The sequence below is a fragment of the Bacillus sp. RC242 genome (genome assembly GCF_044908245.1).
Taxonomy (GTDB): domain Bacteria; phylum Bacillota; class Bacilli; order Bacillales; family Bacillaceae_G; genus Bacillus_A; species Bacillus_A mycoides.
On the sequence record NZ_JBIYCZ010000013.1, the window covers coordinates 57,171 to 114,841 of the forward strand.

61 protein-coding genes and 1 riboswitch (2 of these 62 cut by a window edge) are annotated in these 57,671 nt (G+C 35.2%); of the genes, 47 read left to right on the plus strand and 14 right to left on the minus strand.

Features of this window, described 5'->3' with window-relative positions; genetic code table 11:
* Positions 1 to 974: the 5' portion of an inorganic phosphate transporter gene (locus ABH957_RS21700; RefSeq protein ID WP_002030715.1), read on the minus strand. 25 nt of this gene lie to the left of the window's left edge; 974 of the gene's 999 nt are visible here — the first part of the coding sequence; the start codon lies at positions 972 to 974; its stop codon lies off the left edge, out of view.
* Between the two features lie 11 nt (positions 975 to 985).
* Positions 986 to 1,606 carry a DUF47 domain-containing protein gene (locus ABH957_RS21705; protein WP_000231445.1) on the minus strand — a complete coding sequence of 207 codons (621 nt, stop codon included), beginning with the start codon at positions 1,604 to 1,606 and terminating at the stop codon, positions 986 to 988.
* 311 nt (positions 1,607 to 1,917) lie between these two features.
* On the opposite strand from ABH957_RS21705, the gene ABH957_RS21710 reads away from it, so the two are divergent.
* Positions 1,918 to 3,957: a transglycosylase domain-containing protein gene (locus tag ABH957_RS21710; RefSeq protein WP_404512194.1), complete on the plus strand. Its 2,040-nt coding sequence runs from the start codon at positions 1,918 to 1,920 to the stop codon at positions 3,955 to 3,957.
* A gap of 165 nt (positions 3,958 to 4,122) precedes the next feature.
* Here the strand turns inward: ABH957_RS21710 and ABH957_RS21715 are convergent, their stop codons facing one another.
* From ABH957_RS21715 to ABH957_RS21725, 3 genes are all read right to left on the minus strand, one after another.
* The gene (locus ABH957_RS21715; protein WP_113937030.1) at positions 4,123 to 4,560 is read right to left on the minus strand and encodes a hypothetical protein; all 438 of its coding nucleotides are present in this window, start codon (positions 4,558 to 4,560) and stop codon (positions 4,123 to 4,125) included.
* Between the two features lie 219 nt (positions 4,561 to 4,779).
* Positions 4,780 to 6,015 (minus strand): Gly-Xaa-Xaa repeat protein, encoded by a 1,236-nt coding sequence (locus ABH957_RS21720; RefSeq protein ID WP_404512196.1) that lies wholly within the window; start codon positions 6,013 to 6,015, stop codon positions 4,780 to 4,782.
* A gap of 258 nt (positions 6,016 to 6,273) precedes the next feature.
* Positions 6,274 to 7,539, minus strand: a complete 1,266-nt coding sequence (locus tag ABH957_RS21725) for an ATP-binding protein (RefSeq protein ID WP_002126365.1) — start codon at positions 7,537 to 7,539, stop codon at positions 6,274 to 6,276.
* 160 nt (positions 7,540 to 7,699) lie between these two features.
* On the opposite strand from ABH957_RS21725, the gene ABH957_RS21730 reads away from it, so the two are divergent.
* Positions 7,700 to 8,545, plus strand: coding sequence for a DUF72 domain-containing protein (locus ABH957_RS21730; RefSeq protein WP_002166082.1), 846 nt, complete (start codon positions 7,700 to 7,702; stop codon positions 8,543 to 8,545).
* Between the two features lie 368 nt (positions 8,546 to 8,913).
* On the opposite strand, the gene ABH957_RS21735 is transcribed toward ABH957_RS21730, so the two are convergent.
* The 4 genes from ABH957_RS21735 to deoD form a co-directional block, all read right to left on the minus strand.
* On the minus strand, positions 8,914 to 9,108 hold the full coding sequence (locus ABH957_RS21735; protein WP_002011737.1) for a DUF3924 family protein: 195 nt from the start codon (positions 9,106 to 9,108) through the stop codon (positions 8,914 to 8,916).
* A gap of 120 nt (positions 9,109 to 9,228) precedes the next feature.
* A complete protein-coding gene (locus ABH957_RS21740) occupies positions 9,229 to 9,759 on the minus strand; it encodes a tyrosine-type recombinase/integrase (RefSeq protein ID WP_000806230.1) in 531 nt (176 codons plus the stop codon).
* 107 nt (positions 9,760 to 9,866) lie between these two features.
* Positions 9,867 to 11,678: a sensor histidine kinase gene (locus ABH957_RS21745; protein WP_002141011.1), complete on the minus strand. Its 1,812-nt coding sequence runs from the start codon at positions 11,676 to 11,678 to the stop codon at positions 9,867 to 9,869.
* Between the two features lie 201 nt (positions 11,679 to 11,879).
* The gene (gene deoD / locus ABH957_RS21750; RefSeq protein WP_000110707.1) at positions 11,880 to 12,587 is read right to left on the minus strand and encodes a purine-nucleoside phosphorylase; all 708 of its coding nucleotides are present in this window, start codon (positions 12,585 to 12,587) and stop codon (positions 11,880 to 11,882) included.
* Positions 12,588 to 12,760: 173 nt separating this feature from the next.
* Between deoD and ABH957_RS21755 the strand changes: the two genes are divergently transcribed.
* Positions 12,761 to 13,555 carry a hypothetical protein gene (locus ABH957_RS21755; RefSeq protein WP_044438004.1) on the plus strand — a complete coding sequence of 265 codons (795 nt, stop codon included), beginning with the start codon at positions 12,761 to 12,763 and terminating at the stop codon, positions 13,553 to 13,555.
* Positions 13,556 to 13,559: 4 nt separating this feature from the next.
* Here ABH957_RS21755 and mprF read toward each other — a convergent pair whose 3' ends face one another.
* On the minus strand, positions 13,560 to 16,145 hold the full coding sequence (mprF, locus tag ABH957_RS21760; protein WP_044438005.1) for a bifunctional lysylphosphatidylglycerol flippase/synthetase MprF: 2,586 nt from the start codon (positions 16,143 to 16,145) through the stop codon (positions 13,560 to 13,562).
* Between the two features lie 186 nt (positions 16,146 to 16,331).
* On the opposite strand from mprF, the gene ABH957_RS21765 reads away from it, so the two are divergent.
* From ABH957_RS21765 to ABH957_RS21830, 14 genes are all read left to right on the plus strand, one after another.
* Positions 16,332 to 16,721, plus strand: a complete 390-nt coding sequence (locus tag ABH957_RS21765) for a hypothetical protein (protein WP_002135238.1) — start codon at positions 16,332 to 16,334, stop codon at positions 16,719 to 16,721.
* A 22-nt stretch (positions 16,722 to 16,743) separates the two neighbouring features.
* Entirely contained in the window at positions 16,744 to 17,235 is a 492-nt protein-coding gene (locus tag ABH957_RS21770) for a YpuI family protein (protein ID WP_002135239.1), read from the plus strand.
* 106 nt (positions 17,236 to 17,341) lie between these two features.
* A complete protein-coding gene (locus ABH957_RS21775; protein ID WP_002030730.1) occupies positions 17,342 to 18,256 on the plus strand; it encodes a superoxide dismutase in 915 nt (304 codons plus the stop codon).
* Positions 18,257 to 18,368: 112 nt separating this feature from the next.
* Positions 18,369 to 19,493: a D-alanyl-D-alanine carboxypeptidase family protein gene (locus ABH957_RS21780; RefSeq protein ID WP_002086664.1), complete on the plus strand. Its 1,125-nt coding sequence runs from the start codon at positions 18,369 to 18,371 to the stop codon at positions 19,491 to 19,493.
* A complete protein-coding gene (spmA, locus tag ABH957_RS21785) occupies positions 19,486 to 20,082 on the plus strand; it encodes a spore maturation protein SpmA (protein WP_002086662.1) in 597 nt (198 codons plus the stop codon). Before ABH957_RS21780 ends, spmA begins: the two co-directional genes overlap by 8 nt.
* The gene (gene spmB / locus ABH957_RS21790; RefSeq protein WP_002086660.1) at positions 20,079 to 20,609 is read left to right on the plus strand and encodes a spore maturation protein SpmB; all 531 of its coding nucleotides are present in this window, start codon (positions 20,079 to 20,081) and stop codon (positions 20,607 to 20,609) included. The genes spmA and spmB overlap by 4 nt, the downstream gene beginning before the upstream one ends.
* A gap of 289 nt (positions 20,610 to 20,898) precedes the next feature.
* Positions 20,899 to 21,627, plus strand: a complete 729-nt coding sequence (rluB, locus tag ABH957_RS21795; RefSeq protein ID WP_002064494.1) for a 23S rRNA pseudouridine(2605) synthase RluB — start codon at positions 20,899 to 20,901, stop codon at positions 21,625 to 21,627.
* A 94-nt stretch (positions 21,628 to 21,721) separates the two neighbouring features.
* Positions 21,722 to 22,243: a thiol-disulfide oxidoreductase ResA gene (resA, locus tag ABH957_RS21800; protein WP_002064495.1), complete on the plus strand. Its 522-nt coding sequence runs from the start codon at positions 21,722 to 21,724 to the stop codon at positions 22,241 to 22,243.
* 124 nt (positions 22,244 to 22,367) lie between these two features.
* Positions 22,368 to 23,984: a cytochrome c biogenesis protein ResB gene (gene resB, locus ABH957_RS21805; protein WP_404447486.1), complete on the plus strand. Its 1,617-nt coding sequence runs from the start codon at positions 22,368 to 22,370 to the stop codon at positions 23,982 to 23,984.
* 18 nt (positions 23,985 to 24,002) lie between these two features.
* On the plus strand, positions 24,003 to 25,160 hold the full coding sequence (gene resC, locus ABH957_RS21810) for a cytochrome c biogenesis protein ResC (RefSeq protein WP_219301816.1): 1,158 nt from the start codon (positions 24,003 to 24,005) through the stop codon (positions 25,158 to 25,160).
* A 301-nt stretch (positions 25,161 to 25,461) separates the two neighbouring features.
* Positions 25,462 to 26,178, plus strand: coding sequence for a DNA-binding response regulator ResD (gene resD, locus ABH957_RS21815; protein ID WP_002011758.1), 717 nt, complete (start codon positions 25,462 to 25,464; stop codon positions 26,176 to 26,178).
* Positions 26,178 to 27,953: a sensor histidine kinase ResE gene (resE, locus tag ABH957_RS21820; protein ID WP_087973906.1), complete on the plus strand. Its 1,776-nt coding sequence runs from the start codon at positions 26,178 to 26,180 to the stop codon at positions 27,951 to 27,953. Before resD ends, resE begins: the two co-directional genes overlap by 1 nt.
* Positions 27,954 to 28,096: 143 nt before the next feature.
* The gene (locus tag ABH957_RS21825) at positions 28,097 to 28,678 is read left to right on the plus strand and encodes a cob(I)yrinic acid a,c-diamide adenosyltransferase (RefSeq protein ID WP_002086651.1); all 582 of its coding nucleotides are present in this window, start codon (positions 28,097 to 28,099) and stop codon (positions 28,676 to 28,678) included.
* Between the two features lie 85 nt (positions 28,679 to 28,763).
* On the plus strand, positions 28,764 to 29,378 hold the full coding sequence (locus ABH957_RS21830) for a peptidoglycan DD-metalloendopeptidase family protein (RefSeq protein ID WP_002141020.1): 615 nt from the start codon (positions 28,764 to 28,766) through the stop codon (positions 29,376 to 29,378).
* A gap of 183 nt (positions 29,379 to 29,561) precedes the next feature.
* Here the strand turns inward: ABH957_RS21830 and ABH957_RS21835 are convergent, their stop codons facing one another.
* Positions 29,562 to 30,248 (minus strand): hypothetical protein, encoded by a 687-nt coding sequence (locus ABH957_RS21835; protein ID WP_002011767.1) that lies wholly within the window; start codon positions 30,246 to 30,248, stop codon positions 29,562 to 29,564.
* A 248-nt stretch (positions 30,249 to 30,496) separates the two neighbouring features.
* Positions 30,497 to 30,636: riboswitch (FMN riboswitch) on the plus strand.
* 162 nt (positions 30,637 to 30,798) lie between these two features.
* On the opposite strand from ABH957_RS21835, the gene ABH957_RS21840 reads away from it, so the two are divergent.
* Positions 30,799 to 31,377 carry an ECF transporter S component gene (locus tag ABH957_RS21840; RefSeq protein ID WP_002011769.1) on the plus strand — a complete coding sequence of 193 codons (579 nt, stop codon included), beginning with the start codon at positions 30,799 to 30,801 and terminating at the stop codon, positions 31,375 to 31,377.
* Positions 31,378 to 31,494: 117 nt separating this feature from the next.
* Here ABH957_RS21840 and ABH957_RS21845 read toward each other — a convergent pair whose 3' ends face one another.
* Positions 31,495 to 31,743: a ferredoxin gene (locus tag ABH957_RS21845; protein ID WP_404447477.1), complete on the minus strand. Its 249-nt coding sequence runs from the start codon at positions 31,741 to 31,743 to the stop codon at positions 31,495 to 31,497.
* A gap of 297 nt (positions 31,744 to 32,040) precedes the next feature.
* Here ABH957_RS21845 and ABH957_RS21850 point away from each other — a divergent pair, with 297 nt between their 5' ends.
* From ABH957_RS21850 to ABH957_RS21905, 12 genes are all read left to right on the plus strand, one after another.
* Positions 32,041 to 33,102 (plus strand): YpbB family protein, encoded by a 1,062-nt coding sequence (locus tag ABH957_RS21850; RefSeq protein WP_002086645.1) that lies wholly within the window; start codon positions 32,041 to 32,043, stop codon positions 33,100 to 33,102.
* The gene (locus ABH957_RS21855; protein WP_404512198.1) at positions 33,092 to 34,621 is read left to right on the plus strand and encodes a RecQ family ATP-dependent DNA helicase; all 1,530 of its coding nucleotides are present in this window, start codon (positions 33,092 to 33,094) and stop codon (positions 34,619 to 34,621) included. The genes ABH957_RS21850 and ABH957_RS21855 overlap by 11 nt, the downstream gene beginning before the upstream one ends.
* Entirely contained in the window at positions 34,621 to 35,184 is a 564-nt protein-coding gene (locus ABH957_RS21860; RefSeq protein ID WP_002064506.1) for a CPBP family intramembrane glutamic endopeptidase, read from the plus strand. The genes ABH957_RS21855 and ABH957_RS21860 overlap by 1 nt, the downstream gene beginning before the upstream one ends.
* Before the next feature lie 22 nt (positions 35,185 to 35,206).
* Entirely contained in the window at positions 35,207 to 35,686 is a 480-nt protein-coding gene (locus tag ABH957_RS21865; protein WP_002030746.1) for a LysM peptidoglycan-binding domain-containing protein, read from the plus strand.
* Positions 35,687 to 35,757: 71 nt separating this feature from the next.
* Positions 35,758 to 36,534, plus strand: a complete 777-nt coding sequence (locus tag ABH957_RS21870) for a metallophosphoesterase (protein ID WP_002126398.1) — start codon at positions 35,758 to 35,760, stop codon at positions 36,532 to 36,534.
* A complete protein-coding gene (locus tag ABH957_RS21875) occupies positions 36,534 to 37,409 on the plus strand; it encodes a MerR family transcriptional regulator (RefSeq protein WP_404512200.1) in 876 nt (291 codons plus the stop codon). Before ABH957_RS21870 ends, ABH957_RS21875 begins: the two co-directional genes overlap by 1 nt.
* Before the next feature lie 77 nt (positions 37,410 to 37,486).
* Entirely contained in the window at positions 37,487 to 38,095 is a 609-nt protein-coding gene (locus ABH957_RS21880) for a genetic competence negative regulator (RefSeq protein WP_002011786.1), read from the plus strand.
* Between the two features lie 348 nt (positions 38,096 to 38,443).
* Positions 38,444 to 39,730: an NAD-specific glutamate dehydrogenase gene (gene gudB, locus ABH957_RS21885; RefSeq protein WP_113937042.1), complete on the plus strand. Its 1,287-nt coding sequence runs from the start codon at positions 38,444 to 38,446 to the stop codon at positions 39,728 to 39,730.
* Positions 39,731 to 39,810: 80 nt separating this feature from the next.
* Positions 39,811 to 40,020: a hypothetical protein gene (locus tag ABH957_RS21890; RefSeq protein ID WP_404457316.1), complete on the plus strand. Its 210-nt coding sequence runs from the start codon at positions 39,811 to 39,813 to the stop codon at positions 40,018 to 40,020.
* 94 nt (positions 40,021 to 40,114) lie between these two features.
* Positions 40,115 to 40,351, plus strand: coding sequence for a DUF3961 domain-containing protein (locus ABH957_RS21895; RefSeq protein ID WP_219301819.1), 237 nt, complete (start codon positions 40,115 to 40,117; stop codon positions 40,349 to 40,351).
* Positions 40,352 to 40,430: 79 nt separating this feature from the next.
* Positions 40,431 to 40,961: a peptidoglycan recognition protein family protein gene (locus ABH957_RS21900; RefSeq protein WP_404512202.1), complete on the plus strand. Its 531-nt coding sequence runs from the start codon at positions 40,431 to 40,433 to the stop codon at positions 40,959 to 40,961.
* Positions 40,962 to 41,070: 109 nt separating this feature from the next.
* Entirely contained in the window at positions 41,071 to 42,051 is a 981-nt protein-coding gene (locus ABH957_RS21905) for a YpdA family putative bacillithiol disulfide reductase (protein ID WP_404512204.1), read from the plus strand.
* Between the two features lie 34 nt (positions 42,052 to 42,085).
* On the opposite strand, the gene ansA is transcribed toward ABH957_RS21905, so the two are convergent.
* Entirely contained in the window at positions 42,086 to 43,060 is a 975-nt protein-coding gene (gene ansA / locus ABH957_RS21910) for an asparaginase (RefSeq protein ID WP_002030754.1), read from the minus strand.
* A 213-nt stretch (positions 43,061 to 43,273) separates the two neighbouring features.
* Between ansA and ABH957_RS21915 the strand changes: the two genes are divergently transcribed.
* The 5 genes from ABH957_RS21915 to ABH957_RS21935 all read left to right on the plus strand — a co-directional run bounded on the left by ABH957_RS21915 (position 43,274) and on the right by ABH957_RS21935 (position 47,839).
* Positions 43,274 to 43,447: a DUF5359 family protein gene (locus ABH957_RS21915; RefSeq protein ID WP_002135263.1), complete on the plus strand. Its 174-nt coding sequence runs from the start codon at positions 43,274 to 43,276 to the stop codon at positions 43,445 to 43,447.
* A gap of 130 nt (positions 43,448 to 43,577) precedes the next feature.
* On the plus strand, positions 43,578 to 44,255 hold the full coding sequence (gene cmk, locus ABH957_RS21920; protein ID WP_002086629.1) for a (d)CMP kinase: 678 nt from the start codon (positions 43,578 to 43,580) through the stop codon (positions 44,253 to 44,255).
* A gap of 335 nt (positions 44,256 to 44,590) precedes the next feature.
* Complete coding sequence (gene rpsA, locus ABH957_RS21925; protein ID WP_404512206.1) at positions 44,591 to 45,739, plus strand: 30S ribosomal protein S1; 1,149 nt, start codon at positions 44,591 to 44,593, stop codon at positions 45,737 to 45,739.
* A 12-nt stretch (positions 45,740 to 45,751) separates the two neighbouring features.
* Positions 45,752 to 46,801 (plus strand): type 2 isopentenyl-diphosphate Delta-isomerase, encoded by a 1,050-nt coding sequence (fni, locus tag ABH957_RS21930; RefSeq protein ID WP_404447461.1) that lies wholly within the window; start codon positions 45,752 to 45,754, stop codon positions 46,799 to 46,801.
* 249 nt (positions 46,802 to 47,050) lie between these two features.
* Positions 47,051 to 47,839 carry a hypothetical protein gene (locus ABH957_RS21935; protein WP_404512208.1) on the plus strand — a complete coding sequence of 263 codons (789 nt, stop codon included), beginning with the start codon at positions 47,051 to 47,053 and terminating at the stop codon, positions 47,837 to 47,839.
* 143 nt (positions 47,840 to 47,982) lie between these two features.
* Here the strand turns inward: ABH957_RS21935 and ABH957_RS21940 are convergent, their stop codons facing one another.
* Positions 47,983 to 48,117 carry a YpzI family protein gene (locus ABH957_RS21940; protein WP_000513901.1) on the minus strand — a complete coding sequence of 45 codons (135 nt, stop codon included), beginning with the start codon at positions 48,115 to 48,117 and terminating at the stop codon, positions 47,983 to 47,985.
* A 117-nt stretch (positions 48,118 to 48,234) separates the two neighbouring features.
* Here ABH957_RS21940 and ABH957_RS21945 point away from each other — a divergent pair, with 117 nt between their 5' ends.
* The 12 genes from ABH957_RS21945 to ABH957_RS22000 all read left to right on the plus strand — a co-directional run.
* The gene (locus ABH957_RS21945) at positions 48,235 to 48,846 is read left to right on the plus strand and encodes a YphA family membrane protein (RefSeq protein ID WP_002086626.1); all 612 of its coding nucleotides are present in this window, start codon (positions 48,235 to 48,237) and stop codon (positions 48,844 to 48,846) included.
* Positions 48,839 to 49,732 carry a YIEGIA family protein gene (locus tag ABH957_RS21950; protein ID WP_002135269.1) on the plus strand — a complete coding sequence of 298 codons (894 nt, stop codon included), beginning with the start codon at positions 48,839 to 48,841 and terminating at the stop codon, positions 49,730 to 49,732. The genes ABH957_RS21945 and ABH957_RS21950 overlap by 8 nt, the downstream gene beginning before the upstream one ends.
* Positions 49,729 to 49,914 carry a capping complex subunit for YIEGIA gene (locus tag ABH957_RS21955; protein WP_002086624.1) on the plus strand — a complete coding sequence of 62 codons (186 nt, stop codon included), beginning with the start codon at positions 49,729 to 49,731 and terminating at the stop codon, positions 49,912 to 49,914. The genes ABH957_RS21950 and ABH957_RS21955 overlap by 4 nt, the downstream gene beginning before the upstream one ends.
* Before the next feature lie 124 nt (positions 49,915 to 50,038).
* The gene (gene der, locus ABH957_RS21960) at positions 50,039 to 51,349 is read left to right on the plus strand and encodes a ribosome biogenesis GTPase Der (RefSeq protein WP_002011811.1); all 1,311 of its coding nucleotides are present in this window, start codon (positions 50,039 to 50,041) and stop codon (positions 51,347 to 51,349) included.
* 18 nt (positions 51,350 to 51,367) lie between these two features.
* Positions 51,368 to 52,390, plus strand: a complete 1,023-nt coding sequence (locus ABH957_RS21965) for an NAD(P)H-dependent glycerol-3-phosphate dehydrogenase (RefSeq protein ID WP_002011813.1) — start codon at positions 51,368 to 51,370, stop codon at positions 52,388 to 52,390.
* A 116-nt stretch (positions 52,391 to 52,506) separates the two neighbouring features.
* Positions 52,507 to 52,758: a stage VI sporulation protein F gene (locus ABH957_RS21970; protein WP_000369753.1), complete on the plus strand. Its 252-nt coding sequence runs from the start codon at positions 52,507 to 52,509 to the stop codon at positions 52,756 to 52,758.
* Positions 52,759 to 52,985: 227 nt separating this feature from the next.
* Entirely contained in the window at positions 52,986 to 53,189 is a 204-nt protein-coding gene (locus ABH957_RS21975; protein ID WP_002011815.1) for a DUF2768 domain-containing protein, read from the plus strand.
* A gap of 65 nt (positions 53,190 to 53,254) precedes the next feature.
* Positions 53,255 to 53,968 (plus strand): hypothetical protein, encoded by a 714-nt coding sequence (locus tag ABH957_RS21980; protein ID WP_002126422.1) that lies wholly within the window; start codon positions 53,255 to 53,257, stop codon positions 53,966 to 53,968.
* A 242-nt stretch (positions 53,969 to 54,210) separates the two neighbouring features.
* Positions 54,211 to 55,689: a stage IV sporulation protein A gene (spoIVA, locus tag ABH957_RS21985; RefSeq protein WP_000416521.1), complete on the plus strand. Its 1,479-nt coding sequence runs from the start codon at positions 54,211 to 54,213 to the stop codon at positions 55,687 to 55,689.
* A gap of 298 nt (positions 55,690 to 55,987) precedes the next feature.
* The gene (locus ABH957_RS21990; RefSeq protein ID WP_001043860.1) at positions 55,988 to 56,260 is read left to right on the plus strand and encodes an HU family DNA-binding protein; all 273 of its coding nucleotides are present in this window, start codon (positions 55,988 to 55,990) and stop codon (positions 56,258 to 56,260) included.
* 121 nt (positions 56,261 to 56,381) lie between these two features.
* Positions 56,382 to 56,951 carry a GTP cyclohydrolase I FolE gene (folE, locus tag ABH957_RS21995; protein ID WP_113937052.1) on the plus strand — a complete coding sequence of 190 codons (570 nt, stop codon included), beginning with the start codon at positions 56,382 to 56,384 and terminating at the stop codon, positions 56,949 to 56,951.
* A 271-nt stretch (positions 56,952 to 57,222) separates the two neighbouring features.
* A protein-coding gene (locus ABH957_RS22000) for a heptaprenyl diphosphate synthase component 1 (protein WP_215587527.1) crosses the window boundary here: on the plus strand, positions 57,223 to 57,671 show its 5' portion. The gene runs 304 nt beyond the window's last position; only the first 449 of its 753 coding nucleotides appear in the window; its start codon is at positions 57,223 to 57,225; the stop codon falls past the right edge of the window.

Sequence of the window (57,671 nt, forward strand, 5' to 3'; positions counted from 1 at the left end):
TAAAATAATGCAGCTAAAGAAGCTGAAATAGGAAGTGTAATAACCCATGTAATTAACATGCGTTTTGCAGTTCCCCATTTTACACCTTTCACGCGATGTGAAGCACCAACTCCTAAAATAGAAGAAGAGATAACGTGCGTCGTACTAACCGGTAAGTGAATAAATGTTGCGCCGAAAATAACAAGTGATGATGATAAATCGGCAGCTACACCATTTACAGGACGAATTTTCATAATTTGTCCACCGACAGTTTTAATAATTTTCCAACCACCGACAGAAGTACCAAGACCCATTGCGATTGCACAAGATAATTGTACCCAGAAAGGGATATCGCCAGAAGTATGATAGTTATTGGCCATAAGAGCCATCGTAATGATTCCCATTGCTTTTTGTGCATCATTCGTACCGTGCGTATAAGCTTGCAATGCAGCGGTGAAAATCTGGAATATACGGAAGTTCTTGTTCGTTTTCGTTAAGTTAAAGTTTTTAAATACCACTTTAAAAATACTATATACGATGTAACCAATAACAAAAGCGATGATCGGTGAAATGATTAAAGCTTCAAGAATTTTTATAAACCCTTTATAGTTTAATGCGCTAATACCAGCAGCAGCAATTGCTGCACCAGCGATTGCGCCAATGATTGCATGCGAAGAACTACTTGGAATGCCATAGTACCAAGTGATCAAATTCCAGACTATTGCCGCAAGCAAAGCAGCTAAAATTACAAGAGAACCATTTTGCAAAGCAAACGGGTCAACAATATCTTTTGTAATCGTTTTTGCTACACCTGTAAATGTCATCGCACCTAAAAAGTTCATAATAGCTGCCATAACAATTGCATGTCTAGGCTTTAGAGCTTTCGTTGAAACAGCCGTTGCAATAGCGTTTGCTGTATCGTGAAATCCATTGATAAAGTCAAAAGCTAAAGCGCAAATGACTACTAAAACGGTCAGTATCAAGAGTGTATCCATGATCAAACTCCTTACGCGTTCTTCATAATGATTGTTTCTAATACGTTTGCAACGCTTTGACAGCTATCAGCTACTTCTTCAAGCTCTTCGTAAATCTCTTTAAATTGAATAATCTTAATCGGATCTTTCTCACGAGAGAATAAGTGCTTAATCGCATGACGGCGAATATCATCACATTGTGACTCGTAATCCTTAATCTTGATCGCATTTGTACGAATATCGACTAATTTCTTTTTAGAAAGTAGTTCAACAGAATTTGCAATCTCAATCGCACATTGATTAATTGCTTCAACGAATTTAATCATGTATTCATCAGCTTCTGTAATAGAATACATTTCGAATAGACCAGCACTGTGATCTAATCCGTCTAATACATCATCCATACTCATTGCAAGTTGTAGGATGTCTTCACGTTCAATAGGAGTAATAAACGCTTTGTTTAGCTCCATAATGATTTCGTGAATGAATGAGTCACCTTTTGACTCATACTCTTTCATGCGCATAGAAAACTCTTTTAAATCGCTAGCATTTTTAATTTTATACTCCACGAAAAACTGCGCGCCTTCTTTTAAATTTTCGGAAACGTTCATAAGCATTTCAGAAAATTTATCTTTTTTTGATTTAAAGACCATTATTGTTACCCCCACAAAAGTAATATATGTAAAATATATTGGCTAATCAATTCTAACAAAAAACTGTCGTTTTTTAAAACATTTTATCGAAAAGTTTACAAAAACTTAACATAACTCTCATTGTTGTATTAATAATATTAATACTCAACGATGAATATCTTACTTGTAGAATGTCCTTTTCTTGCAAAAAGTATGAATGTGAAAGAAAAGCTTTACACTATAGGAACGACTACGTTATTATAATAAATTTAAAAGGAGGTATATTCTTCCTTTTAAAAAGAAGAGTGTAAACAAATGAAGGAAGTGAACCAATGAAATTGAAGAACACTCACTTTAAAAAAACGCTTGAGTGGTTCAATAAGAGGAAGAAACTACGCAATTCATTAATTGTATTGGGAAGTTTACTTGCTACTCTATTTATTGTTGTAAATATAATAATTTCCATTCAAGATATATCTGAATTAAAACAAGCTGTTCCACAACCGACTTTAATTTATGATGCAAATAATGAAGTTGCGACTAAATTAGCTTCTTCTAAAACAGAAGGGGTCAAAAGGAAAGATATTCCTGATATTATGGTTCAAGCAATTGTTGCAGTAGAAGATAAGGAATTTTTTAGTCATCATGGTATTTACTATAGTGGAATTATAAGTGCTGTATTTAAGAACATTACAGCCGGTGAAGTTGTGGCAGGTGGTAGTACAATTACACAGCAACTTGCGAAAAATGTATTTTTAACGCAAGACCGTACATTCTCGCGTAAAATAAAGGAATACTTTCTAACGAAAAAAATAGAACGTACTTATACGAAAGATGAAATTGTTGAAATGTATATGAATCAAATTTATTTTGGTGAAGGTGCTTGGGGGATAAAAAGAGCAGCTAAATCTTATTTTGATAAAGAAGTAAAAGACTTAACGATTTCAGAAGCCGCAACGATTGCAGGATTAATTAAAGCGCCATCTGCGTATTCGCCGTATAAAAACTTTAATAAATCAATTGAAAGACGTAATGTCGTATTAGGTTTAATGAAGGAGCAAGGATATATTTCTGAAGAACATTATAATCAGGAGAAAGAATCAGGTCTTGTATTACGACGTGGTGTTGACGATAAATATAAGGGGAAATATTCTCAATACGTAGATTATATTGTTAGAGAAGCGATGGACAAGTATGAATTAACACAAAATGAAATTTTAGCAGGTGGCTATCGTATTTATACGGAACTTGACTCGAAAAAACAACAAGCGGTTGAAGATGTTGTGAATAATGATAGTTATTTTAAAGATAGTGGCTCAGATCAGCTTATGCAAACTGGAGTGGTCCTTATGAATCCAAAAACTGGCGGTGTTCCGGCTTTAGTTGGAGGCAGAGGTCCTTATCAATTTTTGCAGTTTAATCATGCAACACAATTAAAAAGACAGCCAGGTTCAACGTTAAAGCCTCTTGCAGTGTATGTACCAGCGTTAGAACAAGGATATGAAGTATACGATGTCTTAAAAGATGAACCGTTTAATATTAAAGAATATGCACCACAAAATAGTGATCATACGTTCCATGGTAATGTGACGATGTATGAAGCGGTGGCAAAGTCATATAATGTTTCAGCAGTTTGGCTATTAGAGAAAATTGGATTAGATAAAGGATTGAAATCTTTAGAGCGGTTTGGTATTCCATTAGAGCCTGAAGACCATACGTATCCGATTGCTTTAGGAGGTATGCATGTAGGGACTTCACCATTTGTAATGGCTCAAGCGTATAGCGCACTTGCAAATGATGGTGTCCAAGTAGAAGCTCATGCCATTAGAGAAATCCAAAATGCTGAAGGGGAAACAATTGGAAAATGGTATAAGAAAGAAACTCGTGTGACGAACGAGAAAGTTGCCCAAAAGATGACATACTTATTAAAAGGTGTTATTGAAAGGGGAACAGGTGAAAAAGCGAAAGTTAATAATATGGATACCGCAGGCAAGACAGGGACTACCCAGCTTGTAAATGGACCAAGCACTGGTGCGAAGGATTCGTGGTTTGTTGGATACACACCGGATTTAGTAGGTGCGATTTGGGTAGGGTATGATAAAACGGATAGTGAGCATTATGTGCCAGGAGGCAGCCAAATTACAACGACAATGTTCCGGGATATTATGAAGAAAGCGAATGGAAATCCAACTCAAAAGGCATTTCAGTTATCACTAATACCTGAGGCGGATTATACAAAACAATTAAAAACGATTGAGGAAGAAAAACGAAGGAAAGAAGAAGAGAAAAAACGAAAAGAAGAGGAACAACAAAGAAAAGAACAGCAAAATGAATGGATAGATAAAGTGAAAGAGTGGATTCCATTTTGGTAAAAAAAGAGGCGAATAGCGAGTTCGCCTCTTTTTTATGAGAAATGAGCGGTTTTATCTCGGTTCAAAATGTGGCAACAGAAAAGAAGTTAGGTGAGAATCGAGCTGCCTATAAAAATTTGATGGGTTTAACTTAATAATCCGTGGGGATGGGAAAAGCGCCACGGATTAAAGCTTCAGTTTATTTAGCGTAACATTGGTCCTACCGAAGGATTGAGAATCATACGTGACGGTTATTATTCCTTTACTAATAGGTTCATATGGCAATTCCTCTTCGAAACTTCCAGTATTTTCATTATGGATAGAGAGTGTTATTTCATCAACGTCTTTATTTTTATATTGATCTTTAATCGTTTCAGCGATTTGAAGTAGGTTTTCATAACTAGAAGCTTCTGTAATAAGCATTCCTTTTATAACTTTTTTTTCATTTTGTGTGGAAGAGGAATACGGGATGTTGTTTTGTTTTGTATACAGAAGTTCGTATGGAATGGTTTTTCTTTCTGCTTTTGAAACATTTGAATAGTTTAGAGTTAAAAGAAACCCTATACATAAAATTATGCATACCATAAGAACAAACCAAAAACGTGTCAGTGATATAATTCGCATTGTCATCCCTCTTTCATGTCTTTGTCTTCACTATTCATCATACAAAAAGAGGATTAAGCTAGAGTAAATTTGAAGTAAAGAAACGTAAAGAAGGAGCACTTATCCTCCAAAATAAGTGCTCCTTTTTATTAAAAGAAAGATTTAACATACAATCAAAATAATACAAATTACTATAAATCAAACATTCTTGGTCGTTCAAAAATAAAATGAAAACTAAAATTAGTAAATTCGGAAGACTGATAGTGTAGCTGTTGTGTCACCAGTGTTAGGGATGGAAATAGTATTTACTGTAGGTTGTACAGAGATTGTTGTACCAGCTGTTAAAGTAACAATTGTGGAGAAAGAAACCGCACTACCGATAACGTTAGTTGAAAAATTACGAGTAGGTGGTTGACCGTTGAATGAAATACCGAATCCAAATGGTGAAGAACCCGGGAAGGTTGTAGATGCTGAGAAACTAATATCGTATACTCCTGTTTCTAAAATAGTTAAAGTATCTGAAGTGTCATTAAAAATGAGATTATTTAGTTCGAAAACTTGATTGAATTGGATATTTGTTCCAGGTGATATAGTTTGTGGATTAGAATTTCCTATTGCTGCTATAGTTACAGGGATTGGTGTGCCCGACGGTCCAGTAGCACCTTGAGCACCAGTAGCACCAGCCGGACCTTGAGTACCTTGAGCACCTTGAGCGCCAGTAGCACCAGCCGGACCTTGAGTACCTTGAGCACCTTGAGCGCCAGTAGCACCAGCCGGACCTTGAGTACCTTGAGCACCTTGAGCGCCGGTAGCACCAGCCGGACCTTGAGTACCTTGAGCACCTTGAGCGCCAGTAGCACCAGCCGGACCTTGAGTACCTTGAGTACCTTGAGCACCTTGAGCGCCAGTAGCACCAGCCGGACCTTGAGCGCCTTGAATACCTTGAGGTCCTTGAGGTCCAGTAGCACCCCGAGCGCCAGCCGGTCCTTGAGGTCCAGTAGGTCCTATTGTTCCTCCACCAAGGCAACCTGATCCATATTGAACTAGGATAGCTTGAATTTCTGTAATGAGCTTAACTAGTTTATCGATAGTACAGCAATCGATTTTGAATAACTTAGCAATATACAATAAATAATTAAGCAAACTTTGTAGTTCAACGTACAATGCTCCGCATGAGAAAGGTGAGGACTTTAGGATAGTTAATAAGTTAGCAATAATAGAACTACCAATCTTTTCTTGTGCAGGTGATAAATCTAAGCAACTGAGGAATTTTTGAAGATTATTCAGGAGAGTAATTAGTTTATCGATGTTATCTTGAGAAGGGTTTTGAAATACAGCTTGAATACTTTGACCAAGAGCTTGAAGAAGTCTAGCATACTCTTTTAGTTCTGCCTTAGAGATGTTAATATAACTGCAAGCTCTTACTTCGCAACAATCATTACCATAAAACACTTTCCCTTTATTTTTGTTGGACATTTGTTCATTCCTTTCTTTTATAGAATAAATAGTCGTGACTATATAATAAAATGAAAACTAAACTGAATTCGTGAGGGACAAACTACTATTTCTAAAAAAATAAGAAGTTTACCTATCTTGTAAAACAAAGAACAATTAAGAGATAGAGAAAGATTTATATGAGTTAAAAAAGAATAGGTTAGAATAAAAAAAACTGCACGCAAATTGTTAGATTATATCTAACAATTTGCGTGCAGTTCGTGGAACAGCCCAACCTTTTTAATGATTAATTCGTTCATAGTTCGCTTTAGGTAAAATTGGAATAGAAATAGTGAAAGTTGTACCGTTTTGATTACTAGACATTTTTAATGTACCGTTATGATTTTGAATAATTTTCTTCGTTACTGACAAGCCCAGTCCTGTTCCTGAATCTTTTGTTGAGAAGAATGGATCAAAGATATATTCTTGAATAGCTGGAGGAACCCCAGTTCCGTTATCTGTGAAAGTAATCCGAACAAAGTTATCTAGGCGATAACTAGAGATTTGAATGGAAAGAGGTCTTTCGCCTCGAGCATCGATAGCATTTTGAAATAAATTTAAAAAAACTTGCACAAGTTCATGACGATCGATATTGACAAGTACACCATCTAATTCCGTAGAAAATTCATAGTCAATAGAAATGTTGTGTAAAAAAACTTCACTAGCAAGTAGTTGTTGAATATATTCGCGTAAAAACGTATTGATGGGAAAAGGTTCTCTAGTAAATTCACGCGTTTTTGAAATGGCTAAAAATTTTGTGATAATACTATTTGCACGATCTAGTTCAGGAATGAGTAGACTTTTAAACAATTCTTTATTGGATGGAGAAACGTTATCTTGTAGAAATTGCAAGTATCCACGTACCGTTGTAAGGGGATTTCGTACTTCATGAGCAATCCCAGCTGCGATTCGTCCTGCTAATGAAAATTTTTCTGCATCACGTTCTGTGTTTAAATAATGGAAGACACTAATAACTCTAAAAATCTCTCCGTTATAATCCCGAATAATTCGATTGTTTAAAATACCATAGTTTTTGTCTAACACTTCTTCATTATATATTTCTGTTCCTGTTCTTAATGTTTCAATCGCTTTAATTTGTTCTTCTGGCAAGTTTAGTAATTGTTGAATTGGCTTTCCAATTATATCATTTCGTACTACACCAAAATCATCTGCTGCAGCTTGATTACATAAAGTTATATTTCCTTTACTATCAACAAAGGTGACATGATGTGAAAAAGCATCAAAAATATGAACAAAGTATGTTTCAAGTTGTTCAAATAAAAATAATGAATCGCAAGTAAGTTGAAAATCAGCCTTTTTATTCTCTTTTTGTATGTTTTGAATGGAATGAGTCGTTCTCGTTTTCTTTATTTGTAAACCAATATGTGGATTTTTGTATGTGAAATGATGTGGTAATTGATTCACAAGCTCTTCATATAACCGCACTTTATTTTCTAGTTCTTCTATTCGTTTTTCATGAGATACAATATCATCGTTTGGAAGCATAAATAAATAACCCCTCAATTTAAAAATTCTTCCATTTAGTATATCATATTTTTATACGGATACTCTTAAAGAAGGGGCTACTTAATGAAATTGATTAGCTGAAATGTCCGGGAAGTGAGTAGAATGGATAGAAGGTGAAGTTAAAAAGGGAGGGATATATTTGCTTTTCATTGGAGTGACAGGGTGGGGAGATCATGATTCTTTATATATAAATCCCTATGAAAATAGAAATAAATTGCGAACTTATAGTGAACATTTTCCCATTGTGGAAGTAGATAGTTCATTTTATGCGATACAACCTGCGCGGAATTATACAAAATGGGCGATGGAAACGCCGAAAGATTTTTCTTTTATAGTAAAAGCCTATCAAGGAATGACAGGACATATGAAAGGGGAAATCCCTTTTTCTACGTTCGATGAGATGTTTGATGTGTATAAACAATCCATTCTTCCTTTAATAGAAGCAAATAAATTAAAAATGATTTTATTTCAATATCCACCATGGTTTGATTGTAAAGTGAAAAATGTAGATTTACTTCGATACACGAAAGAAAAAATGGAAGATTTACCATGTGCAATAGAATTTCGAAATCAAACATGGTTTTATCCAGAAATGAGAGATAAGACGTTACAGTTTTTAGAAAAAGAAAACTGGATTCATACAATTTGCGATGAGCCTCAGGCTGGAATAGGATCAGTACCGCTTATATTAGAGGCAACAAACTCGGACATGGCGTTAATACGTTTTCATGGCCGAAATATTCATGGTTGGCTGGATAAAGGAGAAAATTGGAGAGCGGTTCGCTGTCTATATCGTTATAATAGTAAAGAATTGGCGGAATGGGTAGAACGATTAGAGCGATTGAAAAAGAAGACGAAGGATATATTTGTATTGTTTAATAATAATTCGGGCGGAGATGCAGCGGATAATGCGAAACAGCTTATGAAAATGATGAACATTACATATGGTGAGCCGAAGCCTGAGCAATTAAATTTGTTTGAATGATGATAAACAAGAAAGGCACTGTACAAACAGGGGGAATGTACAGTGCCTTTCTATATGAAAAAGAGGGGTAACAATGTTACTGAGCGTTTGGTTGATTCATCAATTGTTGGCTTCATAATAAATGATAATGGTTATCATTATCATAGTCAATAGTTTTTCGGAAAATAAATAAAAAACTTTTTATCCCGCTATTTACGGCAGTAAAACTCCTACCTCAAAATTCGGCTGGAGCAAAGAAGTTAGGTGGGAGCCCTGCTGCCCGTAAACGCTCGATTGGTGAAGGCTAATAATCAGTGGGGGATGAACAAGACCCCCACTGATTAAAGTTTCACTTTATATTTTAAATAGTAATAAAAAAAGAACAGCAATTACTGCTGTTCTTTTCCATTGATGATTTGTTGTAAATCAAAAGGAGTTATCGCTTGGATAAATTCCTTTGAGATAAGTGTTTGAACGAGAGTGCTTTCAGAAATTGTAGCACCTGTTTTCTTTTCATAAGATTTCTTTAATAAATCAAGTTTTTCAGCCGTTTCTTTCGGTAATTCAATTGTTAATGTGTTCATAATTTCTCCCCCTTACTATTAGAGTACCACTACAGTATAGGAGAGACAAGAAAAGAGAATATGAAACATAAAAAAGGTTACCAAATTTACAAATGGTAACCTTTTTATGTATAAGAGTTATTAAGCAATACCGATATACTTTAAAGTTTTGGATGGAGTACTGTGATCAAAGAAGTGTTGTAAAAATGCAATATCAACACCTGATTTGTATGCACAATAGCCCCAAGTTTTTCGAAGTGTATGTGAGCTAATCCCTTCTAATCCAACTTCTTTTGCAGCTTTGTTTAAAATGTACCATGCATGTTGTCTCGTAATAGACTTTGTTCCTTTTTGAGACTTTAATAATGGTTCATTACGTTTCCAAGTTTTACGTTCTTTCATGTAGTCTTCGATTGCGTGCTGTAAGTCTTCATTTACAGCAAACCATTTATGTTTCTTTACTTTTTCATTGTAAAATAAAATGGAATGGCGAACATTTTCGTCTTCATCGATTACATCACTAACTTTTAATTGTAAGATTTCACTTACTTTTAAGCCAGAATTTACAGCTAATACGAATAATAAGCCATCACGTTTCGAAGATTGTAAAAGTATATTTTTGATAGTTTCTAATTGTTTTTCATTTTGAATAGGTTGTCCTGCTTGTTTCATTTCACGCACTCTCCTCTTTTATATGTGTAAAGGAAAGGATTAACTTGTTTCTTACTATAAAGGGAGAGTGTGAATTTCATGTGAACTCCTAGTGAAATTAAGACAAATTATTTGACTTCTTTTACTTTTTGTAAATTAAAATAAAATACAACGCTATTAGTGGTATTATACACGCCGTATTCAGCGTGATGGAGATCTAAAATGTTTTTCACAATGGATAACCCAAGGCCAGTACCTCCAGTATGACGGCTACGAGAAGCGTCTAAACGGTAGAAGCGATCCCAAATTTTTTCAAGGCTTTCTTCTGGAATAGGATTACCTGTGTTTTCAATTTTGATTTTCACTGTATCTTCCGTTTCTATAATAGAGACGTGTATTTTTTCACCATCTGGAGTATATCGAATTGCATTGCTAAGTAAGTTTACAACGACTTGCTCAATACGGCTACGATTTGCTTTAACAAATAGAGAAGAGTCAGCATGGATGTCCACTTGTAAATGTTTTTCCTCCATGCTAAATAATAATTTTGTATAGACTTGTTGAATTAATTCACCGATCGAGAATGTCGACATTTCTAGTTTGTACGTACCTGATTCTAGTTTTGCTAATTCTAACATTTCAACAATGAGCCTGTTCATATTATCTGTCTCTTCCAAAATAACATTTGTATAATATGTCGTATCTTTACTTACGCCATCTTGAATACCTTCAGCGAAGCTACGAATAACACTAAGTGGTGTTTTTAATTCATGAGATACACCAGAAATGAATTCTTTTCTCGTTTTTTCCAATTGACGTTCGCGTTCAATATCTTGTTGTAATTTTGTATTAGCAACATTTAATCGGTCGATTCGATCTTTTAAATTTACAGAGAGTGTATTAATACCACTTGATAACCCGCCAATTTCATCGTCTGCTGTAACAGGTAACTTCTCGCTAAAATCAAAGTTGGCCATTTTTTTTGTAACACGATTTATCTTAATTAATGGTTTAACAATGATTTTTGAGTAGTAGAAGGATAACAAAATAATAACGAGAAACACGATAATTAAGGCATAGACATAATAATCTTTTAAAACGAGCATTGCTTCATTCACAGGTTGTAAAGATGCTATCACAAAAGCGTACTCCTTAGTTTTTCCGTTTTCCATAATAGGCTTTACAAAGACACTGTTTTTTATATTTTCCCCACTATCTAAAATATACGTGTTTAATTGATTTGAATTAGAAGTACCTTGTCTAATAGTGCTTGCAAAATATTCAACAGCTTGTAATGTTTCAAAATCATTTGCAAGGCGAACCTCAGATTTGGAAGGGATATGTAATTTAGATATCACACCGGTAAAACTGATCTGAGACGTAGTTTTATATCGATTTGTGAGTCTATTTTTAGAGGGGTTACCACTAATTGTTTGAAAATCCGAATTGACATTTTCATTTCGCCATCGATTATAATTAGTCGTCAGTTCTAGTGGCGTTATTATATTATCTTGTAAAAATCCCTCTACGTGAATCATGCCCTCTTTTTTTAAGCCTAAATTTTCGAATTTATTATATTCTTCGGGTGTTAAAAGATTATTAAGTGGGATGGAATAGGTTTTATTGTTATTAGGGTTAATTACCTCAATGTAGTAATTGTTTTCACTTTTAATAATGCCGTTAGAATCTAAAAATTGCATTTCAGCATTCGTTTTATCGTGAAATTCTTGTTTTAGCTTTCTGATTTCCTCAAAACTTTTGTCGCTTTTTTCATAATTATCTACGAATTTTTCAAAAGCCGTTTGAACGGTTTTTACTTTTTTATTAATATAAAATTTCTCTAAAAATAGAGATTGTCCAAGGAAAAAAAGGAGAAATATGATTGTAAATAAAGTTGATGTTAATAAAAATAGTTTAAAGACGATGCTTCTGTTCTTCACTGTTTCACCTCGTATGAAAAATACTGTAATATAAATGATTTCTTAATTATAACAAAGGTTACAAAAAAGTAGAGGGGATAAATCTGTCTCTCTCTAAAGTAGTTTTTTATAGAAAGTCACATAAAGAGACGGTACAGTGACTATGGAAGTATTTTAGTATAAAAAAGAACTCGCCAGACGTATGACGAGTTCTTTAGTGTACTATTGCTGAATTGCTGCATCTAAAGCGATTTCAATCATTTCGTTAAATGTAGTTTGACGCTCTTCAGATGTTGTTTCTTCACCAGTGAAGATATGGTCGCTTACTGTTAATACAGATAATGCATTTACACCATATTTAGCTGCTAATGTGTAAAGAGCAGTCGTCTCCATCTCTACTGCTAATACACCGTAATCTCCAAGTTTTTTAACCATGTCCATGCTCTCACGATAAAATACATCTGCTGTTAATACGTTACCAACACGAACGTGTAATCCTTTTTCTGTTCCAGCATCGTAAGCTTTCTTTAAAAGATCAAAGTTTGCAGCAGGAGCAAAATCAAAACCCGGGAATGTTAAGCGATTCATATTAGAATCTGTACAAGCCGTCATCGCAATAATAACGTCACGTACCTTAACATCTTTTTGAATTGCACCACATGTCCCAACACGAATTAAATTTTTCACTCCGTAGCTTTGAATTAATTCGTTTACATAAATAGAAATAGAAGGAACACCCATACCTGTACCTTGAACAGATACACGCTTTCCTTTGTAAGTTCCAGTAAAACCTAACATGCCACGCACGTTATTATAACAAGTAACATCCTCTAAAAATGTTTCAGCAATATATTTTGCACGTAATGGATCACCAGGTAATAGAATAGATTCAGCAATTTCGCCTTGTTTTGCTTCAATATGTACACTCATGAAAAATCCTCCTTATAATGTATTGATAGAAATCAATATCATTTGCATTATACACTACGACTCCTTTCAATTAAAATCTTTTTTATTTGTAATATGTGCAAAAGAGGAGGATTTCATAAATCATAATCTAGAATATATATTTAAGAGGTTTTGCATGGATAAAGACAATAAAAATGGTAGGTGATATTTTGAAAAATCTTGTCATTGGGCTTATTGCACTAGTACTTATTGTGGCAGGAGGATTTTACATAAAAAAATATCAAGAAACTGTAGAAACGACCGGAGATGTTCAAGAAGTGAAATGGGATGTGAAAAATAAAAAGGGAAATGAAAAAGCCGATATTTCGTTTCAATTGCTAAATAAAATGAATAATGAAGTTCGTGGTGTGAACGATCAAATTCGAGCAGTGATAGTGGATGGGAATTTGAAAAACATACAACAAACGAAGCCTATATTTGCTGGAAATGGATCGTATAAGCTATCTTCAGATGTAGCAAAAGGTGAAGGGTACACGATATTTTTGTATGAAAATGAAAACAAGTCCGTGGAATCATTTGCTAAGAAAGATTTTGGTGAAGAAAAAAAGGAGACAAACAAGGACAAGAATAAAAAGAAACTACCTGTCGATACTGTACTTACAAAAAATATAGGAGAGCATCAAGTGTCTCTTTTATTTGGTGCATTACATCCGAATGAGGCAACGACATTAACATTTCAGTTTCAAGCGAAAAAGGGAGAAAAGCTGAAATTAAATTCAGGGAGAGGCGAAGTCAACGCGCTATATATCGTTGATGAAACGAGGGGACATTTTTTATATGCCATTCCTGTTGATACGGATGAGCAATTACAATATCGTATTACATTTCCAGAAGAAGGAACATATAAAATATGGGGGGATTTCTATATAAATGGTAAGAAGTATGAAAAGGAGTTTAGTATACAAGTGCAAAAACGAAAAAACAGCTAAGTACTTAGCTGTTTTTTCGTTTTCCTATTAATTTTGTTACAGAGAGCATTGTAATTGGTAAAGAATGATTCTTTCGAAATGCTAAATATTTTCCACTCCATGCAGGTTTATATTTTTCTTTGAAATGTCGTAAACCGCTGAAGCTATATGTGTAACGAACGTTATTAAATATTGCAGCAGCAACTCGTTCAGACCAGAACGATTGCGTTGATAAACCGACATTTGAGAGTGGTGCCATACCAATATTAAAGGAATGGTATTCATTTTCTTTTGCCCAGTGGAATAAGTGGATAAAAATTGCATCCATAATTCCGCTAGGGGCATCTGGATAATAACGCATTAAATCAACAGATAATATGCCACTTTGATATACTGGCATAAAGGTTGTGAATGCAATGATTTTTCCTTCTGCATCAGATAATGTAGCGATAGGGGCACGACTAATATACTCACGATCGAAGTACCCAAGTGAAAATCCTTTCTCTTTTTTTCCGCCGAGCCAAGCGTCAGACACTTTCTTTAATTCCTCGTATAATTCGTCTGAGAATGGTGGCTCATGAATAGAGAATGTATAACCTTCTCGTTCAAAACGGTTGAAAGTGGCTCGCATACCAGCACGTTTCTTTCCTGTTATTGTAAACGTATTTAAATCAACGACAGCCTCTTCACCAAGTTTAAAGAAGTTGTAGCCAAAATCGTGGTATAAGCTCATCCATTTGCTTTCAATTTGATAGAATACGCAAATATACCCAAATCGATCAGCTTCAGTCAAAAATTCTTGCAACACAGTGCGGTAGGAGGATGGATCACCAATTGGATCACCTAGTACAACAAGACGTTTTCCAGTAATTGAAAAGAGAAGAAGTGCTTTTCCGTCACTACTGAAGAAGAACTGTTTATCTCCTAAAAAACCTAAATGACTAAGTACATTCCCGCCATGTTCATCTAAGAAGTTTTCTAACCTTTTATCATTAGCTGGTTGCCCGGGAAATTGACTACGATAACGATTGGCAATTAGTGAGCCGATAAGTAAAAAAGTAGGAACGAAAAAGGCTGCTGCTAATGCACTTCGTTTAACTTGTGTAATATTTCGAACGACAAAATCAGGTTGGAACGCTTCTTTTGCACCCGCAAATAAAATACCTAAGTTTTTATATAAATATAGCGTAAGTAATAAGAAGATAAATACTTTTACGATATCAGAAAGTGAGACTTCCATTTTCTCGCGTATAAATCTTTTACGAAGCATATACAACACAGCAAGTACGATTAATAAAATAAAGGTTTCTTCAATGTCAATTCCTTTTAGGGTATTAAAGATTGCTGCTCCAATTAAAGAAACAATCGTCATATAGTAAGAACGCTTTGTTCCATAATATATGCCTCGCGAAAGAATCAGGAGGAGAATACCGAATGTTAATGATAAGCTAAAAGAAAATTGAATAAGGTGCTTTGGAGCTAAAATATGTAAGGCGTGAGCTCGATTTATACTAGTCGGTAAAATTGTTGATAGAATAACCATTAAGCCAGCGAATACTGTTAAAGCGGCGGATGCCCATGAACCTAATTTCCCTAAAAAATCACGTTGTAAAGTCCAAATTACACCAGTTGTTTCTAACGCAGGTGCAATAAAGGGTTTATCTTCAATTTTTTTTATGGCCGCTCCTGTCATTTCAAAGGCTGCAAAAATGAGACCTAGGCAGAATGGTAGGATGTAATAGACAAGTCGGTATAATAACATAGCAGGTAGTAATACGCCTGTATCAACGCCGTATTGTCCTAGTCCAGTTAAGAAAACAAGGTCAAATGAACCAAGGCCACCAGGAACAAGACTTACGACACCAGCTAAAGCAGCGATTACGTAAACACCTAAAAACTTTTGAAATTCGATATCAATTCCAAACAATATTAAAATGACGTACATAACGATACCGGCAGATACCCACTCGACTAATGAAACTAATGAATATAAAACAGTTGGATTTTTCTCTTCTTCTTCTTCCTCTTGTCCGTCTAGCTGTTTTGTTTTTCTATTTTTAATTTTAGAAAACCCAATATATATAGGAACGAAAAGAGCAAAGAAGATAAGAACAGGCCATAACCACGGTTTTTCGTGCAAAATAAAACTAGTGTCTAATATTCCAATAAGGCCGAGGAATGACAGAATGGCTAATCCGTTAATAAAAGCGGTTGTCATCCAAGCAATACTTTTAATAAGTTTTCCATTATCTTTTATATGCGGACGATATAGCATTGTACGTACACCGGCACCAACAAGACCACCAAAACCGATAAATCCATTTAAAGTGTTTGCAATCCATGAGATACGGAAAATCTTTTGTACAGGTATGTCTGCTTTTAAGTAACGAAGCATAACAAAGTCATAAAAGAACATTGTTGAAACGGCAAATGCACCGAGTGTAATCGCTAAAAATACCCCACCAGTTGGAATGTTTTTAATTGTTTCAATTGCTTCTAAAAAAGAAATGCCTGCTAATTCTTTTTTAGCTTGAAAGAAAACAATTGTTAAGACAACAAATGGGAAGATTATTTTCCCGATTTGTAAGAAACGTTTCCATGAAAACGACATAAATACAACTCTCCTTGTGTAAGAAAACTGAGACAATAATATTATTATGACAAACTTCAAGAAAAATAAAAAGGTAAATTCCTGTATAGGGAAGCTATTTTTTATATAGGTTATATTTAAAAGAATATTTCGTTTATCAGAAAATTAAGTTAAGATAAGATGGAAGAAGGAAGAGAGGGGAAGTAGATGATTATAATAGGTTATGCAGGATATGAGTTAGAAAAAGCAAAACCGAATACATCAGAAGATTTTTTTAATAGATCTGAAGTGACATATATATTAAATAATCAAGAGAAAACCTTTTCTGTCTTATATGTTCGATATTTTGAAGAAATTTTACAAGAAATTACCCCTTTTGAAGGAAATCCAGTTTATAAAGTAGAAGAACAAGACGTATATTTACGAGATATTGTAGCGATCGCTTGTTTACTGAAAGATAAAGAGCTACGCGCGCAGAAGCGCTTGTATCTCAATGAAGTAACAGACTTTCAACGATACTTTGATGAGGGAACAGTGGTGAAAGTACAAGAAATATTAGCTGAATTACATAAAAATAAAAGAGTAGAAATAGCGTAAAACGGCAAAGGAGAGAGAAGCCATGTCTAATTTGATGGTTGAAAATCAAACAGAACAAGTTTCTATATTTTTAGAAGATGTAATTTCCTTGATAACTAATTATGTAAATTATCATACGTTACCTTCTTTATTGGAGGAGACACCAACAGGAAACGAGCAATACTATAAAGGGATATTAGCATCAATAAGAAGACTTCTTGTTTTTTGTGAAGAAGGACTTGATGCATGTTTTGTTTTGCTGAATAGCCAACCATTTCGAAAGACCGCAGCTGAAACAGTTTTATATAAGATTTACCATCAAGTAATTGCAGAGTTTTTTTCGCCAAAGAATGATCATTGGTATGAAAATAGTCGTTCTGCTTATACAGGGAAAAATTCTATTGTTTTTCAGCAAATCCCCCCTAGATCTATAGAACGAATGATGAAGGATTTAGAAGGGAAATTTCAATTGATGCGTGAAGAACTAGAATATTATGAGACAGATTACCAAACAAAAATGTTGCACAAATATTAATTAAGGAAAAGAAGCTAAGGATACTTAGCTTCTTTTCCTTTTGTCCAGTTATATAAGGGATTTTAATTGAATATAGTTAAAGTGGATAGCATCAAGGAGGTGTGACATGAGTCAGCAAGGTGTATTTACAGATTACTTTCATGAAGTAGAAAGCTGGTGTGAAAGTGTTCTTCAAGTATTAGATAGCCGTGCAATGGAAGTGTATGATGTCCATATGCTTGCTTATAAAATTCAAACGTTATTAGAGCGTATGAAAGAGCATGAATACGACACAGATGCCGAGTTTATGTATGAAATAAGTGATGATGTAGAACATATTCAACACCATTTACAGGAAGTATTTATGCAAGAAGGAGAGGAATATGAACTATGTGAAAGAGGGGATAGCGAACGAGCTGTTCCGATTGGGGGGCATACCCTTCCGCCATTACCTTATCCATATAATGCGCTAGAACCGTACATTTCACGAGAAATTATGATGTTACACCATGATAAACACCATCGTAGTTACGTGGAAGGATTAAATAAAGCAGAGAAGATGATGGAAGAAGCGAGAAAAACAAATCAATTTGATTTAATTAAGCATTGGGAAAGAGAAGCGGCTTTTCATGGATCAGGTCATTACTTACACACGATATTTTGGAATAACATGAAAAAAGATGGTGGTGGAAGTCCGAGAGGGGCTTTTTCACAACAAATTGAGCAAGATTTCGGAAGTTTTTTACGTTTTCAAAAGCATTTCACGGAAGCCGCTTCTAAAGTGGAAGGTTCAGGATGGGCAATTCTTGTATGGGTACCCCGTTCAGGAAGGTTAGAAATTTTGCAAAGTACGCTTCATCAATTGTTTACGCAGTGGGATACGATACCACTCCTTGTACTGGATGTATGGGAACATGCGTATTATTTACAATATCAAAATCGAAAAGATGAATATATTAAAAATTGGTGGAATGTTGTAAATTGGCCAGATGTAGAAAAGAGATTTGAAAGTGCGAAGCAAATTGAATGGACACCGTATTAGACGCATATCTCATGCGTCTTTTTTAGTGGAGGTGGAAGGAAGATTTCGTTCATATTTTAAAAGGCCAAGCATACACTTGTACAAAAAGTGCCAAAAGGACGTGGGGGGAAATATGAGACGAATTTGTATAATAATTACGCTAATTATAATGTACGCAAGCGTTATGCCAATTCCTGCATATGCAAAAATGAACGGTGGTGTCAGTGCTCGTAACGCAGTCTTAATGGAACAACAATCCGGTCGTGTGCTATATGGGAAATTAGAACATGAGCCACAAAAAATTGCTAGTATAACAAAAATTATGACAGCATTGTTAGCTGCTGAATCAGGAAAAATGAAAGAATTAGTATCGGTTAGTAATGAAGCGGTACGAGTAGAAGGATCGGCAATTTATTTAAAACCTGGACAAAAAGTTAAGTTAGAAGATTTAGTTTACGGATTAATGCTTAGATCTGGTAATGATGCAGCACAAGTAATTGCTGAAAATGTGGGAGGGAGTATAGAAGGATTTGTATATTTAATGAATGAAAAGGCGAAAGAAATCGGAATGAAAGATACGCATTTCTCAAACCCGCATGGCTTGGATGGGGATGGATCGCATTATTCGTCGGCTTATGACATGGCATTATTAACGAAATATGCAATGGGGAACGAGACCTTTAAGAAAATTTTTGGAACAAAAACGTATAAATCAGATTCTTGGGATTATCCGTGGAAAAATAAACATAAGCTTGTGACATCTTATTATGAATTTGCAACAGGGGGAAAGACAGGTTTTACGAAGAAAGCAGGACGGACGCTTGTCACAACAGCTTCAAAAGATGGACTAGATTTAATTGTCGTAACTTTGAGTGCTTCTAGTGACTGGGATGATCATATGAATTTGTTTGATAAAGGCTTTGAACGCTATAAGCAAGCGAAAGTTTTAGGACAAGGCGCACTCGCTGAAATAAATGAAAAGAAATATGCCAATCATGTTTATACGAAAAATAGTTTTTCTGTACCTTTAACTGAAGAGGAAAGAAAGAGCGTGTTATTGAAAGTTGAGCTCGATAAAAGTGCAAAACTTACGGATGGAGTAAAGATTGGGAAGACAGAAATTTATGTAGGGAACGAGAAAGTTGGAGAACGAAATTTGTTTTACAGTAAACGAAAGTTAGTAGCTACAACGGGAATGTATTGGAATAACGTAAAAGAAATCTTCTCTTACATGATAGGTGTTGGGATAGATGGTTAATCTCGTATGGGCAGCGATGGCAGTTATAGGGATTGTGTATGCCATGATAAATGGAACGATGGAAGAAGTGACCAAAGCAGTGTTTGAAGGGTCAAAAGATGCTGTAACGATTTGTATTGGACTTATTAGTGTTTTAGTATTTTGGCTCGGTTTAATGAAAATTGCTGAGGAAGCTGGATTGTTAAAGAAGTTAGTATCACTTTTTATGCCGATAGTAAAAAGATTATTTCCAGAAATACCGAAGGATCACCCGTCAATGGGATTCATTTTATCAAATATGATGGCGAACTTTTTTGGGTTAGGTAATGCAGCAACACCTTTAGGTATTAAAGCAATGGAACAACTGAAAGAGTTAAATGGTGGAAAGGATTCAGCAAGTCGTTCTATGGTGACGTTTCTAGCATTAAATACTTCAGCGATTACATTAATTCCGACTACTGTCATTTCGATTCGAATGACTTATGAATCAGCAAACCCTACTGAAATCGTTGGCGTAACATTTATAGCACAAGTGTTATCGATGATTGGAGCGATTTGGATTGACCGCTATTTTTACCGGAGAAGGAGTAGAAAGGGGCGGAAAAAATGAGTATTGTAAATACAATTTCATTATGGGTAATTCCTTGTGTAATTGGTTTTATCCTTTTGTATGGCACGATAAAGAAAGTTCCAACGTACGAATCGTTCGTTGAGGGCGGAAAAGAAGGGATTCAAATTGCGGTTTCCATTTTGCCGTTTATGGTTGGAATGCTTGTATCTATTTCTATTTTTCGGGCATCAGGTGCTTTAGATGCAATGATATCGGTAATGAAGCCGATGTTAGACTTTATTCATGTACCAGCCGAAATCGTTCCACTTGCACTTATACGTCCGATTTCGGGATCTGCTGGTTTAAGTATTACGACCGACTTAATCGCTACATATGGGCCAGACTCGTTTATTGGTAGGTTAGCTTCAACGATGCAAGGTAGCACAGATACGACTTTTTATATATTAACAGTATACTTTGGGGCTGTCGGTATTAGAAAAATGGGAGATGCATTAAAGGTAGGACTTTTTGCAGATTTAATCGGAATTATTTGTTCGATTGTGTTTGTTTCCCTATTGTTTCGGTAATGCTATTCATTTTTTGCGCTATTTCGCTTATAATACGTATACGACCACTATTAACGTGTAGTTTAATAGTGGTTTTTTTATGCGGTATTTTTGACAAAATGGTGAACTTTTATCGTGGACAACATGAAAAAGTGTAAATAATAATAAAGGGTGAAAACGTGATATAGCCTTTATACGTTTATTATCATTGCTATGTTGTTAAAGGTAGGCGAAGTAAATGGCATAAAGCTTAGGCGGTTGCCAAGTCTTTCTAATGTAAGGTAAGATAAATTTGAGGTGAAAAAAAGAAATGGAACGATTACAAAAAGTGATTGCGCAAGCAGGTATTGCATCGAGAAGAAAGGCTGAGGAATTAATTCAGCAAGGAAAAGTGAAAGTTAATGGGAAAATAGTGAAGGAGTTAGGAACAAAAGTAACTCCTCAAGATAAAGTGGAAGTAAATAACATCCCTCTTGAAAAAGAAGAACCTGTTTATTTTTTACTATATAAACCAACTGGTGTAATTTCAAGTGTATCAGATGATAAAGGAAGAAATGTTGTAACAGACTTTTTCCCTGAAATTAGACAACGTTTATTCCCAATCGGACGCTTAGATTATGATACGTCTGGCGTATTATTGATGACAAATGATGGTGAATTTGCAAATGTATTAATGCATCCGAGATATAAGGTTGAAAAAACGTATGTTGCGAAAATTAAAGGGCCATTAACAGGTGATAAAATTCGCATGTTAGAACGAGGTGTTGCATTAGAAGATGGGAAAACAGCACCAGCACAAGTGAAAATTATTTCTTGGGACAAGCGTAAAGAGATGGCGATTGTACAATTAACGATTCATGAAGGACGTAACCGTCAAGTGCGCCGCATGTTTGAAGCGTTAGATTGTAAAGTAATGAAATTAAAACGTGAACGTTATGCCTTTTTAGAAGTGGGTAGCTTGCGTCCTGGTGATGCAAGAGAATTAACACCACATGAGGTGAAACAATTACGTGCATTGGCTTCTACAAAGCCTCGCTAATCTATATTGTGAAACTTTCACCAGTGGAATGCTCCGCTGGTGATTTATTAAAAAATACATATATTTATCACTCGTCGAAGAGAGGGGAGACAACATGAAAAAAAATCGCTTATTATTTCGTGTTATCATTTTGCTCATTTTAAGCGGTGCGGTAGGGTTTACGCTATATCAAGGATTTTTTACTGATAAAGAGAAAATGCAAATTGGAAAAGAAGCACCTAACTTTGTTGTAACTGATTTAGAAGGAAAGAATATTGAATTAAAAGATTTAAAGGGAAAAGGTGTATTTTTAAATTTTTGGGGAACTTGGTGTAAACCTTGTGAAAAAGAAATGCCTTATATGAATGAGTTATATCCGAAATATAAAGAAAAAGGCGTTGAAATTATTGCCTTAGATGCAGATGAAACGGATATCGCAGTGAAGAACTTTGTGAAACAATATGATTTGAAATTCCCAGTTGCAATTGATAAAGGGCAAAAGATCATAGGTACATATGGAGTGGGACCATTACCAACAACCTTTTTAATTGATAAAGAAGGAAAAGTAGTAGAGCAAATTATAGGTGAGCAAACGAAGGAACAATTGGAAGAGTACTTAAAGAAAATCACTCCATAATTAAGAAAGCCTTTACATAAGAGGTGCTTACGTATAGCGCCTTCGCTTTAAAAATTCTGAGTATTGCGGTAACTCTAAGCTGGAATATACAATAGTACATATAGATAAAAGGGCGGTGAGAGCTTTGAAAGAAATTAAGTGTGAATGTGGACATGTTAATCCGATAGGAACCATTTTTTGTGAAGCATGTGGGAAACCATTTGAAAGTAATGAAAATATAAAATTATTGGATATGAGATATGAGGGGAGTGCTCGGAGATCTCTCACACATACAAAAACGATAGTCGATAAAATTTGGAGTTTTTTCTCTTCTGTAAAAGTAGGTGTATGGTTAATCGTAATAACTTTAGCTGCATCGGCAATAGGAACTATCTTTCCCCAAGAAATGTACATAACTCCAGGAATCGAACCAGCTGAATATTATAAGACCGAGTATGGATTTTTAGGACAATTATACTATCAATTAGGATTTAATAATTTATATGGATCATGGTGGTACATGATTTTAATTGCTTCTATTGGTATTTCACTTGTTATATGTAGTTTAGACCGTGTCATTCCTCTTTATAAAGCTTTAAAAAAACAAGGGGTGAAAAGACACCCAAGTTTTTTGAAAAGACAGAGAGTGCACGGGACTGGTACGCCGCATGAAGGTGACTTAGAACGAGTTCAAATTAATTTAAAGAAACGTAATTATAATGTGAAAGTGGAAGACGGGAACGTTTTAGCGGAAAAGGGACGTTTTTCACGTTGGGGTCCATATGTAAACCATATTGGTCTTATTATCTTTCTATTCGGTGCAATGCTACGTTTTTTACCGAGTATGTATGTAGATGAAGCACTTTGGTTACGTGACGGTGAAACGAAAGAAATACCAGGAACAGAAGGTCAATACTATTTGAAAAACGAAAAGTTTATCAAGGAAGTTTATGATAAGAGTAAGGATAAAGAAGTTTTTGATGAAGCAATTGATCGTGTTGGTGATAAAATGATTGCGAAAAACTTCCAAACAAATGCTGTATTATATAAAGCGGTAGGAGAAAATATAGCGGGTCAAAAACCAAAATTAGAAAAGGTAAAAGAAGCTGAAATTCGAGTGAATGAGCCACTGAAATTTGATCAATTTGCTGTTTATCAAGTGGATTACAAAGAAAGTGAATTTAAAAGCATGTCTTTCCATTTGCAAAACAAAGAAAATAATCAAAAGTTGGGACCGATTAAAGTAGATTTAGCGAATCCTACAGAAAAATATGATTTAGGAAATGGGTATTCTCTAGAACTATTAAGCTATTTTCCTGATTTTTATTTTGATGAGAATGGAAGGCCGAATACGAAAACAAAATTACCGAATAATCCTGCATTCGTCTTTAAAATGTTTACCCCGGAAACACCAGATGGTGAAGTTAGTTTCGTCGGTATTCAGCAAAACATAGAGCCTGACGGGAATAATAAATATAAAATGTCATTTGCAGGTGTGGAAATGCAAAATGCAACAGCTCTTACAGTAAGAAAAGATTTGACGCTTTTGATTCTCGGTATTGGAGGATTTATATTTATGGTTGGTGTGATTCAAGGTATGTATTGGAACCATCGCCGTATTTGGATACAACGTGTTAATGATGAATGGTGGGTTGCAGGCCATACGAATAAAAATTGGTTCGGCTTAAAGAAAGATATTGAAAGAGTACTAGAAGGAACAGCGATTCCACAACCACACGATAAAATGAATGAAAAAAATTAGTTAAGGTGGGGAAACGATATGGTACAAATAAGTAGTAATTTTCTGTTCGCGGCGTTTATCTTATATTTAATTGCAACTTTATTTTTTGGAGGAGCAATTAAAGAAAAAGGTAACAAGTGGGCAAATATAGGTATAACTATAACAATTTTAGGATTTATTGCACAAATAGTATATTTTGTTACAAGATGGATCGCATCAGGACATGCACCGGTTAGTAACTTTTTTGAATTTGGTACATTTTTTGGCATGATGCTTGTGGGAGCTTTTATCATTATGTACTTTGTATATCGTGTAAGTATTATTGGTTTATTTGCTTTACCGGTAGCTCTTTTATTAATCGCTTATGCAAGTATGTTCCCGAGAGAAATTTCGCCGCTTATCCCATCTTTAAAGAGTAATTGGCTACATATTCATGTAACGACAGCGGCAGCGGGACAAGCAATATTAGCAATTAGTTTTATTACAGGCGTAATGTATTTACTGAAAAATGTAGATCAATCAACAAGAAGTAAGCGTACATTTTGGTTAGAGACAGTAGTTTTCACACTTGTTTGTACAGTTGGGTTTATTGGAATAACAACGGTATTTTCTAGTATGAAATACGAAGCGAAGTTTCAATGGATTGATAAAAATGAACAACAAGTTGAAATGAAGTATAATCTCCCTGCTTTAGTTGGACCGCATGAAGGGAAGTTAATGACAGAAAATAAATTAGAACCGGCGGTTGAAGTTCCAGCGATTGTAAATGCGAAAAAGTTAAATACTGTTATTTGGTCAGTGTTAGTCGGAACGCTACTTTATATTGTATTAAGACTTGTTTTACGTAAGCGAGTGTCAGCGGCACTTCAGCCGTTAGTAAAGAATACGAATAGTGATTTATTAGATGAAATCGGATATCGTTCTATTGCGATAGGATTCCCGGTGTTTACATTAGGAGCATTAATCTTTGCAATGATCTGGGCTCAAATCGCTTGGACGCGCTTTTGGGGTTGGGATCCAAAAGAAGTTTGGGCGCTTATTACTTGGCTCTTTTATGCTGCGGTATTACATTTACGTTTATCTAAAGGATGGCATGGAGAAAAATCCGCCTGGCTTGCAGTGATTGGTTTTGCAATCATTATGTTTAACTTTATTGTAGTAAACTTAATTATCGCGGGTTTACATTCATATGCATAGAGAACTAAAATAGGAGAGTGTATGTCACTTTCCTATTTTATTTTTGTCAAATTTTCTTCTTTTTTGAGAAAAACATGACAAAGTAGCGGTTGATTCTGTAAAATGATGTCGAGGACCAAATATACTGTTCAAAAAAAATACATAGTTTTGGAAAAAAAATGAACAAACTTTATTATTCTTGTGAAGCATAATATGGGAAGTGGAACGTTAAAAAATGCTTAATTAAACGAGGATAGGTGCAACATTATATTGTAGAAGGGTAGGTGTAAACCGTTGTGGTAAAAGTACGCAGCGGGTAGAAATGGAAAATGAATCAAGAATTTTAATTGTAGACGATGAGGATCGTATTCGTCGTTTATTAAAGATGTATTTAGAAAGAGAGCAATACACAATTGAAGAAGCGGATAATGGTGATACAGCTTTAGAAATGGCGTTACAAAATGATTATGATTTAATCCTACTGGATATTATGATGCCTGGTAAAGATGGTATCGAAGTGTGTAAAGGGATTCGTGAGAAGAAAGCGACGCCAATTATTATGCTGACAGCAAAAGGTGAAGAAGTAAATAGGGTACAAGGGTTTGAAGTTGGAACTGATGATTATATTGTAAAGCCGTTTAGCCCGCGTGAAGTAGTACTTCGTGTGAAAGCGGTATTACGCCGCGCTGTACCAACGACATTCTTTACACAAGATACAACGACGAAAGATGTTACTGTTTTCCCTCATTTAACAATTGATAATGATGCGCACCGCGTTACAGCGGATGGTAATGAAGTAAACTTAACACCGAAAGAATATGAATTACTATTATTCTTAGCGAAATCCCCGGATAAAGTTTTTGACCGTGAGCAGTTGTTAAAAGAAGTATGGCAATATGAGTTCTTCGGAGATTTACGTACAGTTGATACGCATGTAAAGCGTTTACGTGAAAAGTTAAGTAAACAATCACCAGATGCAGCGAAAATGATTGTTACCGTTTGGGGCGTAGGTTACAAGTTTGAGGTTGTGAACGACTGATGCTTTGGAGAAGTGTAGTAGGGAAGTTATGGATGACCATATTACTTCTCGTTTCGTTTGTTCTTGGATTTGTTGCTATTTTACTTTCACAGTTTTTTAGAACGTATTATGTTGATATGAGTGAAGCTAGGCTTCAGAAAGTTGCAACAAGTGTCACGGAATTAATTGAAGAAGGTGCCGATGTAAAAACGATTGAGAATATTGCTTACAAATTTTCTGATCCACTTTCAAGGATTATCATTGTAGAAGACGGTAAGGAAATTTCTTCTTCGCCGAAACAAGAAGGATTAGTTACTCTTACAATAGATGATTTGAAAAATGATAAAGAATTAGCAGCTGTTTTTACAGATAAAAAGGATATTAAGAATAATATTAGAAAAGCTTCTAATAGTAGGAAGAATAAAAATACTGAAAATGATATTATGATCGTCGGGAAACCAGTACAGTCAAAAAATCAAAGTGCAGTGTTTGTATATGAATCATTGCAAGTTCCAATACAAGGTATGGAGAGAACGACTGATTTTATTTTCTTATCAGCCGGGATTGCGATTATTTTAACAACTTTCTTTGCATTTTTCTTATCTACTCGAATTACGGCACCGCTTCGTAAAATGCGTGAGGTTGCATTTGAGGTAGCGCGCGGGAAATTTGATACGAAAGCCCCTATGGTGTCGCAGGACGAAATTGGTGAGCTTGCAACTGCTTTAAATCAAATGGGGAAACAGTTGAAGTTTAATATGAATGCCCTGCAGCAAGAAAAAGAGCAGTTAGCTAGCATTTTGAGTAGTATGGCAGATGGTGTTATTACGTTAAATCAAGAAGGTGAAGTCGTTGTTATCAACCCACCGGCAGAAAACTTCTTACAAGTTTGGCAAGAAGAAAAAGAATTAGAGTTAAGTAAAAAACTGCCTTCTGAACTTGTTGAACTATTCCATCTCGTTGTAGAAAGCGAGCAACAACAAGTTGTTGAAATTAATTTGCAAAAAGGTAACTACGTAGTTCTTATGACACCGCTTTACAATCAAACAAAAATTCGTGGAGCTGTAGCAGTATTGCGAGATATGACGGAGGAGCGTCGTCTTGAGAAAATGCGTCAAGACTTTATTGCGAATGTATCACATGAACTTCGTACACCGATGGTAATGCTTCAAGGATATAGTGAAGCAATTTTAGATGATATTGTGCAAACGAAAGAAGAAATTAATGAGTTTGTTCAAATTATTTATGATGAATCTGTTCGTTTAGGTAAACTTGTAAATGAGTTATTAGATTTAGCCCGTATGGAGAGTGGACATGTAGAGTTACATATAGGTGAAGTAGATATTCATCCATTTGTCGAAAAAATTGGCCGTAAATTCCAGGGGATTGCAAAGGATAAAGAAGTCCAATTAACAGTGGATTTCCAAAGTCCAATTGAACAATATCCGTTTGATGCAGACCGTATGGAACAAGTACTGACGAATTTAATTGATAATGCAATCCGTCATACAAATGCAGGTGGACATGTTACACTTGTAATTAATACGAAAAATAGTGGCCTTACTTTCGAAGTGCAAGATTCAGGTGCTGGTATTCCAGAAGAAGATATTCCGTTCTTGTTCGATCGATTCTATAAAGCTGATAAAGCAAGAACGCGAGGGAAAAAAGTTGGAACAGGACTCGGGCTTGCGATTGCTAAAAATATTGTTCAAGGTCATGACGGGAAAATTTCTGTATCAAGTGTCGTTGGAGAAGGAACTACATTCTCTGTATATTTACCAAATCGTATAATTTAGATATATATGTTTTTTAAAAGTTGATCATGAATAAAAGCTTTACTGTTTTTTTATTTTTTTGTAAGTGCAATTAAATAAAGAATGGTAGAGTTTTTTTTCTTTAATAATCAGAATGAAAATAAAAAGAGAGGTGTCATAATGAAATGAAACTTTATACAAAAACAGGTGATAAAGGGGAAACGAGTGTCATAGGTGGCCGAGTGGATAAAGATCATATACGTGTAGAAGCTTATGGAACAATTGATGAGGCGAATTCTCATATCGGATATGCCATGTCTAAATTACAAGAGGAATGTTTTCGTAACATTTATAACGAACTTGAAAATATTCAACATGAACTATTTGATTGTGGAGGGGATTTAGCAATAGTAGAGAAGAAAATCCCTTATAAAGTAACGATAGAGATGGTCGAGTATTTAGAGAGACGAATTGATTCGTATACAGAAGAAGCGCCGCCTTTAGAGCGTTTTATTTTACCAGGCGGTAGCGAGATATCGGCTGCACTACACATTGCACGTACAGTTATAAGAAGAGCAGAACGTTGTATAGTGTCATTGCAAAAAGAAGGAGAAACCAATGAAATTGTTCTAAAGTATATAAATAGGTTATCTGATTATTTATTTGCGCTTGCTAGAGTAATAAATGCGCGTTTACAAGTGAAAGATGTGGAGTATAACCGCAGTGCACTTGTTTTTCGTAATAAAGAAGAGAAGGAAGTGGAGTAATCCACTTTCTTTTTTTTGTATACTTTTTTCTGTAATATCCCACAATAGAGAAGGTATGACGGTTATTAGAAAACGGAGGATGTATATGAAAGCGTTAAAATGTGGCGTGGTGATATTGAGTGTATTATTTTTATCTCAATTACATGTTTACGCTGAAGGGAATCAGTGGATATGGCCTGTTGATGGGCAGATAAGTGATTATTTCGGGACAAGACATGGGAAACACTATGGTATTGATATAGCTGCGCCTATTGGAACGCCTGTTGCAGCTATTCAAAATGGTAAGGTGACAAAGTCTTATTTTTCAAGTAGTTATGGAAATGTTGTGTTTATTAAACATGGAGAATATGAGGCTGTTTATGCGCATTTAAATAAGAGATATGTAGTTCAAGGTGATAACATTTCAAAAGGAGAGCTAATTGGAGAGGTAGGGAATACAGGAGAATCGCGAGGAGCTCATTTACATTTAGAAGTGCATCAAGGGAGATGGACGATGGAGAAAAGGAATGCGATGAATCCGTTGCTTGTTTTAAATGAACAAAAAAATCAAGTTGTGTCATCATCACTATATATTGTACAAAAAGGTGATACTTTAGTTGGTATTGCCCGGAAATTTAGTATGACAGTTGAGGAAATTAAAGTGAGGAATGGATTGCGACAAGAGCAAATCTATCCGAACCAACAACTATACGTCAAGTAAAGGCAACGTCCCAAAAGCATAACTTTTGAATAAATTTATTTTCTTCTTATTTAAGATTGCGATAGTAAATGAAATTATATCGACATTTCGACAAGAAATATCGACTAACAATAAAATGCGACAGTAAGAGCAACCTATCCTTAACGAAAAACCGTCCCAAAAGATCTTTTGGGACGGCTTCTTTTACCAAAAAATAAAGACACATATAAATCCAGTAATAGCTAAGTAGCTATATAAGTAAAAGACTTTTGTTCTTGTTTTTTCTTTTGTCCGAAATAGTACGATAGTTGGTTCGATTAGACCAATTGTAAGACAAAGTAAACCAAGAAGCATAAAGCCAATTGAAAGAGAATACAGGGCGATTTGTGGTGCTTGAAATGGAATCATCCATTTTAATAAAAATGCAATAAGTGCAGTGTAACAAATGCTACCGATGTATTTATTCAATGGTGTATCAGAACGGAAACCAGGAAGCTTCTTGGAAAACGGACGGGAAACAACTTCCGTTTGTAAAGATGTATGTTCTTCAATTATTTTTTGAGCTTCTTTTCCTTTTTGGAAAAGGGATAAAATCCAGTTTCGCTCACCTTGGAAAATAAATTGAGAAGTTGTTAAATAGTGATCAACTTTTACCTTATTCCAACTCTTCCATGGATGACGCTCACACAATTTTAATTTACTTTCTGTTTTTTTATCATACTGATAAATACTTATGCCATCTTGGTCAAAAGTAGCGTAGTATGTCTCTCTTGAGAATGTGCCTAGATCAATTGGACAGTAGAAAAGTAATTCTTTTTTCAAATAAAAGTATTCTTTTCTTAAGTTCTTTTTCATTGCTTCTCGAATAGAGTGTCTTTTATCTTTCTTCATGACATTTCCTCCATAACTCAGAAAATGTTCTTATCTTAACAATTCAACATCTTATCACTTTTGACGACATATGACTAGGGGGATTCATAGGAGAAATACCGAATTATAAAAAATATGGGTTGTATTGTAAAATATAGTGATCGTTTCTTTAATTATATAAAATCAATAACTTATTTTTAGTAAGTTACACTTTTTTTGTTCACAATACGATCATGTTGTTGTATAATGAAGTGGAAAATAGAATATCGGTCTATCTTCGGGGCAGGGTGAAAATCCCGACCGGCGGTGATGAACAGTTAATAATTTCGTTCTAAGCCCGCGAGCCGTTAAGGCAGGATTTGGTGTGATTCCAAAGCCGACAGTACAGTCTGGATGGGAGAAGATGGAGGTTCAAGCGTTCAAAAAAGATAAGTATTTGAACGTCTGTTTGATGTGCCTTAAAATTCTCCCTTTGTGTAAATCACAAAGGGTTTTTTCGTTCTATGAAAAATAGGCATAGCAGAACCTTTCCACTTTCCATGAGAAGATCGATGGAAAAGGAGAGAGAAAGATGAAACAAAAAAACAGTGTAGTGCAGATGGTGAGTGTAGCGATGCTAAGTAGTATTGCGTATTTACTAATGATGTTGGATTTTCCATTCCCAGGGCTTCCGCCATTTTTAAAAATTGATTTTAGTGATGTGCCAGCTTTAATTGCGGCAATAATTTTTAGTCCAATTGCAGGTGTAATTGTAGAAGCGATAAAAAATATTTTGCATTACGGAATTCAAGGAAGTTTAACGGGAGTACCAGTAGGAGAAGTAGCAAACTTTATAGCGGGATGTTTATTTATTGGTCCAGCAGCATTCTTATTCCGAAAGTATCGCACAGTAAAAAGTTTAACGACAGGATTAATGTTAGGTACAATTACTATGACAGTTATTATGAGTGTGTTAAACTACTTTATTATTTTACCAGCGTACACTTGGTTTTTAAATTCACCAGCTATGTCTAGTGATATTATGCGACAAACTATTGTAACGGCGATATTACCGTTTAATGTAATTAAAGGAATTGTTGTAACAATTGTATTTGTAGCATTATTTTCACGCTTGAAAGTATGGGTATTTGCAAAAATGAAAAATGCTTAAAAATATTAAACCATTGGCAGCGTAACTGCTAATGGTTTTTTTGTTAGTGAGAATGAAAAAGAGTTCAAAAAATCCCCCTCATACTTATGAGGGGGATTTTTTGAAGTTAATAAAAGACTATTCGAATTTTAAAGAGTCGCCATCAAATGATTCGTCAGCAACTTTAATTGAGTCAGTTGGACAACCTTCGAATGCATCCATCATATCTTCAATTAATACATCTGGAATTTCAACGATACCTTGGTTATCGTCTAATATTACAAATGCAATGCCTTCATCATCATAGTCATAAATGTCTGGTGCAGCAGCACCACAAGCACCGCATGCAATACAAGTATCTTTGTCAACGATTGTATATTTTGCCATATTTTTTCCCTCCTGATAATATGTATGTGAAAAGTTCGCCAAAAAATTATAATCTTATTGTAAAACGGTTTTTAAAACTTTTCAACATAAAATTATAATGATAATGCTTATCAATTAGAGTGTCAACTTATTTTTGAATTATTTCATAAGATTTTCAAAATACTTAAATGTTATTTCGTTTGATACAATAGAATATATAAAAGCATGTAGTGTGAATATGATAAGTTGAATGAATAGCAGTTAATGTGCAATCGTATTGAAAAAGGAATGAAGTTAGACTGAGAGGTGGAAGCGGTAATGCAGCTACAATATACTTTATTATATTGTTTAAAACAATTGAATGGTGAAAGAACCGTTTCTTCAATTTATTATTTACTAAAAGGAAAGAGATCGTCGCAAACATTACAAGATGGGAATATGTTTCAAATTTCTTTTTTGTTTGGGATTTATAAGTCATTAAATAGAGCTGATTATGATCAAGAAGTTGCAAAGTTGTTACAAACGGATTTAGTTCAAGGTATACATGATAATACATATGTGTTAACGACTGCTGGTAACGTGCAATTAAACAAATGGGAAGGTGACTTTGCCTTTCCGACATATTTAAATGGTTTACACTATGGGGAAATAGGTGAAACGTTTTGGAAGAGATTATCATTGATCGTTCAAACCATTTCGAATTTACAACAGGCGAATACGAAATTTATTCCAATTCAACAGGATACAGAAATAATGATGTGGGTGAAACGTTTTCTCACTGGAATACCGTATATGAGAAGTGAATTGGCTAAAAGATTATGGAAGGAAATGCATACTCTTTTACAAAAAAATAATCCAGTAGAGGCGACAATCGTAATATATCGGTTAACTGGGTATAAACGTATTGGGTGTACTTTACAACAATTAGCGGAAATTACGAAACAAGATATATTTCGAGTGTATTTTTTATTTTGGGGTACAATTCATTTCCTTATTCAAGAAGTTCGCAATAAAGAAAACGAGTTTCCATTATTAGCTGAAATTATATCGTATCCAAATGAGAAAGCTGATTTATTTAGTTTATCAACGAAAAAAACATATAATCTTTGGAGACAAGGACGCTCTTTAGAAGAAATAGCAACAATTCGGAATTTGAAGGTTGCCACGATAGAAGACCATTTTGTAGAAATTGCTTTACGAGAAAAAGAATTTTCTATTGAAATGTTTATGGAAAAAGAAAAAATGGAAAAAGTAACAAAAGTAATTGAAGCATTACAAACACGTAAATTGCGTGTGTTGAAGCAAGCGGTTGGAGAGGAAATCTCTTATTTTGAAGTACGTCTTGTATTGGCACGGATGGAGGGTATAAATGAAGCTTGAGGAATATTTATATAAGTGGTTTGGATATTCTGAATTTCGTCCGGGGCAAAAAGGAGTTATTACGGACTTATTGGAAGGGAAAGATGTTGTAGCAATGCTTCCGACTGGAAGGGGAAAGTCAATGTGTTATCAACTTCCGGGGCTTCTGCAAGAGGGTACGGTGCTTGTTGTATCACCATTATTATCTTTAATGGAAGACCAAGTTACGCAATTAAAGTATGTCGTGAAAAATCGAGTTATTGCATTGAATAGTTTTCGGACGTTAATTGAAAAAAGAGAAGCAATGAAAAAGCTATCTTTTTATAAATTTGTTTTCGTATCACCAGAGATGTTGCAGTCGGAACTTCTAATAAGAGAATTGAAAAAAATTCATATTTCATTATTTGTCGTAGATGAAGCGCATTGTATTTCACAATGGGGCTATGATTTTCGGCCAGATTATAAAAAATTAGATAAAGTAATTGAGAGTATCGGATCTCCGACAGTACTAGCATTAACAGCAACTGCGACAAAGGATGTACTGCGAGATATAGCGGAAAGTTTAAATCTAAAAAATATTGCTGAGCATGTGTACTCAATTGATCGTCCAAATATTGCGATGGAAGTGCAATTTGTGGAAACAATAGAAGAAAAAAAAGAGGCGCTTTTTGAGCATGTAATGTATTTGCAAGGGCCTGGTATTGTTTATTGTTCAAGTAGGGCCTGGACAGAGCGTTTAACCGAGTATTTAAGAGGAAAAGGAATTACAGGTGTAGCTTTTTATCATGGTGGTATGGAACATGAAGAGCGTATGTTAATTCAACAACAGTTTATGAATGACCAGTTGCAAATTGTAATATGTACAAGTGCTTTTGGGATGGGGGTAAATAAGGCGAATACAAGATATATTATTCATTTTCAATATCCGACAAATGTAGCTTCCTATTTACAAGAAATTGGAAGAGCGGGAAGAGATGGAGAATTGAGTATAGCCATTTTATTATGTAGTCCATTGGATCACGATTTGCCAATTTCAATCATTGAAGATGAATTACCAAGTAAATCGCAAATACAATTTTTATTTTCGTTACTACAAGAAAGAATGTTTCAAACGAAAGTATTACCATTAGAAGATGTAGAAGAAATTTGTTATAATGCAGCAAGATTTAATGAACAGTATTGGCGCTTTACACGTTATCATCTCGAACATCTTGGAATCATACAACAGCGAAATCTCATGTTAGAGAGCTTGTCAGATGAAATAATGCACAGATTAATAGCGGAAGTGGAAGTGAGAATGCGTAATAAATATAGTGAGCTAGAAAATATGAAGTCATGGATACAAGTTCAAGGATGTAGACGTGAATATTTATTACAACAATTCGGTTATAGAAAAGAAAAAGAGATAGAAAACTGTTGTGATTACTGTGGTGTTACAAAAACGGATTATAAAAAAAGACGAGCGCAACAGTTAGTTTTCGACTATAATTGGGAAACAGAGTTACAAAAGCTTTTCGGCCTAGGAAAGATGGAGGAATGATGAACATTCAAAGGCATAATGTTGAAGATATGAGTCCGAGAGAAATAAGACTGAATCTCTACATAACACAACTAATCATTATTGGTATCGGTTGTTTACTAGCATATATATTATTTCAAGATAAAAGAGAAGTTTATAGTTTATGGAAATGGGAACCGGTTTCTATACTTTTAATAGGTAGCTTGTTAGCGATTTGTATTGTGTTATTAGATTATGTTGCAATGCGAGTGTTTCCAGAATCTTGGTTTGATGATGGTGGCATTAACGATAGAATGTTTCAAGGGATTTCTGTCATGCATTTACTCGTTATCACGTTTATTATTGGCTTTGCGGAAGAGTTTTTATTTAGAGGTGTAGTGCAGACTCATTTCGGAATTGTAATAGCGAGTTTAATTTTTGCTGTGTTACATATTCGGTATATAACGAAGCCTTTTTTGTTTTGTTTCGTCTGCTTTATTAGTTTTGTTTTTGGGTATGTATTCGAGTGGACAGGAAATTTGTTTATAACAATCTTTGCACACTTTCTTGTTGATTTTATAATGGGGCTCCAATTAAGAAAATAAATGGAAGGTGGTGGTGAACAACATGAGAAAACGAATTCCTGATTTTGAAGAGGAGTTAGAAGTTGAGCAAGTGGAAGAAGATGAAAGTTTACCGCCGCGTAGTGAAATTCATAGAAATAAAGAGAATAAACCAAAGTTTAAAATGAATCACATTTTCGTCCGAGTGTTAACATTTTTGTTCATATTGTTACCTATTAGTATCCTATGGTATACGGATAAATATATACAGGTAAAAAGTGATAGTAATAATGCTGAGAAAAGTGCGTTTGAAGTAATTTTCTTTGATTCCGCTAAGACTGAATCAAAGAAGCAGTCTGAGAAAGTAGCAACTCATGTTGTGAAAGATGGAGAAACTTTAGAAAGTATAGCGAAGCAATATTTCTCAGATGAAGATGGGATAGAAATAATAAAAAAGTATAATGATTTACAAGAAGACGAAGTGAAGGTAGGACAAGAATTGAAAATTCCTATAAAAGATAAGTCCACGAAGTATGAGAGCTAGCTAAATGAGTGATATATAGCTCCACATAAAATTAAGGACTATACTTTACGAGGAGGGAGAGTAAAAAATATATGTCATGGATTATATTATTATGTACTCTCATATGCATTGGTTTTGTATGTCTTCTTGGAATGTATAAAGAAGCGATGCGTAATACAGTGTTGGAACATACTTTAGTATTCGAAGAATTTCCGGAAAGTTTTCAAAAAGTTAAAGTTTTTTTTATTTCGGATATTCATAGAAGGATCATTTCTAGCTCGCTAATTGAACGAGTGAAAGGAAAAGCAGATATCGTAATTATTGGCGGTGATTTAGCTGAAAAAGGAGTACCTTTATCGCAAATCTCTTTAAATATTCAAAAGTTAAGAGAAATAGCCCCTGTATATTTTGTATGGGGAAATAATGACTATGAAATTGAATATCACGAATTAGATGCTTTATTAATAGAAAATAATGTGAAGGTATTAGATAATACAAGAGTTGTATTTGAGTCTGAATTAGGAGAGAAAATTTGCTTACTCGGTATCGATGATGTTGGATTAGAACGAGATCGTTTAGATTTAGCGTTGTCTGATTGTAAAGAAGAAGGTTTTCGCATTTTAATTAGTCACAACCCAGATATAATAAAGAAAATGTCTGGTAATGAACAAATTTCGCTCGTATTAAGTGGACATACACATGGAGGCCAGATTCGGTTGTTTCCATCTGAAAAGTATTTAAAGGGTGGCGTATATAAGCATTCTAATACGACTCTCTTTGTTAGTAATGGGTATGGAACAACATTGTTCCCTCTTCGTTTTCGGGCACCTTCCCAAACACATATCATTACGTTATGCGGAGGGAAATAATGCCGAATTCAAATGGAAAATATAATATAAAAGCTGTCTCAAATATACTCGGAATTCAACCGAGTACACTTCGCGCATGGGAAAGACGCTATCATATTATTGCCCCAAAGAGAAATCGTGCGGGGCATCGTTTATATACAGAAGAGCATATTCATATTTTGAAATGGTTAATGAACAAAGTTTCTGAGGGGATGATGATTGGACAAGCAGTTCAGTTATTAGAAGGGAATTGGTTGCAGAACAACGTTCAAAAAGAAAAAATTACTGATACAGAAGTTGTTTTAGTGGACGATATACTACAAGCTTTGTTAGAATTTGATGAAATTACAATTTCTGCATTATTAAACGAGGTTTTTAGTATATATTCAACGGAAAAGGTTGTTGCAAGCATCATTCTTCAAGTGGCAAACAAGTTGTTAACTTTAAAAAGTAATAATGAGATTACAATGTCGCAATTCAAATATGTTGTATCATTCTTACAAACACGTTTAGGAATGATCTATCATAATGCGTCGGTGTATTCTTCCGTTAACAAAGTTTTCGTCTTAGAAAATAATATATTAAAAGGATTTATTTTCGCGACGTATTTACGACTAAAAGGATATCAAACAATGTATATGGGGACAAGTTTAGATGAAGAAGGTATTTTACTAGCTATTGAACAATTACAACCTAAATATTTGTTTATATCTTTTGATGATGAACGAGAACTTGAAGAGGCAGTAGAATTTATTGACTTGTTACAAGAAAAAAATGAAAACATCTCTGGTGGTTTTATAGGAAGAAAAGGCATTGGAGATCAATTAAATCTTCAAAATATCCTAATTGGTAACACGAAAGAAGAATGGGATGGATGGTTAAAGATGTCGGAATAGTCGTTCGAAAAGAACCATCTATTTTCTATTTCATATAATAAAAATTAGATGCAATGGTTACGTAGGGAGGGTATGAGATGAGACTGGAACGTTTAAATTATAATAAGATTAAAATTTTCCTAACATTTGATGATTTATCTGAACGAGGATTAACGAAAGAAGATTTGTGGAGAAATGCACCGAAAGTACAGCAACTATTCCGTGATATGATGCAAGAAGCAAATACAGAATTAGGGTTTGAAGCGGATGGACCGATTGCTGTTGAAGTATTTTCTCTACAAGCTCAAGGTATGGTTGTAATTGTAACAAAAGAAAATCACGAAGTGGACACAGAAGATGAGTTCCGTGACGAGTTTATTGAAATGCAAGTGACTCTTGATGAAAGTGAACATATACTTTACGAGTTTGCTACATTAGATGATGTAATCAATTTGTCAAATCGCTTATATAACCTTGGTGTAACTGATGGGAAGTTGTATACGTGGGATGATCGTTTTTATCTTTGGATAGAAGAAGAAGAGCAATTTCAATTATTGAAGGCGGATTTTATAGCTATTTTAGCGGAGTACGGTAATCCGTCAACAGCAACAATTTACCGCGTAATGGAATATGGTAAAGAATTAATGGATTCTCAAGCGATTGAACAAATATACAATTACTTTGTGAAAAAACAAAACCTCAGCTAATGTAACGTAGCTTGAGGTTTTATTTTTATTCAGTTGAAAATCTAAAATCTATAAAACGAAGTGTAGGTAACAAGACTAGCCGATCTGTATGTTAAAATGTAATCAGTATTTCTTGATGAAATAATTGTTTTATCGAATGTATTTTGATGAAAATAAAAAATATTTAAATATTTAAGTATTTTACTTTTCTAAAAGCAATAAAAGGACTATAATAATAGTGAAAACGCTTGCAACACAAAATAGTTTGTATATATTTGTTAGCGTTTTCTATTGCATTCCAAATTTAACGGTGTATACTAGGCAATGAAGGTTTACTAAACAAGTGAAATTACAGGGGGTTTACTTACTATGGTAGCCGAAAAGGGAACTCAAACGAAAACACAACAACAAGGGGAACAACATTTTGAATTGTTAAATTCAACACAAATTGTAATTAATGAAGCATTAGAAAAATTGGGTTATCCAAACGAAGTATATGAATTATTGAAAGAACCAATTCGTATGATGACAGTGAAAATTCCAGTTCGTATGGATGACGGGACTGTTAAAATATTTACAGGATATCGTGCACAACATAATGATGCTGTTGGTCCAACGAAAGGTGGAATTCGCTTCCATCCAAACGTAACAGAAAATGAAGTGAAAGCACTTTCTATTTGGATGAGTTTAAAATGTGGTATTGTTGATTTACCATATGGTGGAGGTAAAGGTGGAATCATTTGTGACCCACGTGAGATGTCTTTCCGTGAATTAGAAAGATTAAGCCGCGGTTATGTACGAGCAATTAGCCAAATTGTTGGTCCGACAAAAGATATTCCGGCTCCAGATGTATTTACAAACTCACAAATTATGGCATGGATGATGGATGAGTATAGTCGTATCGATGAATTTAATTCACCAGGATTTATTACAGGTAAACCACTTGTATTAGGTGGATCACACGGACGTGAAACAGCGACTGCAAAAGGTGTAACAATTTGTATTCGTGAAGCTGCGAAAAAACGTGACATTGATATTAAAGGTGCACGCGTTGTTGTTCAAGGATTTGGTAATGCGGGTAGCTTCTTAGCTAAATTTATGCATGATGCAGGCGCGAAAGTAATTGCAATTTCAGATGCTTACGGTGCACTACATGATCCGAATGGATTAGATATTGACTACTTACTAGATCGTCGCGATAGCTTCGGTACTGTAACAAAACTATTTAATAATACAATTTCAAATACAGAACTGTTAGAACTTGATTGCGACATTTTAGTTCCTGCTGCAATTGAGAACCAAATTACAGGAGAAAATGCTGATAAGATTAAAGCGAAAATTGTGGTTGAAGCTGCAAATGGTCCAACTACATTAGAAGCAACAAAAATCTTAACAGATCGTGGTATCTTACTTGTTCCAGACGTATTAGCAAGTGCTGGTGGCGTTACGGTATCTTACTTTGAGTGGGTACAAAATAACCAAGGTTACTACTGGACTGAGGAAGAAGTAGAACAACGTTTAGAAAAAGTAATGGTAAAATCATTCGATTCAATTTATGAAACATCACAAGTTCGTAAAGTGAACATGCGCTTAGCTGCATACATGATTGGTGTTCGTAAAATGGCTGAGGCTAGTCGCTTCAGAGGTTGGGTATAATATATAATGTTTTGAGAAAACGTGATTTCCTTTCGAGGGAATCGCGTTTTTTTGTTGAAGTATTAAATGAGGTGTTGTATATGGGGAATGAAATGATGGAACGAGTAGACCAATTAGAAGAAAAGGTTAAGGTGTTAGAGGGTGAACTTGCAAGAGCTAAGAGAGCCCGAAAAACAAGTATCGTTCGGGTGTCCGGTGAAGGATTATTGTTTTTAATATTTGGTGCAGTTGTAGTTGGACCAATTATCGCGTTTATATTCACAATTATTACTTGGCTTGTTGAAAAATAGAATAAAAAATAAAAAAGAACGCTTGTTCTGCACGAACAAACGTGCTATACTTTCCTTAGATAAGCAAAACGGAAATGATTTTAAGGAGAGATAAATGATGAAAATGACAGTAGACCAAAGATTTATGATGCCAGCAGATGTTGTAGAACGAGTGGAAGTATTACGAAACAAACAAAGCAAGCGTGGCACATTATTACAATCGGTAAATAAGTTTTTCGGTTTAGATACGAAAGAAGATTGTGTTTGGTTTTACGGTTTTTATGGGGTGGCTGTAAGTATTGTATTATTTATGGTATTCACATCAAATATTTTCGATGTTCTCTTCGCATAAGAAATATGCCATAAGGACATTGCCACCGAATACATATATAAGGAAGTAAGGTAATTTTTTAGAGCGGGAGTTGGTAGTAATGGCGATGTTCCCTATAGAGCGTAACTATATTGGGTATGGAAGTTCACGACCAGGAATTCCTCTTTCAAAAGTAAGATTTATTGTAAGTCATGACACGGGGAACCCTGGTAGCAATGCGATAGGAAATCGGGATTACTTTAATGAAATACAACCGAAAGCTTCAGCGCATACATTTATTGATGATAAAACAATATTAGAAATTGTCCCTATAAATGAAGTTGCGTACCATGTTCGATACAATGTGCCAACGGATAATGAGTTATTCGGTTATGATGCGAATAAGGCTGCAATTGGGGTTGAACTTTGCTATGGTGGCGACGTAAACTTTTGGGAGGCGTATACTCGTTTTACGTGGTATCACGCTTATTTATGTCAAAATTTCGGTTTAAATCCTAAAAAGGCTATTGTGTCACACAAAACGTTGGATCCTACTCGGAAAATCGATCCTGAGAATGTATTAGGGCAACAAGGAATTAAATTTCAGCAGTTTTTAGCAGATGTCTATCGGATGTATGTTTCGTTTAGATGACAAATATATGAAAAATGAATACAATAAAGATAGATGCCTACTGCTGTAAGTAGGTTTTTTCTTGTTTATATAAATAGAGCAGAGGTAGAAGACTAGGAGTGAACTAAGTATGCAAAAAGAAACAGTTATTATTATCGGAGGCGGTCCATGCGGATTAGCAGCGGGGATTTCGTTGCAAAAAGTGGGGTTAAATCCGTTAGTAATCGAAAAAGGAAACATTGTAAATGCAATTTATAATTATCCAACTCATCAAACATTTTTCTCCTCTAGTGAAAAATTAGAAATTGGTGAAGTTGCTTTTATTACAGAAAATCGTAAGCCATTTCGTAATCAGGCGCTTGCGTATTATCGTGAAGTAGTAAAGCGTAAATCTATACGTGTAAATGCATTTGAACGAGTGGAACAAGTTCAAAAAGATGGTGATGTTTTTAAAGTTGAAACGACGAAGCGTGACGGAAACAAAGAAATATATGTTGCGAAATACATTGTTGTCGCAACTGGATATTATGATACTCCGAATTATATGAATGTACCTGGTGAGAAACTTGAGAAAGTAGCTCATTATTTCAAAGAAGGACACCCTTATTTTGATCGAGATGTCGTTGTAATAGGTGGTAAAAATTCAAGTATAGATGCAGCGTTAGAGCTTGTTAAATCGGGTGCACGTGTAACAGTTCTATACCGTGGTGGGGAATACTCGCCAAGTATTAAGCCGTGGATTTTGCCGGAATTTGAGGCGTTAGTACGAAATGGGACAATTCAAATGCATTTCCATGCGCATGTAAAAGAAATTACTGAGCATACGTTGACGTATACAGTAGATGGTGAGGCAAATACAATTCAAAACGATTTTGTATTTGCTATGACGGGTTACCATCCAGACCACAGCTTCTTAACAAAAATGGGAGTTCGGATTGATGAAGAAACAGGGCGCCCGATTTATATAGAGGGTAGTATGGAAACAAACGCTGAAAATATTTTTATTGCAGGTGTAATTGCTGCGGGGAATAACGCAAATGAAATATTTATCGAGAACGGTAGATTCCATGGAGATGCGATTGCGCAAACCATTGCATCAAGAGAAGAATAAAAAGAAGCTGTCGAAATCTTCGACAGCTTCTTTTTTAATCGTGCATAAACATATGTTGGATTGTTTCGTGAGAGTTTGTGTTTTCTAGTGCGACTAGTAATTTAATTCGCGCCTTTTGAGCGTTTAAACCGTAGGTGAAAACAATGCCCATATCTTTTAATTGTTTTCCGCCACCTTCATAAGAGTATACGTCTTGAACGATACCGTTAAAGCAGCGTGAAACTAATACAATTGGAATGCCTTTTTCTATTAATCGCCCTAGACTAGGAAGTGTTCTTGGAGGTAAATTACCTTGTCCAAGTGCTTCAATAACAATTCCGTCTACTGGTAGTGTTTCGATTGCTGATAATAATGTATCATCCATACCTGCGTATGCTTTTAGAACGACAACGTTTTTAGAAATCTGTCGTACTGTGCATGTTTCGTGATGCACTAAAGCATGATGGAAAACAACACCACGTTTTGTTACCATGCCAATTGGTCCGTACTGTGGACTTTGGAAGGTCGCGACATTACTTGTGTGCGTTTTTGTTACATTTGTAGCACAATGTATTTCGTCATTTAATACGACTAGAACGCCTTTTTCAGCAGCTTCATTACTACTAGCAACTTTTACAGCTGATAAGAAATTATATAGACCATCGGCACCTAATTCATTACTAGAACGCATTGCCCCTGTCACAACGATTGGGATAGTTGCTTGAACTGTTAAATCAAGAAAATAAGCTGTCTCTTCTAATGTATCGGTACCATGCGTGATGACTACGCCGTGAATATCGTCTTGTTTTACTCTTTCGTCAATGATGACTTGCAATTGTAGCATTTCGCTAGGAGTCATGTGAGGAGATGGAAGATGGAACACATCTTCGACAATTAAATCAACATCGCCTTCTAAATCAGGAATAAATTTTAAAAGAGGATTCTTTTTACCTGGTTGTACGACCCCAGTTTCTTTATCTTCCTCCATTGCAATTGTTCCACCTGTGTGTAAAACTAGGATTCTTTTCAATGCTTATACCCCTTTCAAGTTGAAAAATACATTTAGAACATAACATGTTTTGAGTAAATTCGACAATGAAAATGTATAAAAGTATGCTTAGAAAATGACAATAAAATAAATTACTTTAAGTGTGCTCCGGTAAGTGGTTATTAGGTTAGGTTTTGTTTATGGAAATTTATGAGAGTAGATGTGTAAGTGTAGAGAGGGAAGGAGTGAGTTTTTTTGAAAAAAGTGGAGAAAATTATAATTCGTATATTACTGATTCAATTTATTTTTCTTTCTGTCGTCCAACTGCTTTTTATACATAAATCTTCAGTGAAATATTTATCGAAAATTGTTTATTACGAAGGTGTCGTCACGAAAAATAAGGCGGAAATCTTACAGGTGAATAAGTAGTTTTCATTTTCTTCTATGATGGATTATGCTACAATTATTGAGGATTTAATGACGTGAGGCAAATGAGAAGAAGCAGGGGGAGAATACCTGCTTTTCGTTTTGTTTTATAAGTGAAAAATGAGGTGTTACAATGGATAAACGAATTTCGATTGCTATAGATGGTCCAGCGGCTGCTGGGAAAAGTACAGTTGCAAAAGTTGTTGCAAAAAAACTTTCATATGTTTACATTGATACAGGCGCAATGTACCGTACTATTACATATGCAGCCCTTGAACAAAAAGTGGATATTGAAAATGAAGAAAAGTTAATGGAAGTCGTAAAAAATGTAAATATTGAATTTCAGCAAGGGGAAAATACACAACTTGTATTTTTAAATGGACAAGATGTTTCTGAGGTGATTCGTACGCCAGATGTGACGAATCGCGTATCTATTGTAGCAAAGCATCGTCTTGTTCGTGAAGAAATGGTACGTCGTCAACAAGGATTAGCTAAAAAAGGCGGCGTAGTAATGGATGGCCGTGATATTGGTACACATGTACTACCAGATGCTGAAGTGAAAATCTTTATGCTTGCTTCTGTAGAAGAAAGAGCGGAAAGAAGACATTTAGAAAATATGAATAAAGGTTTCGATTCTAATTTAGAGCAGTTAAAAGAAGAAATTGCTAGGCGTGATAAATTAGATTCAGAACGCGAAGTTTCTCCTTTGAAAAAAGCTGATGATGCATTGGAATTAGATACAACTTCTTTATCAATTGAAGAAGTTGTCCAAAAAATTATGGGTATTGTTTCAGGAGTATTTGCGAAATAAAGAAAGAGGACTATCCTCTTTCTTTTTTTTTTTTTTTTTGAAATGTAAAGGATAAGTTAATTATAAGTCTCTTTTCTTGACAAATGGGCTAATTTGTAAGAAGTTAGTTACAGAGGAAAAAAACTGTCAGAATATATTCGCTATTATATTTCAAATCATACTTTCTTCAAGATGATTTTGCTGTATACTATTTATATAGATTTAATATAGTTTCTTGTGAACTGTATTGAAACAGAATATGTGATGATAAATTCTTAAACATGCAAATGAAAACATTTGTTTTCATTTCGTATATACATAAAAATGCTTTGTCAATTCTGTAGGGAGGTATTTCCATGGTAGAGAAAATGAATGAAGAAGTTATGAATTCAAAAGAATTACAAGTTGGTGACGTTGTTACAGGTTCTGTAACGAAAGTTGAAGAGAAACAAGTTCTTGTAAATGTTGGATACAAAACAGATGGCGTAATTCCGATTAGTGAATTAGCTAACGTTCATATTGAAAAAGCAAGCGATGTTGTAGAATTAGATCAAACACTTGAATTGAAAATTATTAAATTAGAAGATGATGATCTTGTTTTATCTAAGAGAGCTGTTGACGCAGAAAAAGCGTGGGTAGAATTACAAGGAAAATTTGATTCTGGTCATGTATTTGATGTTACGGTAAAAGATATCGTGAATGGTGGGTTAGTTGTGGACCTTGGTGTTCGTGGTTTTATCCCAGCTTCACTTGTAGAGGTACATTATGTAGAAGACTTTGCTGACTATAAAGGAAAAACATTAGCGGTGAAAATTGTTGAATTAGACCGTGAAAAAAATCGTGTTATTCTTTCACATAAAGCGGTAGTAGAACTAGAACTAGATTCTAAGAAAAAAGAAGCAATCTCTTCGTTAAAAGAAGGGGATATTGTTGAAGGAACAGTACAACGATTAACGGATTTTGGTGCTTTCGTTAACGTTGGTGGTGTGGACGGTTTAGTTCACATTTCACAAATTTCACACGAACGTGTAGAGCAACCTTCTGAGGTATTAGAGCAAGGTCAAAAGGTAAAGGTAAAAGTGTTATCTGTTGATGCTGATACGCAACGTATTTCTTTATCAATTAAAGCAGCTCAGCCGGGACCTTGGGAAAATGTTGCTGGCGAAATAAAGGCTGGAGATATTCGTGAGGGAGTAGTAAAACGCCTTGTTACATTCGGCGCATTTGTTGAAATTTTACCTGGTGTTGAAGGGCTTGTGCATGTATCTCAAATTGCAAATCGTCACGTGAAAAATCCAAATGAAGTATTGGAAATGGGACAAGAAGTAAAAGTGAAAGTACTTGAAGTCCATGTAGCAGAAAAACGTATTTCTTTAAGCATAAAAGAAACGCTTGAAGAAAATAATGTAACAGAAGATTATAGCCAATATGAGCCAAATGCTGATTCTGCTACTTTCCAGTTAAGTGATATTATTGGTGAACAACTGAAAAAATTAAAGAAATAAAGAGGGGTACAAGTGGTAAGGGCAAAACGTAAATTAGATCATATTGAATATGCTCTTTCTACTGGTCAGTCTCGTACGCATGGCTTTCATGATATTGATTTTGTGCATCAAAGCTTGCCAAATTCAAGTTATGACACTATAACATGTGAAACAAAAATCGGCGAACTTTCACTAAGTTCGCCGATTTTTGTCAATGCGATGACTGGTGGTGGAGGAGAGCAAACATTACATATTAATGAGCAATTAGCATATGTAGCGAAACATCATAACCTTGCTATGGCTGTAGGTTCGCAAATGGCAGCTTTAAAAGATGAAAGTGAAGCGGCTTCGTATAAAGTTGTTAGGAAAGTAAATCCGAATGGGATTTTTTTCGCAAACTTAGGAAGTGAGGCAACTGTCGAACAGGCAGAGCGTGCCGTTGATATGATCGAAGCGAATGCACTGCAAATTCATTTAAATGTCATACAGGAGTTAACGATGCCAGAAGGAGACCGTGATTTTACTGGTGTACTTCAGCGGATTGAGAAAATAGTTTTAAAAAGTAAAGTACCTGTCATCGTAAAAGAAGTCGGTTTTGGAATGAGTAAGGAAACAGTACAACAGTTAGCGAATATAGGTATAACAGCAATTGATATTGGCGGACAAGGTGGTACGAATTTTGCTGCTGTTGAAAATGAAAGAAGACAGCGAATGCTTTCTTATTTTAATAACTGGGGCATACAAACAGCTACCTCGATTATTGAAGCAACCTCTACAAATAATAACCTCTCTTTTATTGCATCTGGGGGTATACAAACAGCACTTGACGTGGCGAAGGCAATCGCATTAGGGGCGAATACAACTGCGTTTGCTGGATACTTTTTACGTATTTTAATGCAAGATGGTGTTGAGAATTTAGTGGATGAAATTGATCTTTTACATACAGATTTAAAATTTATTATGACAGCTCTTGGCGTGAAGACGATAGAAGAGTTACAATCTGTACCTCTTGTTGTAAAAGGTGAAACGTACCATTGGTTAGCTCAGCGAGGGATTGACACTGCACATTATAGTAGGCGATAAAAAATCAACCATCCGGTTGATTTTTTTGCGTTTTATTTTCGTAAAATGAAGAGGGAGGGCGAGAAATTATCATTCTATATAATTCTATAAATGGAAAAAAGAGAGAATTTATATTATAATAAAAGTATATACAAATATCGTGCAGAAAAGCTAAAATTGAAAAAAGGGTTATAAAAATGAAGAAATGTAGAAAATGTGCTGCTGAATTATTGGAGGAATCTTACTTTTGCCATGTTTGTGGAGAAAAACATGGTAAAAGTAAGAAAGTATTCCTCTCTATATAGCTGGTTAGCGATAAAACAAGATAAGAGATTGCTATTTAAGAGTCAAAAGAAACAAGGAAAAATTTACGATAATTTAGGGGATGAGGATGTTAATAAAAAAGGAGATAATGTATCTTCAAATAGTAAAAATACAATAGGACGCATTACATATAATAGTGAAGATGTTAACATCCATGCACGAAATATAAGAGAAGATACAGCGGTTTCTGGATATAATAAAAAGGTTGAAATTTCATTAACTTCAAATGTAAGAGAAGGAGATTTTAGTTCAACAACAGCACAATTAGCAATTAAAATGGCGAATATTGCAATCGCAGTCGGGAATAAATTGTATAGGAATCCAACGGTGAATGAAGGAAGGGGAATAGAAGCACTAATTTTGCCAAGGGAATTAGGAGAAGACAAAAATCCATCGGAAGATTCGTATGCAATTTATTATTTTAATATACCAAATGAAGTGAGTTTAAGTAATGCTGAAGTAGTATTACTTTCTGATCAAGGAAATACCATTGTGAGTAGGGAAATTAAAGGAGAAAAAGAAGATATTGTAGGTGCGAAAAAAGAGGTTGAGCGAAAGTTAAATGAGATAGGAGAGACGGATTATGTACGTGTAGAGGTAAAGAGTAAAAATCCTTCTCTACATACGTATTATGTTATTACATATTCTAAAAAACCAACAGGTGTAGTTACGATTGATGCCTCGTTGAGTGATAGGGTTTATAATGCGAAAACAAAAGAATTATATTACGAGTAGAAATAAATAAAATAATTGTGTAAAAAGACGGTTTCGTACAATATCGAAACCGTCTTTTTGTATTGCCTATTTGAGGGCAGCTTGATTGGTGTGGGCTAATAATCAGTGGGGATGGATCCCCCCCCACTGAGGTTTCACTTTATTTAATGCTGATTTTGCTTTCGAGCTTGCTCCGGTGTATCAAGACTTGTTGCACCGGGATATTGAAGTGATTGGTCGCGATCAGATTCAACGCGGCGTGATTCTCTTAGCTTTCGTTCTTGGCGATCTTTACCCATTGTGAGTTACACCTCCTTATTAAAAGTTTTGCTGTTATGAGAAAAACTATGCACAAAGAAAAGGAGGATTAACTTTCATAAAAAGTTCCCATAATGGAAATCATAGGAGGTGAAATGATGGATGGGAGTACTTTTTATTTTGTTGCTTGGATAGGGTGGATTGTCGTGACCTTTTTTATGAAAAAGGAATCTATTCGTTGGAAGATAAGTGCTTGTATATTAATTTTTATTATTTGTTCTCCGTTAAATGTGACGATTGCTTCTTTCACGATATCGGTAAATGCCCTTTTGCTTTGTATTATTTCTTTTGTAGGTATCGCGTTATATTCTATTTGGAAAAAATTGTATACCTTACTTTCGGCACTTATTATCGCAATGTTATATACAAGCTTTCATTTGTTAGAAGTATATGATCCAATTTGGATTGTGGTTGATAGGTTGTTGCTGTTAAGTGGTGCACTTGTGTATGCATCGGTTTTATTGCACGGGGATCGCATATTACGATTATGCTCCTTATATATAGGGATGTTACAAGGAGAATTATTGGTGACGCTGATTTTTCGTAAATTACATTTTCCTTATGAATACGGCAGTTTAGCTTTTTTAGATGTTGCTGCTGTTTCCACTTTATTTATGGCGATTTTACTTTGGATTACAAAGGCATCGGTATATATGGAACAATTTAAGAGGAAAACACGTAAAAGAAAGGCGAGGGTAATACATGACTGAATATACACCAGCTATTTTATGTGGCGTAATTGCAGGTACAATAACTAGGTTGTTAATGCTTCGTACCGATACGAGGCAATATCCGACGAGGCTTCACGGGAAAATTATTCATATCGCGATGGGATTAATTGCGGCTGCCTTAGGAGCAATTGCGATTCCGTCTGTTTTGAAAAAAGATTTCTCTGCAATTACATTTCTTACGTTAGCAGCGACGCAATTTCGTGATGTGCGCAATATGGAAAGAAATACACTTCAACAATTAGATGGATATGAGCTCGTACCACGTGGTAATACATACATTGAAGGAATTGCATTAGTATTTGAAAGTCGTAACTACTTGGCGATGTTAACGTCGTTTGTAACAACGTTTGCGTATATAGGATTCGATTCATGGATTGCCGGGGTAATTACTGGTATAGTAAGTTTTTTCATTGCGAAAAAATTAATGTCAGGTAAAAGACTTCATGACCTTGTAGAAATAGAGCATGTTCCACTTCGTTTTGAAGGAGCGGGACTTTATATTGATAATATTTACATTATGAATATTGGATTGCCAGCAAGGCAAGAAGAAATTATGAAATATGGAATGGGATTTATTTTAAAACCAAAATCGATAGATGCGATGGTTACAATCTCAAACTTAGGACAACGGCAAGCTATTTTACATGATGTTTCGGTTGCTTTAGGAATATATAGAGATTCTGGAACGCCGGCACTTGTACCGTTAGCGAAGCGTGATTTAGAGGATGGGAGAGTTGGGGTTTTTGTTCTGCCGCAAGATCAAGATGCAGAAAAAGCGATAGGGGTAATCGGAAATGTACCAACATTAGAGAGTGCTGTTCATATGTCATCAGAAGCTCCGAAAGGAAGGGGAGATAAGAGATGATGTTAGAAAGTGTTATTCTCGCAGTCATTACAACAACGCCAGAGAAATTTGCAGGTGGTGCCCCTTTATTTATTTGCGAGTCGACAGAGGAACTGGAATTTGTTGCAAATAATTTAGAGGCTATTTTAGATGGTATTGCACATCGCTTACAAGATAATGTATATATTATTGTGAAACATTAGTAACGTGTGGTATAATGTGAGGTGTTTTGATACGTTGAGAAATATTCTGGAATGCAAATCCCTTCTTGCACAAAGAAGGGTTTTTTACATAATAAACAGAAGCAAGTTGAAAGGATGAAAGTATATGCCGAAACCAGTAATAGCGATAGTAGGCCGCCCGAACGTAGGGAAATCTACTATTTTCAATAGAATTGTTGGAGAAAGAGTTTCAATCGTAGAAGATATACCAGGTATAACGCGAGACCGTATTTATAGTGCGGGAGAATGGTTAAATCATGAGTTTAACATTATTGATACAGGTGGAATTGATATTGGAGACGAGCCGTTCTTGACACAAATTCGTCAACAGGCGGAAGTAGCGATTGATGAAGCGGATGTTATCATTTTTATGACGAATGGTCGCGATGGTGTAACTGCAGCAGATGAAGAAGTTGCTAAAATTTTATACCGTTCTAAAAAACCAATTGTACTTGCGGTAAATAAGGTTGATAATCCAGACATGCGTAGTGATATTTATGATTTTTATGCATTAGGATTTGGCGAGCCATTCCCGATTTCAGGTACACACGGTTTAGGACTTGGTGATTTGTTAGATGAAGCTGCAAATCATTTTCCAAAGATTGAAGAAGAAGCGTATGACGATGAAACAATCCGTTTCTCTTTAATTGGACGTCCAAACGTAGGGAAATCATCACTTGTAAATGCACTTCTTGGTCAAGAACGTGTAATTGTAAGTAATATAGCGGGAACGACACGTGATGCTGTCGATACACCATATAGTAAAGATGATCAAGATTATGTAATCATCGATACAGCTGGTATGCGTAAAAAAGGGAAAGTATACGAAAGTACAGAAAAGTATAGTGTACTTCGTGCACTTAGAGCGATTGAACGTTCTGACGTTGTTTTAGTCGTTTTAGACGGAGAAGAAGGAATTATTGAGCAAGATAAAAAAATCGCTGGATATGCTCATGATTCAGGACGAGCTGTTATTATCGTTGTAAACAAATGGGATGCAGTGAAAAAAGATGAAAAAACAATGAAAGCATTTGAAGAAAACATCCGTGCTCATTTCCAATTTTTAGAGTATGCACCGATTGTATTCTTATCTGCGAAAACGAAAAAGCGTACACAAACGTTATTACCGGTTATCAATGAGGTAAATGAAAGCCATAGCATCCGTGTACAAACGAATGTATTAAATGATGTAATTATGGATGCGGTAGCGATGAATCCAACGCCGACACATAATGGTAGCCGTCTGAAAATCTTCTATGCGACACAGGTTGCGGTAAAACCACCAACATTTGTTATATTTGTAAACGATACAGAATTAATGCACTTTTCATATGAGCGCTTCTTAAAGAACCGTTTACGTGAAGCGTTCGGTTTTGTAGGAACGCCGATTCACATTATCGCTAGAGCAAGAGACTAATGGAGAGGATGTGATTTTATGACAAAAATCACAGTAATAGGAGCAGGTAGCTGGGGAACAGCGTTAGCGATGGTATTAGCTGACAATGGGCATGATGTACGTATTTGGGGAAACCGTCCTGAACTCATGAATGAAATTAATACGAAGCGTGAGAACAGTAGATATCTTCCAGGGATTACATTGCCAAGCACAATCGTAGCCTACTCTTCTTTAGAAGAAGCATTAGTAGATGTAAATACAGTACTGCTAGTAGTACCGACGAAAGCGTACAGAGACGTATTGCAAGAGATGAAAGAAATTGTTACAGAGCCAATTACTTGGATTCATGCAAGTAAAGGAATCGAACCAGGTACGTCAAAACGTATTTCGGAAGTGATTGAGGAAGAAATTCCAGAGAGCTTGATTAAGGATGTTGTTGTACTATCTGGGCCGAGTCACGCTGAAGAAGTTGGATTGCGTCAAGCGACAACTGTTACGTCTGCAGCAAAGCGTATGGAAGCGGCTGAGGGAGTACAAGATTTGTTTATGAATAGCTATTTCCGTGTATATACAAACCCAGATATCGTTGGAGTTGAACTTGGTGGTGCTTTAAAAAATATTATTGCACTAGCTGCGGGGATATCTGACGGGCTTGGATTAGGTGATAATGCGAAAGCGGCATTAATGACACGTGGTTTAACAGAGATTGCTCGTTTAGGAAGAAAAATGGGCGGAAATCCGTTAACGTTTGCTGGTCTAACTGGTATGGGAGACTTAATTGTAACTTGTACAAGTGTGCATAGCCGAAATTGGCGCGCTGGAAATATGCTTGGAAAAGGGCACTCTTTAGAAGAAGTGCTAGAAAGTATGGGTATGGTTGTAGAAGGTGTAAGAACAACGAAAGCTGCTCATGAATTGGCAGAGAAAATGGAAGTTGAAATGCCGATTACAGCTGCTTTATATGACGTGCTGTTCAATGGGAATAATGTGAAAGATGCAGTAGGCTCATTGATGGGACGTGTTCGAAAACATGAAGTTGAAGCGATACCTGATTTGTTATAAAGAAAGCGGTAGAAGTACATTTCGTACTTCTACCGTTTTTTATTTTTTATGGGTCTTTTCACCAATTTTTCATCTCTGCATAGGATGAAGAGTAACTTGAGGAGAGGGTGAAAAGAATGGATAACAACATTTTTAATAACATTGAAAAAGAAGCGAAAGTGAACAAAGAAGATATTTTTAAATTAGCGTCGTCTGTTCAAAATGCGAACTTACGTGATGAGACAGTGCTTCGCCAATTGATTCATCAAGTTGCTCTAATGGCAGGACGCGAAGTGCCGAAAGAGCAAGAGGATCAAATTGTAAAAGCGATTATTAACAATAATATGCCGGCGGATTTTGGTTCGTTAAGTAAAATGTTTAAAAAATAAATTATGAGAAACAAAGAGTTTAGAGAATGCATATGATAGTTATGAAAGAATGGGAATAGAGCTGTTAAGGGCATATTTGGTCAACCGAAGCGCATCATTTCGTGCTTCGGTTTTATTATTTTAAATAAAAATCATCAATTCACGGAAAAATGATGATTTTTATTTGTTTAAAGATTTTAATTTGTTAAAATAGTATAAAAATATATTGAAAGTAAAGGGGTGTATATATGTCGGAAGGACTTATGAAAATGTGGTTTGCTTTAGGGGCAATTGGATTTATGTTTCTTGCAGTAAGTTTTATTTTATTGAGTAGGCATAAAATGAAGAATAAATTTTTGAAAGGGATTACAGCTTTAGTAGCGTACACCCTCATGATTGTATCGGGAATTGTTATTTTCCTTGTTGTATTTAGTGGCCCTATTGAGCAATAAAGGATGTGTAGTCGGTAAATGTTACAAAAGCAACAGTCCATACTAGCATGAAAAGGTGATTGTCAGTGAAAAAAATCCATATTATTTTAATATTTTGTTGCATGAGCATTTTAACAGGGTGTATGTATCCAAGAGAAAATATGAAACAAAGTGCTATTCCTTATGAAGACCAGTTGCAAGTTGTACAAAAAGCCATTAATACATATAAGGAGCAAACGGATGGTTTATTACCAATTAAGACGCGTGATATGAGTACGCCGATTTATCAGAAGTATCCAATTGATTTTCAAAAAATTGCTCCAAGGTACATACAAGAGGCGCCAGGGAATGCGTATGAAAGTGGCGGGGTATATCAATATGTATTAATAGATGTTGAAAAAAATCCGACAGTAAAGTTAATTGATGTGAGAATGGCGGAACAAATTCAAGAAGTGGCATTGAAGCTAAGGATGTATCGTGATGAACATCAATATCCACCTTTTAAAAAAGTGATTACAGATGGTGTTTATGAATTAGACTTCAAAAAACTAGGATATAAAGATGTACCACAAGTGACAAGTCCGTACTCAGGAAAAGGTCTCCCTCTTGTAATTAATGAAAAAGGAGAATTGTTTGTTGATTATAGAATCGACTTATATGAAGCGTTGAAAAAAAATGAAGGACAATTTAAAGAAGGTGAAGATATCCGGAGTATACTATCGAAGGATTCCCCGTTTGTTCCTGCATATTCTTTGCCGTACACAGTAAAAAATGGAGAACCAATTTTTTTAAAATCATAAGTCATGAACCTTTCTTTTAGTGAATAAGTTCTAGAAGAAAGGTTTTTTATGTTATACAACTTGCGATGCAAACAAAAGGTATTTTTAAATAGTCATATGAAATTGGACAAAATTATATGATATATTGTCCGAACTTCTAGAATACCATTATATTATATCAGATATTATAGGCAACATTAGAGAAGGTATTAGTTGACTATAAATGTGGAATTATTCCCAAAAATATTGAGGGAGGGAATCACTTGGAAAAGGTAGATATTTTTAAAGATATTGCGGAACGCACAGGCGGTGATATTTATTTTGGAGTTGTAGGAGCTGTTCGAACAGGGAAATCAACATTTATTAAAAAATTTATGGAACTTGTTGTTATTCCCAATATTGAAAATGAGTCAGACCGTCAAAGAGCGCAGGATGAACTGCCTCAAAGTGCTGCTGGTCGTACAATAATGACGACGGAACCGAAGTTTGTTCCAAACCAAGCGGTTTCTATCGAAGTAGATGAAGGTCTTGAAGTGAATATTCGATTAGTAGATTGTGTTGGATATACGGTTCCAGGAGCAAAAGGCTATGAAGATGAGAATGGTCCGCGCATGATTAATACTCCTTGGTATGAAGAGCCTATTCCATTCCATGAAGCTGCAGAAATCGGAACACGTAAAGTAATTCAAGAGCATTCAACAATTGGTGTCGTTATTACAACAGATGGAACAATTGGTGAAATTCCAAGAAGAGATTATATAGAGGCAGAAGAACGCGTTGTAAATGAGTTAAAAGAAGTAGGAAAGCCTTTCATTATGATTATCAATACTGTACAGCCATATCATCCAGATACGGAGCAGTTACGTCAAAGTTTATCAGAAGAATATGATATCCCAGTAATAGCCATGAGTGTAGAGAGTTTAAGAGAAACAGATGTGTATAACGTACTGCGAGAAGCATTATTCGAGTTCCCGGTTTTAGAAGTGAATGTAAACCTTCCGAGCTGGGTAATGGTACTAAATGAAGGGCATTGGTTACGCCAAAGTTATCAGGAAGCGGTTCAAGAGACTGTAAAGGATATAAAACGTCTTCGTGATGTGGACCGTGTCGTTTGGCAGTTTAGTCAATATGAATTTATTGATCGAGCGAGTCTAGCTGGCATCGATATGGGGCAAGGTGTGGCAGAGATTGATTTATATGCGCCAGATGAATTGTATGATCAAATTTTAAAAGAAGTAGTAGGAGTAGAGATTCGAGGGAAAGATCATTTATTAAAGCTTATGCTCGATTTATCTCATGCGAAAACAGAGTATGACCAAGTGGCGGATGCCCTGCGGATGGTAAAACAAACCGGATATGGAGTAGCAGCGCCTGCATTAGCTGATATGAGCTTAGATGAACCGGAAATTATTCGTCACGGCTCAAGGTTCGGTGTTAAATTAAAAGCGGTTGCGCCGTCTATTCATATGATTAAAGTGGATGTAGAATCAACATTTGAACCAATTATCGGTACTGAAAAACAAAGTGAAGAACTAGTTCGTTACTTGATGCAAGATTTTGAAGATGACCCGCTATCAATTTGGAATTCTGATATATTTGGGCGCTCTCTTAGCTCTATTGTTAGAGAAGGAATTCAAGCGAAGTTATCTCTAATGCCAGAAAACGCTCGTTATAAATTAAAAGAAACGCTAGAAAGAATTATTAATGAAGGATCTGGCGGATTAATTGCGATTATATTATAAGAAAAAAATCCCTCTAATTGCAGAGGGATTTTTTTCTTTTTGAGTACGTAATAGAAAAATAAACAGTCATTATCTAATATTTTGTTGTAAATTGTCAAGTTTCATCAGAATTTCACATTTTTAGAGTAACAATTTCCTTAAAAATATTGAATTATAAAGGAGAATCGTATAATATAGGCGTTGATAATGATTTATCTACATCTTTGTAGTATAGAATTTGTAAAAATTGCCTACAAATGAAAGTAAGACTCATTTTATGATCATTATACAGTCTTATCTTTGGGAGGAGGTGAATGGCATGAACAAGACAGATTTAATCAATGCTGTTGCAGAAGCAAGTTCCCTTTCTAAAAAGGACGCAACAAAAGCAGTGGACGCTGTTTTTGATTCTATCTTAGAAGCTTTAAAACAAGGTGATAAAGTACAACTAATCGGATTCGGTAACTTCGAAGTTCGTGAGCGTGCGGCTCGTAAAGGTCGTAACCCACAAACAGGTGAGGAGATTGAAATCGCTGCAAGTAAAGTACCTGCATTCAAACCTGGTAAAGCGTTAAAAGATGCGGTTAAATAATCCTTACATATTAACAGGGAAGAAGAGTTTCCTTTTTGGAAACTCTTCTTTTTGCTTTTAAAAACATAAATATGCTAGAATGTGTTCGTATCACTTTTAGGTTTTTCGGGAGGGCTAGCGGATGGCAAAAGTTAATTTAGAACAAATTGAACATGCAGTACGTCTTATTTTAGAGGCAATCGGAGATGACCCAAATCGCGAGGGAGTACTTGATACACCGAAACGTGTTGCGAAAATGTACGCAGAAGTATTCTCAGGAATGCATGAGGATCCGAAAGAGCATTTACACAAAGTATTCGGAGAAGACCACGAAGAGCTTGTGCTAGTAAAAGATATACCATTCTATTCGATGTGTGAGCATCATCTTGTTCCGTTTTATGGAGTTGCTCACGTTGCATATATTCCGCAAGGTGGAAAAGTAACAGGACTAAGTAAATTAGCTCGTACTGTAGACACGATTGCGCGTCGTCCACAACTACAGGAACGAATTACATCAACAGTAGCTAACTCTATTATGGAAGTACTAGAGCCGCATGGTGTAATGGTAATAGTAGAAGCAGAGCATATGTGTATGACGATGCGTGGTGTGAAAAAGCCTGGTGCGAAAACAGTAACGACTGCGGTGCGCGGCGTGTTAGAAAATGATGCAGCAGCACGTAGTGAAATTTTATCGTTTATTAAGACGAATTAAAGAAGAGCGGGAAACTGCTTTTCTTTTTTTTATATACAAAAAAATGATATAGTTTTAATGTTAAAGAGCAAGAATATAAAGGTTGAAAATTACTTCTGCCTTTTGTGTAAATGAATGTTTGTAGTTGTTAGAGACGAAGATAACTTGTATGAATAAAAGTTGAGGCTTTATTCGGTGGCAGTTTGGCAGAAGTAGCCAAGTTTTGATTATAGAAAATAGAATGTATGTGTTATAATAAATTTTATGAATTAGAAAACAAGGGTGATTTTTTGTGTGTGACATCTACGGAGGGTATGCGGGTATTAAAGAGAAATTGATGGAGAAATTACGCCATCCTTATTTTATAAACTATATTGAAGAACCATTTATTGATGAAGAAAAAATAGCGCTGTTATACGGTGCATTAAAAAGTGCAAATATACATAAAGAACAAATTGATCATTATGTCGTAACGATTATGCTTGTACAAATTGCTCTTGATACACATGAAAAAGTATCAAATAAAGCAAACGAAGAGACGAGTGGATTCCATAAGCGTCGTCAATTGACAGTTCTTGCAGGGGATTATTATAGTGGTCTATACTATTACTTATTGTCAATGAATTGTGATATTATCTTAATTCGTGCACTTGCTGAAGGAATTAAGGAGATTAATGAACATAAAATTATGCTATATCAAAAAGCACATGTGGCGATTCAAGACATAATGGAAAGTGTAGT

Bases quoted from the DNA above. Each gene is read 5' to 3' on its own strand.
- ABH957_RS21975 (WP_002011815.1), top strand. From the start codon at position 52,986: ATGTCGGAAGGACTTATGAAAATGTGGTTTGCTTTAGGGGCAATTGGA.
- ABH957_RS21955 (WP_002086624.1), top strand. From the start codon at position 49,729: ATGATGTTAGAAAGTGTTATTCTCGCAGTCATTACAACAACGCCAGAG.
- ABH957_RS21725 (WP_002126365.1), bottom strand. From the start codon at position 7,539: ATGCTTCCAAACGATGATATTGTATCTCATGAAAAACGAATAGAAGAA.
- ABH957_RS21870 (WP_002126398.1), top strand. From the start codon at position 35,758: ATGTCATGGATTATATTATTATGTACTCTCATATGCATTGGTTTTGTA.
- rluB (WP_002064494.1), top strand. From the start codon at position 20,899: ATGGAACGATTACAAAAAGTGATTGCGCAAGCAGGTATTGCATCGAGA.
- ABH957_RS21875 (WP_404512200.1), top strand. From the start codon at position 36,534: ATGCCGAATTCAAATGGAAAATATAATATAAAAGCTGTCTCAAATATA.
- ABH957_RS21735 (WP_002011737.1), bottom strand. From the start codon at position 9,108: ATGAACACATTAACAATTGAATTACCGAAAGAAACGGCTGAAAAACTT.
- ABH957_RS21860 (WP_002064506.1), top strand. From the start codon at position 34,621: ATGAACATTCAAAGGCATAATGTTGAAGATATGAGTCCGAGAGAAATA.
- resD (WP_002011758.1), top strand. From the start codon at position 25,462: ATGGAAAATGAATCAAGAATTTTAATTGTAGACGATGAGGATCGTATT.
- resC (WP_219301816.1), top strand. From the start codon at position 24,003: ATGGTACAAATAAGTAGTAATTTTCTGTTCGCGGCGTTTATCTTATAT.
- ABH957_RS21850 (WP_002086645.1), top strand. From the start codon at position 32,041: ATGCAGCTACAATATACTTTATTATATTGTTTAAAACAATTGAATGGT.
- ABH957_RS21765 (WP_002135238.1), top strand. From the start codon at position 16,332: ATGATTATAATAGGTTATGCAGGATATGAGTTAGAAAAAGCAAAACCG.
- resE (WP_087973906.1), top strand. From the start codon at position 26,178: ATGCTTTGGAGAAGTGTAGTAGGGAAGTTATGGATGACCATATTACTT.
- ABH957_RS21740 (WP_000806230.1), bottom strand. From the start codon at position 9,759: ATGAAACAAGCAGGACAACCTATTCAAAATGAAAAACAATTAGAAACT.
- ABH957_RS21990 (WP_001043860.1), top strand. From the start codon at position 55,988: ATGAACAAGACAGATTTAATCAATGCTGTTGCAGAAGCAAGTTCCCTT.
- ABH957_RS21845 (WP_404447477.1), bottom strand. From the start codon at position 31,743: ATGGCAAAATATACAATCGTTGACAAAGATACTTGTATTGCATGCGGT.
- ABH957_RS21900 (WP_404512202.1), top strand. From the start codon at position 40,431: ATGGCGATGTTCCCTATAGAGCGTAACTATATTGGGTATGGAAGTTCA.
- resA (WP_002064495.1), top strand. From the start codon at position 21,722: ATGAAAAAAAATCGCTTATTATTTCGTGTTATCATTTTGCTCATTTTA.
- ABH957_RS21880 (WP_002011786.1), top strand. From the start codon at position 37,487: ATGAGACTGGAACGTTTAAATTATAATAAGATTAAAATTTTCCTAACA.
- ABH957_RS21950 (WP_002135269.1), top strand. From the start codon at position 48,839: ATGACTGAATATACACCAGCTATTTTATGTGGCGTAATTGCAGGTACA.
- ABH957_RS21855 (WP_404512198.1), top strand. From the start codon at position 33,092: ATGAAGCTTGAGGAATATTTATATAAGTGGTTTGGATATTCTGAATTT.
- gudB (WP_113937042.1), top strand. From the start codon at position 38,444: ATGGTAGCCGAAAAGGGAACTCAAACGAAAACACAACAACAAGGGGAA.
- mprF (WP_044438005.1), bottom strand. From the start codon at position 16,145: ATGTCGTTTTCATGGAAACGTTTCTTACAAATCGGGAAAATAATCTTC.
- ABH957_RS21890 (WP_404457316.1), top strand. From the start codon at position 39,811: ATGGGGAATGAAATGATGGAACGAGTAGACCAATTAGAAGAAAAGGTT.
- ABH957_RS21965 (WP_002011813.1), top strand. From the start codon at position 51,368: ATGACAAAAATCACAGTAATAGGAGCAGGTAGCTGGGGAACAGCGTTA.
- ABH957_RS21895 (WP_219301819.1), top strand. From the start codon at position 40,115: ATGATGAAAATGACAGTAGACCAAAGATTTATGATGCCAGCAGATGTT.
- ABH957_RS21715 (WP_113937030.1), bottom strand. From the start codon at position 4,560: ATGCGAATTATATCACTGACACGTTTTTGGTTTGTTCTTATGGTATGC.
- deoD (WP_000110707.1), bottom strand. From the start codon at position 12,587: ATGAGTGTACATATTGAAGCAAAACAAGGCGAAATTGCTGAATCTATT.
- spmA (WP_002086662.1), top strand. From the start codon at position 19,486: ATGGTTAATCTCGTATGGGCAGCGATGGCAGTTATAGGGATTGTGTAT.
- ABH957_RS21705 (WP_000231445.1), bottom strand. From the start codon at position 1,606: ATGGTCTTTAAATCAAAAAAAGATAAATTTTCTGAAATGCTTATGAAC.
- der (WP_002011811.1), top strand. From the start codon at position 50,039: ATGCCGAAACCAGTAATAGCGATAGTAGGCCGCCCGAACGTAGGGAAA.
- ABH957_RS21710 (WP_404512194.1), top strand. From the start codon at position 1,918: ATGAAATTGAAGAACACTCACTTTAAAAAAACGCTTGAGTGGTTCAAT.
- ABH957_RS21780 (WP_002086664.1), top strand. From the start codon at position 18,369: ATGAGACGAATTTGTATAATAATTACGCTAATTATAATGTACGCAAGC.
- spmB (WP_002086660.1), top strand. From the start codon at position 20,079: ATGAGTATTGTAAATACAATTTCATTATGGGTAATTCCTTGTGTAATT.
- ABH957_RS21865 (WP_002030746.1), top strand. From the start codon at position 35,207: ATGAGAAAACGAATTCCTGATTTTGAAGAGGAGTTAGAAGTTGAGCAA.
- ABH957_RS21945 (WP_002086626.1), top strand. From the start codon at position 48,235: ATGGATGGGAGTACTTTTTATTTTGTTGCTTGGATAGGGTGGATTGTC.
- ABH957_RS21940 (WP_000513901.1), bottom strand. From the start codon at position 48,117: ATGGGTAAAGATCGCCAAGAACGAAAGCTAAGAGAATCACGCCGCGTT.
- cmk (WP_002086629.1), top strand. From the start codon at position 43,578: ATGGATAAACGAATTTCGATTGCTATAGATGGTCCAGCGGCTGCTGGG.
- ABH957_RS21755 (WP_044438004.1), top strand. From the start codon at position 12,761: ATGGTAGGTGATATTTTGAAAAATCTTGTCATTGGGCTTATTGCACTA.
- ABH957_RS21825 (WP_002086651.1), top strand. From the start codon at position 28,097: ATGAAACTTTATACAAAAACAGGTGATAAAGGGGAAACGAGTGTCATA.
- ABH957_RS21840 (WP_002011769.1), top strand. From the start codon at position 30,799: ATGAAACAAAAAAACAGTGTAGTGCAGATGGTGAGTGTAGCGATGCTA.
- ABH957_RS21830 (WP_002141020.1), top strand. From the start codon at position 28,764: ATGAAAGCGTTAAAATGTGGCGTGGTGATATTGAGTGTATTATTTTTA.
- folE (WP_113937052.1), top strand. From the start codon at position 56,382: ATGGCAAAAGTTAATTTAGAACAAATTGAACATGCAGTACGTCTTATT.
- ABH957_RS21905 (WP_404512204.1), top strand. From the start codon at position 41,071: ATGCAAAAAGAAACAGTTATTATTATCGGAGGCGGTCCATGCGGATTA.
- ABH957_RS21770 (WP_002135239.1), top strand. From the start codon at position 16,744: ATGTCTAATTTGATGGTTGAAAATCAAACAGAACAAGTTTCTATATTT.
- ABH957_RS21970 (WP_000369753.1), top strand. From the start codon at position 52,507: ATGGATAACAACATTTTTAATAACATTGAAAAAGAAGCGAAAGTGAAC.
- ABH957_RS21835 (WP_002011767.1), bottom strand. From the start codon at position 30,248: ATGAAGAAAGATAAAAGACACTCTATTCGAGAAGCAATGAAAAAGAAC.
- ABH957_RS21775 (WP_002030730.1), top strand. From the start codon at position 17,342: ATGAGTCAGCAAGGTGTATTTACAGATTACTTTCATGAAGTAGAAAGC.
- rpsA (WP_404512206.1), top strand. From the start codon at position 44,591: ATGGTAGAGAAAATGAATGAAGAAGTTATGAATTCAAAAGAATTACAA.
- ABH957_RS21935 (WP_404512208.1), top strand. From the start codon at position 47,051: ATGGTAAAAGTAAGAAAGTATTCCTCTCTATATAGCTGGTTAGCGATA.
- ABH957_RS21720 (WP_404512196.1), bottom strand. From the start codon at position 6,015: ATGTCCAACAAAAATAAAGGGAAAGTGTTTTATGGTAATGATTGTTGC.